Raw genomic sequence first — 57,671 nt, forward strand, 5'->3', positions numbered from 1 at the left:
GCCGTCATCGGAAGCATCGCTTAGGCGGTGCACCACAAGATCTTTGGATGGATCTTTTACATCTTTCGCTGCTAGTTTTCAGGGTACAACCCTGAAATGAGTGGTATGTCCGCAAGGAGATGCTGCGTTTTTCGAAGTCTCTAACACTTCGGAACATCCTGTTTGGTGACGATGGCGGAAGGGAACCACGCGTACCCATCCCGAACACGACCGTTAAGCCTTCCAGCGCCGATGGTACTTGGACCGCAGGGTCCTGGGAGAGTAGGACGTTGCCAAGCGACATAGAAAAGCCTTTTCGAACGAAAGTTCGAGAAGGCTTTTTGTTTTGCAATAAAGGTTATTGCGATTGGGCTGCTCCACTAGATTGACGGAATGTTAATGCACATACAGTTTGTAATTACGTTGTAATAGGGAGATTTATCTGCCAAGGAGTATGAACGGGAATAATGCTTACTTTATACGTTTATACCGGCACTTGAAAATGAAAAAGCATCAGGCTTTTGCTGCTTCAGCCTGATGCTTTCTAAAGAAGTTTTATTGTTTGTAACAGGATGTTTCACTTGAACGCAATCGCAGCCAACCGATTTTGTACTCTTTTCGGAACATAAAGAACAGATAGAATCGCCCGCCCATGATCCAAAGATGCACAAATAAAAAATTCGATATGGAATCGGCAGAAAGCCAAGGGTAAAGCAGCAGAATTCCGGCACAACCGGATACAAGCAGATGAAGATGAAGCCGGATAAAAGTTCGAAGCATTACATATTGGGACGGAATAAATCCGGTCCACAGATGTGCCAGCCGGTACGACCAGCCTTGAAGGCCGGCATTGCGTACAAAATAAAGATAACCCCGAATGACAAGGGCATACAGCAACTGAATAAAGAGATACCCGAAGATAAGCGACAGGAGGCTGCCTGTTAATACAGCTTTAATTCCCCAGACCACGGCAAAAGCATAATAACCGCCGAGCAGCAGGAAATGATGCGGGATTCGTCGAAGTAGGGTGTAGGTATAAATGACCGCATCGCTGGATGATGTATTTTTCACAAAGATAAACCTCCGTAAGATAAGCTAATCTCTCAAAAGAAGACGCAGTGGGGAATGTTCTCTATTAGCTATATCGGTGGCCGGGATGTTCTTTTGAAGGTTTTAGGCCGGTAAGCGCGGAAACATGTGAGTTTATCCGGCTATCTTGTCTAAAAATATCGTAAACCGGACATACTGCTTAATAGAAAAAAGAGTAGAGGTGATCCGTATGGAAGAATCCGTTCAACCTAAATGTATCGTGTGCGGCGAAACCAAGCAAGAAGGCATCCAGATTGTATCGGAATTTATTTGTGAAGCCTGCGAATCTGAAATTGTACATACGGATGTGCTGGATGTTAAATATTCTTTCTTTATCCGGCAGTTAAAACAGATATTTTATAAGAAAAATGCTTAAGTATCTGACTATGTAGAGATGGTTTGACTTGATTCATCGCAGGCAGACAGGTATGCTTGACTTACTTCTATATTTATAGAGATTATACAGGTCTAAAGGATGCTTGGATATGTCGAATAAAAAGCGTAATGAAGCTCCCCTTTTTGAGCGGATGAGGGAGCATTATGATAAATTGCCGGCGAGTTTTCATGTGCCCGGCCATAAATCTGGCAGAGGAGCGGACCCGGCGGCCGCTTCTTTTTTTGAGCCGCTGATGGCGCTCGACTATACCGAGATCAGCGGGCTCGACGATCTTCATCAGCCGGAAGGCGTGATCCGCGAGGCGCAGGAGCTCGCGGCAGACTGCTTCGGGGCGGATGAGACATTCTTCCTCGTCGGTGGCAGCACGGTCGGCAACCTGGCGATGATCATGTCGCTGTGCGGGACTGGCGACATTCTCCTCGTGCAGCGCAATGTACACAAATCCGTGCTTCACGGATTAATGCTGGCTGGCGCGCACGCGGTTTTTATATCCCCGGCACTAGACGGGGATAGCGGAATACCGGCCTCCGTGAGATGGTGCGATGTCGAAGACGCGCTGAATCGCTACCCGGAGGCCAAGGGGCTGCTGCTGACCAATCCCAACTATTATGGGATGGGAGTGAATTTGCGCCCCTATGCGGAGCTTGCGCACAGCCGGGGCATCCCGCTGCTGGTAGACGAAGCCCATGGGGCGCATTACGGGTTTCACCCGGAGCTGCCGGAGTCCGCACTGGCAAGCGGAGCAGATGCGGTGGTTCAGTCCACGCATAAGATGCTCAGTGCGATGACGATGGGAGCGATGCTGCATCTGCAGGGGGACCGTATGGACCGCGGACGGATACGGACGCTGCTGGCAATGCTGCAAAGCTCGAGCCCTTCGTACCCGATTCTTGCATCCCTTGATTTAGCGAGGAAGCAGATGCATACCTGCGGAAGAGAGCTTATTAATCAAGGACTAGATGCAGTAAAGTTGCTGTGCAGCGGTATTCATTCGGTGCATGGTCTAAAGGTTCTCGAACCTCCTGTTGCTCCTGAAGCTTACGATAGTCTGGATCCTTTTAAGATAACCCTATACGATTCAACTGGAACTCTCACAGGCACGGACCTTCAGGAATTGCTGGAAGAGGCGGGCTGCTACGTAGAATTCGCTTCGGGGGCATATGTTCTTCTCTTATTGACGATCTTTACGTCACTTGAGGATGCGCAAAGAGCTCTGGACGTTTGCAGAAGCATTTCAACGCGTTACTTGATTGAAAGGCAGGAACTTCGGGACACCAGCCCGAATAGTATGTATAAGCCTCTCCTTTACTCCGTTTCCAAGCCTGTTCCGATGGGCAGTCCACTTTTTACTAATAACCAAGAACAGAATGTCGTCCTGGCTTCCCTAGATGATTCCACGGGGCAACGTTCCGCTGAGATGGTGATTCCTTACCCGCCAGGAATTCCACTTTTATATCCAGGGGAGATTATTACGGAAGAAACGGCAGATAAGCTCAAAAAGCTCGTAGCATCAGGAGCGAGGTTTCATGGAAGTGTTGAAGTCATGAGAGGATACCTGAAGGTTAGGCAAGAGAGCCCGGAATAGAAGGCTGCAAACACCATAGATTAACTTCCGACCGTCAGGTTGGTTTCGTTTATATTTTTAGGAGGGTAAAGTGAAAGATATATTCCTTACATTTGAGGGTCCGGATGGATCCGGCAAAACAACTCAGCTGCGCCGGTTAGCCGATTCGTTGAGTAAACTCGGATATGATATTGTGGTAACGCGAGAACCGGGAGGCACATCAGTCAGCGACAAAATCCGCAGCTTGATTCTTGATCCGGAGCATACAGAGATGAAAGATCAGACTGAAGTTCTGCTCTACGCAGCTTCCAGGGCTCAGCATGTTCGTGAGCTTATTATTCCGGCTCTTGAAGCAAATCGTATTGTGCTCTGCGATCGCTTCGTCGATGCGAGCATCGCCTACCAGGCTCATGGTCTTGGTTTGGATGTGGAGCAGGTGGCCGCAATCAATACCTTCGCGACCGGCGGATTGAAACCGACACGCACTTATTTGCTTGACGTGCCGGTTGAGACCAGTTTACAGCGCCTATACAGCCGGGCTCAAGCCATCGGCGGTGAGGCGCTTGACCGGATTGAGCTGAAAGGCGAGACGTATCACAGCCGCGTCCGGGATGGTTTTATGACTCTTCTTGAAGAAAACCCGGATCGTATACGGCTTATCAATGCGAATCGTTCGGAAGACGAAATAGCGGCCGATATTTTACGGGACTGTAATGAACTGTTAGATCGTGTCTTTTTTCCACAGCCTGAGGTATAATAAAAGAGGGGGATCTGCGATGAAACTCGTAATCGCCGTTGTTCAGGATAAAGATAGCAACCGTCTATCCAATGCATTGATCAAAGAGGGGTTCCGTGCGACTAAACTGGCCAGTACCGGAGGATTTCTCCGTGCAGGCAATACAACGTTCATGATCGGGATCGAAGATGAACGGGTGCCGGAAGTTTTTAAAGTGATTAAAGCAAATTGCAAAGTACGCGATCAGCTCGTCACACCTGTATCGCCTATGGGTGGCACGACAGATTCATATATTCCGTTCCCGGTTGAAGTGCAGGTCGGCGGCGCAGCTGTATTCCTGCTTCCGGTGGAGCGTTTCGAGCATTACTGATCCGAAAGGGGCTTGTCCCGTATAGTGAAGCACAGGCCATGTAATAAAAGGTAAAGGGGAGCATCTCGTTGAAAATCAATCCGGGTTGGCATCCGATCGGCAAGAACGTTAAAGTTACGGATTCGGCGCCTCCCCTGCAGTCGCCTCCCAAAGATTTTTCTGCCTTTATGCTCAAACAGGATGAAAAGGTCACTATGGAGCAGTTAAACCGGCTGCTTCAACAAATCGGGCTCCAGGGTGACCGGCTTTCCAGATCCATGACACTTCGTGAGCTGAGACAGTATAAACTTCTCATCAAACAGTTTCTGGAAGAGACGGCCCGCCAGGGCGTAACCTTACGGGATACGCGAGGCTGGGACCGGCGCGGACGTACCAAGCGGTACAAACTGCTTGAAGAAGCGGATAGTACACTGCTGGCAATGGCTGACGAACTGCTGGAAACTGAACAAGGCCGTCTGGAAATTCTCCAGCGCATCGGCGAAATAAGAGGCATGCTGATCCACTTATTATTTTAATACCGTGGAGCGTATACAAATGTCTTTTCAAACGATCCCAGGCCAAGAAACGGCCAAACGCATATTGCAAAGCGGCTTGCGGCAGGATAGAATATCGCATGCTTATATATTTAGCGGGCCTGTGGGTACGGGAAGGAAACAAACCGCCCTTGTGCTCGCCAAAGCCATATATTGCACCAAACTGACGGATGACGCCTGCGGTGAATGTCTGGAATGCCGTAAGGTGGAGCATGGCAATCATCCGGATCTTTATTCCATTGAGCCTGATGGCGCTTCTATTAAGATTGATCAGATCCGCGAACTCCAGAAAAAATTCGCTTATCGTTCTTCCGGTTCAGGTACGAAGATTTATATCATGAATCAAGCGGAGAAGATGACCGTTCAGGCGGCCAACAGTCTGCTGAAATTTCTAGAGGAACCCAACTCGAAAGTGGTGGCTATTCTTATTACAGAGAATGGACATGCCCTGCTGCCGACGATCCAATCGCGCTCGCAATGGATTTCTTTCACGCCTATGCCTCGTGCGGACATGGCTCGGATTCTTCTTGAAGAGGGCCACCCTGCTGCGCTTGTTCAGCCCGCGATACATTTGACTGCCGGAATTCAGGCGGCTAAAGAATTAATTGGAAAGAATGGGTTTGCCGAAATACGCAGCACAATGATACAATTGTTGAGGGAAACGCTCACACGCTATCCGTCTTCCTTTGTAACGCTGCAGCAGAAATGGATGAAAGCCGGGCTGGCCGAACATACGGCTCTGCTCTTTGATCTTATGATTTTATGGTTGAAAGACATGGTTTCCCTGCGGATTGGACGCAAGGAAAATTTCGTATATACCGACCAATTAGACTGGATGGCATCCCTGTCGTTTAAGCGGGAGACCGAAGACTGGGTCCGCTTGATGGCAAGGGCGGTGGAGTTGCAGAAGCGCCTTCGTTTTAATGCCAATCCTCAGCTGGTTGTTGAGAAAATGTTAGTGGACATACAGGGGGTGTAACATGTATTCCGTCGTAGGTGTCCGCTTTAAGAAGGCGGGCAAGGTGTATTACTTTGATCCCATTGACCTTCCTGTGGAACAAGAGAATGCTGTAATTGTAGAAACCGCGAGAGGTATTGAGTACGGCAAAGTGGTCATCGGTAAGAAAACGGTACAGGAGAACGATGTTGTTCTTCCTCTTAAAAAGGTAATACGGATCGCGAATCCGTCGGACGCTGAGCTAGTGGAAGAGAACAAGAAAGCCGCTAAAGATGCATTCGGTGTTTGTTTGAACAAAATTAAGGATCATCAGCTCAAAATGAAGCTGGTTGATGTGGAATATACGTTTGACCGCAATAAAATTATTTTCTATTTTACTGCGGAGGGAAGAGTCGATTTCCGCGAGCTGGTCAAAGATTTGGCCAGTATTTTCAGAACACGGATTGAACTCCGTCAAATCGGTGTCAGGGATGAAGCCAAGATGCTTGGCGGAATCGGGCCTTGCGGAAGAATTCTGTGCTGCTCGTCTTTCTTGGGCGACTTTGAACCGGTGTCGATCAAAATGGCGAAGGATCAGAATTTATCTTTGAATCCTACCAAAATTTCAGGCTTATGCGGACGTCTGATGTGCTGCCTGAAGTTCGAACATGACAACTACGAGAGCGCCAAAGACAGTGTGCCTGCCGTAGGAACTTTTGTCATTACCTCGCTTGGAAATGGTAAAGTACTGTCGCTGAACATGAACGAAAGAACTTGCAAAGTCCAGCTTTACGATATTGGCAAGATTATGGATTTGCCTTTTGACGATGTAGCGGAGCAAGATTAAGTTTAACGGAAGCGGGAAGCGTTACTTGAGGTGAGACAGTGGAGAAACACGAAATGTTTGCACAAATCGATGGATTGGAAGAGCAGATCGGTAAAGCGCATGCTGAACTGGGAGATTTGAAGAAGACCATCATTACTTTGCTCGAAGAGAATCAACGGCTAACGATGGAGAATCAGCAGCTGCGCAAACTGCTCAAACAGGGGGATGCTGAACCTGTGGAACTTGAACCTGAGAAGGGCATAGAGCCGGTGATTGGGGAAGGGTACGACAATTTGGCCCGTCTGTATTATGAAGGCTTTCACATCTGCAACGTCTATTACGGACATTTGCGGACGGAAGGAGATTGTTTGTTCTGCCTGTCTTTCTTAAATAAATAACGTGAGCCGTAGGGAGGTTATCTTCTCTACGGTTTTTTCCATATCCATGTGTACCTTTTAAATAGAAGAAACACGATTAAGGAGGATCTATATATGCAGGTTGTACTGCAAAATACGGAACGGATTGATGACCTGCTCACCCACGATCTGCGGATTATTCAAAGTGAAGAGGTATTCGCATTCTCGCTGGATGCTGTTCTGCTTGCACGATTCTGCTCGGTGCCGCCGCGCGGTAAAATTGTAGATTTGTGCTCGGGCAATGGTGTTATTCCGCTGCTGCTGACTACGCGTACCAAGGCAAAGATTTGGGCGGTTGAAATTCAGGAGAGATTAGCCGATATGGGCCGGCGCAATATTGAGTTGAATCGGCTTGAAGACAGCCTTCATATGATACACGGGGATTTGAAAAATGTTCATCGCACATTAGGCGCCTCACAATATGATCTTGTGACGGTAAATCCCCCTTATCTGCCTGTACCAGCTGGAGAGCAAAACCGAAATCAGCATGTAGCTGCTGCCAGACACGAGATTTTCTGTACACTCGAAGATGTAGTAGCGGCTTCGGCCAAATTGCTGCGCCCTGGGGGGAAGATGGCGATGGTCCACCGCCCGAATCGGCTTGTGGACATTGTTGCGCTGATGAGACAATACCGGGTTGAGCCCAAGCGTGTCCGTTTCGTTCATCCGCGTCAGGGTGAAGAAGCTATGATGGTATTAATTGAAGGAATCCGGGACGGCAAACCCGATTTAAAGACTTTGCCTCCGCTTATCGTGCATGGAAAGGACGGCAAATATTGCGGCGAACTCCATTCGGTATTTTATGGAGAGAAGAGTCACTTGGATAACACGGATACTGTAATGAAGAAACCGAGGATAGAGGACCCTAACCATGCAAATACAGAAAAGCTATGAAGCCCTTAATGACCCGGGGATTTTATATCTGGTCGGTACCCCGATCGGTAACCTGGAGGATATGACGTACCGGGCGGTGCGTACGCTGAAGGAAGCGGATCTCATCGCAGCCGAGGATACGCGTCAATCCCGCAAGCTGCTGACCCACTTCGATATTCCGGGCCGTCTCGTCAGTTATCACGAGCATAACAAGCAGGCGAGCGGGCCTGAGCTGATCAGACTGATGAGTGAGGGACAGACTATCGCACTCATCAGCGATGCGGGGCTGCCGGCGATATCCGATCCCGGACATGACCTTGTCCGTCTGGCAATCGAAGCCGGCATCACGGTCGTGCCGATCCCGGGCGCGAATGCGGCCTTGTCTGCGCTCATTGCATCCGGGCTTCCGACCGATGAATTCACATTCATCGGATTCCTGCCCCGGGAGAAGAAAGACATGCAGCGGGAATTGACCCGGCTTATACCGGCACCAGGCACGCTGCTGTTCTACGAGTCCCCCCATAGAGTCATGCGTACGCTCGAGCAAATGCTCGAAGTATGGGGGGACCGCCAGGTCTGCCTCGCGCGTGAACTCACCAAGCGCTTCGAGGAATTCGCGCGCGGCACCGTCAGTCAGGCGCTGGAGTATTTGGGCGAACATCCGCCGCAGGGGGAATACGTGCTGCTGGTCGAGGGGCGCAGCAAGGCGGAAGCGGACGAGGCGGAAGCGGCGTGGTGGCAGGAGCTGTCGCTAGAGGATCACGCCGAGCATTACGTTCAGCAGGGATTGAGCAAGAAGGATGCTATCAAGAAAACCGCATCCGATCGCGGCCTGCCCAAACGGGAGGTATATAACGAACTGTTGCGGGAGTGAAGATTCCAGCTCTCCTCTATCTGCTAATGAACAAAAAAAGGTCTCTAAGTCCGAGAGCAGAGCTACCGGTCTTAGAGACGTAGAGGAGATATGAAAAAGGTTAGAATTACCAAAAGGAACTTTACTAGTTTTTATTATATACTATTTTTCTTATTTTGTCACAGGTATTGGCATTTCATTTAAACATTCGTGACAAACAATTTTTCCTTTGAAATACGTTACGTTCTCCGCGTTTCCGCAGAAGATACAAGCAGGCTCGTATTTCTTAAGCATGATGCGCTCACCATCTACATAAATCTCAAGCGCGTCTTTCTCTCCGATACCGAGCGTACGGCGCAATTCAATCGGGATTACGACACGACCCAATTCATCAACTTTTCTTACAATACCTGTGGACTTCATCATATATGAAAGCTCCTTCCAATCTACTGGGATAATTAATCGTCATTATTCGACATTGTTTTCGATATTCATGATACCAAGAGTTCCCAAAATAGTCAACCCAAAATTGGTCTCTAATTGCAGTTTTTATAATTAATGAATTCTTTGTGAATTGCAGAAATCCTTCTTTATTCGTGAGAAATAAGTGGGTTTTTGAAAATTATTTTATTTTCTTAGTTTGACAAAGGATTTATTTGTGCGACAAAGTAGATCCTGTCTGGAAATCGAAACAAAACATTATTCGACAAAATACCACTAAAACTGATCTGATTTGATGCTTAAATGTCGAAAAAGGAGGTCGAAAATGGATGATAGAAGAAAAAGTTTTCAAAGATCCCGTCCATAAGTATATTTATGTGCAGGACCGGATCGTATGGGATTTAATTAATACCAAGGAATTTCAGAGACTTCGGCGGATTCGGCAGCTCGGCACCTCCTTTTTGACCTTTCATGGGGCGGAACACAGCAGGTTCTCACATTCGCTTGGGGTTTATGAGATCACGAGAAAGATTATTTCTCAGTTCGAACGAAACCAGTACGCTGACTGGCCGGCGGAGGAAAGGCTGCTCTGTCTGTGTGCAGCACTGCTTCACGACGTGGGACACGGGCCCTTTTCGCACTCCATAGAGAAAGTATTCGGAACGAATCACGAAAATTGGTCGTGCCGGATTATTCTAGGAGATACGGATGTTAACAAAGTGCTTTCACAAGTGTCGCCAACCTTTCCTCATGATGTAGCCGGTGTTATATGCAAGACGTATCGCCGTGAGATTGTAACCAGCCTGGTTTCCTCCCAGCTTGACGCGGACCGTATGGATTATTTGCTCAGGGATGCTTATTTTACAGGGGTTAATTACGGCACTTTCGATTTGGAGAGAATATTAAGGGTTCTGCGTCCGTATCAGGGGAAAATTGTCGTGAAAGAAAGCGGAATGCATGCGGTTGAAGACTATTTGATGTCCCGCTATCAGATGTACTGGCAGGTTTATTTTCACCCTGTCACCCGCAGTGCGGAAATTTTGCTTGGTAAAGCTTTGGAATGCGCTAAGGCGCTTTTTGAAGAGGGCTATTCTTTTGAATTTATGCCGGAGCCGATTCTTCATCTGTTTCAGGGTAAACTGTCCTTATCTGATTATTTCCTGCTGGATGAGTCTTTGATGCAAACGGTACTGATGTATTGGACTTTAGAAAAAAACCCCGTACTGGCAGATCTTTCGGGAAGATTCCTGCACCGCCGTTTGTTTAAATTCACCTCAGTGGATGAGCAGGAAATTAGTCTGCTGACGGACTTTCAGGATGCGCTGGAGGAAGCGGGACTTGATCCTAACTATTATATGGAGATGGACTTTCCTTCCGATCAATCCTATGACGTATACAGACCGGGATTCGGCAAAGATGATAAGCTTCCGATCCTGCTTTTGGACAGCCAGGACAGATTGAGTGAAATTACAGAGCGTTCCGAAATCGTCAAGTCGATCTCTGGACTTCATATGGGCCAGCATCGTATCTATTATCCGGTTGAATTATTTGAGACTGGCGGTCCTAAGGTAGACGTTCTAAGGCGGAGACTGTTCGGTTGAAAGAAGATATGTTCATATGTAAGAAGAGATAATGTACCAACGAATAAGATTAGAGGAGCTGTTAAGTTATGTTGACGGATACCCATACTCATATGAACAACGAGGCTTTTGACGAAGACCGGGATGAGGCTATCCTCCGTGCCTGGGAGAATGGGGTTACACGCATTGTTAATGTGGGATTTAACCGGGAGACAATTCCCTCCTCTATCGCACTTGCCGAGAAATATGATTTTATCTGGACAACCGTGGGTTGGCATCCGACCGATGCTATTGATATGAAGCCTGGTGATCTGGAGTGGATCGAAGAGTTATGCAAACATGAGAAAGTCGTTGCCATAGGGGAAATCGGTCTTGACTATCACTGGGACACTTCTCCCAAGGATGTACAAGCCCGCGTCTTCCGTGAACAGATCCGTCTTGCCCGTAAGGTTGGCCTGCCGATTGTTATTCACAACCGGGATGCTCATAAGGATATTGTGGATATTCTGAAGGAAGAAAAAGCCGCCGAAGTCGGCGGCATTATGCACTGTTATTCAGGCAGCTGGGAAACGGCGAAGCAGTGTCTGGATATGAATTTCCATATTTCCTTCGGTGGCCCGATTACTTTCAAGAATGCGAAGCAGCCGAAGGAAGTCCTGCAGCAGGTACCGCTCGACCGCCTGCTGATCGAGACGGATGCGCCTTATCTCACTCCGCATCCTTTTCGCGGGAAGCGCAACGAGACTTCCTATGTGCGGCTGGTAGCCGAAGCGGCTGCGGAACTTCGCGGCATGAGCCTCGAAGAGCTGGCGGGGGCGACTACAGAGAACGCGGTGCGTCTACTCGGTCTCAAATGAAGCGGTGAATTTGCGCTTCATGACGGTTGCGCACAGCAGAAGCCCCACTACAAGAGCGGCCAGCGGCGCTGCCGAGTATACACCTGCTCCGCTTAGCAGCATCAGCAGGGAGAGGATAACTCCTTGGACCGTAAAGGTTGCGGCCACAATCCGGAGTACAGCACCGATTTTCATCCGCTCGTTGACCGGATAGGTCTGCAGCCAGAAGGTATACCGGTGGGACTGCTCCAGGGATGTGAGCTGCATCAGGGTAATGAACATGGCCGCAGCGCTGACTAAGGCTGCCGCCGCGACCGATTGAACGGCGAGTATAACCAAAGCGGCAATCAAAGTGATGCGGACCACAATTCCCAGCAGCTCAGACCTGACGAATGTTTTGGTAAACAGATACAGATAAAGAGACGAAGGCTTGAACCGGTATAGACGAGTTATACCGGCCAGCGCTCTCCGCTGCTTGACCCGGACAGGCAGTTGGGGGACATCGGCAAATCCGCTGAAGAATAAATACAGCCTGTGCTGTTGTCTTCTCTCATTATCAATCAAAAAGTCCCACGCGACTCCGTGAGCCTGGCGTCCGGGCAGCAGTTTATAGATTAGGATCCAGAGAAGGAGAGCGGCGAGCAGAACGATGCCTCCTATAAATGGTCCCTTGCCGAACAACACGTAAAGAACAACTCCCGTCAGAAGCCAGCGGTACCCTTGCGACAGCAATCGCCATCCGGGCGATGAGAAGCGGCCTTCCTGCCACGATCCAAGCAGGTTGGCTGTTTTTATTAGAAGAATGAACAAAAGCATCAGCAGAAGGGGCTGCACATTCTCCCCGGTGCAGTGCTTATAGAGCGGCCAAATGACCAGAGTCAGCACGATGCCCCGCAAACTTTGGATGATTAAACTGTAGCGGAATGCGGGACGGAAAAACGCGCTCATGACAGGTTCAAGCGGGAGCAGGAAAACCCGGTCCGCATTTTTCAACAGCGTTCGTACAGAGCCTGCCGAAAGAGCGGGAATAAGGAGAACCAGAACAATCCACAGGTAAGGGAAAGTTGTCGGAAGCTGATCCAGGGTTTTTGCATAGTAATAGGAAGAAACAATAAAAAGAAGGAAAAGAAAGCCGAAAAACTGGCTTCTTGCGACATAGGCCCAGTACCCGGAAGCTTCCTTGCGGTATTGGTCGAATCTGCGCTTCCATAATTGTCGGACGGCGCTGGCGGTTCCGCCCGGATGCGCAATTGTAGCGTGCTTCATGCCGGATTCCCCCGGATTAAGTGATAGAACAACTCGTCCAGTGTCGCTTCAGGCAGACCCGTCTGCTGCCGGAGTTCAAGAAGCGTTCCTTGCGCCAGGATTTCACCGTGATGAAGCACTACGAACCGGTCACAGTACTTCTCGATAGTCGCCAGAATATGGGAACAAATGAGAAAACTGGCCCCTTCTTTCCTGAACTCATCCATCATATCGAGCAGCGAACGCATGGCTAGCGGATCGAGACCCAAGAACGGCTCATCAATGACGTACAGAGACGGTTTCACCAGGAAGGCATTCATAATCATGACCTTCTGCTTCATGCCTTTGGAGAGCTGACTCGGGAAGCTGGTACGCTTGGCTTGCATCTGGAATTCGTCCATCAGCCTCTGTGAGCGTGCCTGATATTCCGCATCGGAGACACCGTAAGCCATGGCAGTCAGTTCCAGGTGTTCTTCAATAGTAAGTTCATCATAAAGTTCAGGCGATTCCGGTACAAAAGAGTAGGAAGCCCTGTAGCCGAGCGGGTCTTCTTCTAACGTTTTATTGCCGATTCTTACAGATCCTTCCTGCGGTTTCAATAGGCCAAGGATGTGTTTGATCGTCGTGCTTTTACCCGCACCGTTGAGTCCGATCAGGCCGACCATTTCACCTTCTCCGACACGGATATCCAGGTTGCGGATAATGGGTTTGCCCGGGAGGTAACCTCCGCTGAGTTTAGAGATGTCAAGAATGGGATTCATGCTTTCACCTGCTTTTTTCTCATCGATAGTAGCGCTTTTCGATCAGTGAAACGCTATTTTACCGTAAATTTATTATAGTCAAAAAATGCCGGAAAGCCCAATCACACAAGGATTTAGCGGAAGGTCAATAATGAAATGTTCGTAAAGGGGAGTAAAAAGGAGGATTCGTGCAATAAAGTGAGATATACAAGAATCTACTGGTTAAATTTGCTTATTTTTAAGGAATATGCCCCCTTTACAGGTTGGATATTTGAGCGTAATATACTTTCATAATAACTTAATAAAAACGCCAAGTTTTAAACGCTGAGTTTCCGTAACAGGGAAACGGGGGAACCGCTGTCAAGGTCGGCTCAATTCTGAACCGATACAACAGAACAATTTGGGGTGAATCTCAATGGCAGGCGCAGGCAGCGTCGCCGGCGAGTAGGGCAGCTCTCAGGGCCCGAATCCGTCAGCTAACCTCGTAAGCGTACCGGGAGAGGTAACCACTGTCGTGTCATTCTGCTTAACTGCGCTCACACACAGGCCACGGAAGCTTCCTCTTTCCGATGGCCTTTTTGATTATTCTCGGACGGGTATTCGACCCGGCATAAATCCAATTAGCACACGGAGGTGATGTCGAACCCGGCTGATGGTTCCCGTGAAGGGCGTCTGCGGGAAAAGAAGACAAATGCAAGGGTTCCGTTAGGAACCGCCAAATAAACCCTGAGTCACGTCTGAAGTACTATGTGAATCACCAAGGCGGGGCTTCGAAGGAGGACCGAAGAAGTGGGAAATATCTCGCAACCAGATACCCATGTAAAGCGATCATCCAGTATGTCCTTCGCATTGCGATGGAAACATGTAAACTTGCGTATGATCATCCTTGCAGCTATCATTTCATTCGCGTTGATGTTCATGGTATTGGTATTGTTATACGGTACGGCCGGCAAGAGCGTATCTTTGGTAGTGAATGGACAAGAAACCGTTGTCGAAACAAGACAGGGAGTCCTGGAACGCCTACTGGATGAACAAGCCATTACAATTGGAGAGCACGATCAGGTATCTATGCCGCTTGACGGCAAGATTAAAGACGGTCAGCAGATTGTTATTGATCATGCTACACCCGTACAGCTGACTGCCGATGGGCAGACGAAAACTGTACACACCACAGCGAAAACGGTAGAAAAAGTACTGCAGGATTCAAATATTTCGCTTGGAGAGCTTGATAAAGTGACTCCGGCTAAGGACGCATCTCTTGCGGCTAATACCGCCATTGAGGTTGTCCGTGTTAAGAAGGAAACCGAGGATATCTCGGAACCGATCGCTTTTAATGTGGTGAAGAAGACGGACGCTGATCTGCTGAAAGGCAAGGAGCAGGTTGTTCAGGAAGGTAAGGAAGGCGTACTCGTCAAGAAGAAAGAAAAGGTGTTTGAGAACGGCAAGCTCATATCCGAGCAAGTCGTAGATCAAGCGGTGAAGAACGAGAGCGTAGATAAAATCGTGGCAATAGGCACAAAAAATCCGGTCGTTACGGTGGCAGCCGCATCCGAACCGGTTAAACCCAAAACGGTAGCTAAAGCAAGTGCAAAAAGCTCCGAAATGGACGCAAAGAAAATATTGAAGAATGTTACATTGACCGCATATTCGTCGCAAGAACCGGGAGTTGGTAACAGAACCGCTAGCGGAACGAAACCTACACAAGGCCGGACTATTGCAGTTGACACATCCGTTGTTCCTATGGGATGGTGGGTATACATTGAAGGAATCGGCTACCGCCGTGCAGAAGATACAGGTGGCGCCATTAAAGGACAAAAGATGGACGTTTATTTCGATAGCATGAGCTATGCGAAGACGTTCGGTGTGAAGCGTGGTTACACCGTTTATGTCATCGGTCCGAATAAACCGAGTCAAGATTAGGATAACATGTTACCAGGTAGATTGATTTACAAATTGGTAACAAAATGTATGTCAAAAAGAAGAGGCTTGCCTCTTCTTTTTGCGTGTTCAAGAAAGGACAAACTGTATGATTAAAGAAATCATTGTGGTCGAGGGAAAAGACGATACAACCGCGATCAAACGGGCTGTTGTCGCGGATACAATCGAGACCGGCGGGTCGGCGATCAACCGGGAGATACTGGAGCGTATCCGGTTAGCGCAGGAGAGACGCGGTGTTATTGTGTTTACCGATCCGGACCATGCGGGTGAGCGTATCCGCAAAATTATCTCCAGTAAGGTTCCGGGCTGCAAGCATGCTTTTCTCCCTCAGGAGCTTGCTGAACGCCGCGGTGACATTGGTGTCGAGAACGCGTCAACGGAATCGATCCGTATGGCATTGAATAATGTGAAGACGGAGTATGAAGGGGCTGTATCCCAGCTTACCTGGGAAGATTTGATCGAAGCGGGACTCATTGTTCATCCCGATGCGGCCGCAAGACGTCTTGCGGTGGGAAAAAAACTTGGAATCGGGTATTGTAATGGTAAGCAGTTTTATAAACGCTGCGCTGCTTTTCAAATTTCCCGCGAAGAGTTCGAAGCTGCGTTAGAATTAATCCCGCCGCCGGAGCGGTAATTACATGTTAATTGCTTTCAGACAGGAAAGCTTGGAGGAACTGGAATGAATCAGAATGAACAAGGAACCGGCTTGTCCATGTCCGCACAGGACGTTGCGACTCCGGGTAGAACCAAAGAGATTCTGAAGAAGAATCATCTCGTATTGAAAAAAAGCCTCGGCCAGAACTTCCTGACCGATGGCAATGTGCTTCGCAGCATTATTTCCGCGGCGGAACTGGCCCCGGACAAAGGGGCCCTTGAGATCGGGCCTGGAATCGGCGCGCTCACTCAGCAGCTGGCCAAAGAAGCGGGCCGGGTCGTGGCCGTCGAGATCGACCGGCGCTTGCTGCCGATTCTGGAAGAGACGCTGGCGCCCTATGAGACGGCGGAGGTCATTCACGGAGATGTGCTCAAGCTCGACTTGCGCGACATCATCTCTGAGAAATTCGCCGGCATGTCCGGTATCAGTGTGGTCGCCAACCTTCCTTACTACATCACGACGCCCATTATCATGAAGCTTCTGGAAGAGAAGCTTCCTCTTGAGAATATCGTCGTGATGATCCAGAAGGAAGTCGCCGACCGCATGGCGGCCAAGCCGGGCGGCAAAGAGTACGGCAGCCTGAGCATTGCCGTGCAGTATTACTGCGAGGCGCAGCAGGTCGCCATTGTACCGCGCACGGTGTTCGTGCCGCAGCCGAATGTGGATTCGGCTGTGATCCGTCTGCGCCTGCGCAAGGAGCCGGCCGTTGCTGTCACGGATGAGGCTTTCTTCTTCGAGGTTGTTCAGGCCAGTTTCGCGCAGCGCCGCAAAACCATCTACAACAACCTGGCGGCCCGCTTCTTCACGAAAGAGACCAAGCCTGAGCTTGAAGCTCTGCTGCTCGGGGTCGGCATCGAGCCGATCCGCCGCGGTGAGACGCTCAGCATGGAAGAATATGCACGACTGACAGAAGCGCTGCTAAATTGCCCGAGCTGCAACCGGAGCAAATAGCCGGCGTCTAATCACCAAATGCCCATCCCCGCCATACGATAGGCTTAGGAGGGGATGGCTTCATGAGGCAAGGAGATCTGGCGACCCGCAAATCCTACGGCAATGACGTCATCTTTAGGGTCCAGGAGCTGGATGCGACAAGGGCAGTCCTTCGAGGTGTCGATTTTCGGCTTCTGGCAGATGCGCCCATAGCCGATTTATCCTTCATGGCCCCCGCACGCGATTTGGATTTCCCCAGATACGATTTGCCGCGGGTAAATGAAACGATCCGCAGTATGCGGCATTTCCGCCAGCAGCTGCATCGGCAGAACGAAGATATGGTGAGAACTGCGCTTTCCGGCAGTACACAGTATTTTGAGGTGCCCGGCAAGGTGCTTCACCTGGATGGCGACCCGAACTATCTGCGCAAAAGCATGAACTTATACGGGGAGCTGAGAATACCGGCCGACGGTTTTTATGTGACGGAATCCATGATGGCTTCCACCTTGCAACGTCTGCTACCGCAGCTAAAACCGGATATTGTGGTCGTTACCGGCCATGATGGGCTTCTCAAGAACAGGGAAAATAATAATGTTCATGAATTAGAGAGCTATAAGAACTCTGTCCACTTTGTCAAAGCGGTCCAAGTCGCCAGGCAATATCAAAGCAACCGGGATGCTCTGACTATCGTCGCCGGCGCTTGTCAATCCCACTTTGAGGCACTGCTGCAGGCTGGAGCTAATTTTGCCAGTTCTCCCGCGCGCGTGCTCATCCATGCTCTGGATCCACTGTGTATTGCCGCCAAAGTGTCCTACACCTCGATAAGGGATACGGTCTCTATGGTCGATCTGGCAGGAATGACTGTCACAGGCCTGGATGGCATTGGCGGACTGGAGACACGTGGAAGCTACCGGATGGGTGTTCCGCGTCTATCTAACCTGAAGGCGGAGCCAACCGTATAGCCGGATGACGCCGGATGCTCTAATGGGGTTAAGGAGCATAAACCGTTCCCGCGGTGGTTATAAGCTTACTTGCTGCGGGGATGGATGCGCCTCTTTGTAACCTCATATCCGTCATGATTTCTGGAAAAGCTTCTTTGGAAGCTTTTTTTATTTGCCTGAAATCCCCTAATACATTTCCCCTTATTCAACAAACCCCATTGCTTAGAGCTGGATGCCGGCACTTTATGCCTGCTAACTCCCGAACGCTTTTCAGAGGTACAAGCCTTACAAGCTTACAAGCCTTACAAGTGAGATCCACAGCACCAGTTCCAAAGCCCCGGGTTGCCTTGAGAAGCTGTTTAAGCAGCGTCCGAGCCGGAAAGTACCGCTGGCAACCTATAGTTCTATAGAACTTATTCAGAGCGTTAGATGCTTGCAAAAAATGGCTCTCAAGTCACGGAGGCAGCTTTTTATAGCACTCACCTCCTTGTTGTTTGCAGTAAACTCACGGTCTTGCAGGAGGCTTATGGAAGCGTTTAGGGGATGTTTCTTACCCGGGGGTGATGCGTCATTATTCTTGCGTGCATATTTCTACCGGATTTGACAAATGCTTTGAAAAGGGACACGAAAAATTAGGAAGTTATACCGTTGACAACCGCTTAAACAGACTGATATAATATTTGGTTTGTTTGACAAAATGACTTGGATAAGGTATAATAGATTAGGAAAGAGGTGGTAGCTACAATGGCTAAAAATGCGCTGTTGGAAATAAAACGCAGTCTCGAACCTCACGTAGGGCAGAAAATCATGTTGAAAGCAAATGGCGGCCGTCGGAAAACCATTGAGCGTTTCGGTGTTTTGGAAGAGACCTACCCTTCTGTATTTATTGTGAAATTGGACCAAGAACAACAAACATTTAAGAGGGTGTCTTACAGTTATGCGGATATTTTAACTGAGTCCGTTGAAGTTACGGTTTGTGACGATGACGCAGAGCTCCGCATTACGTATATGCACCATTAAGAACAACGGTAGTTCCTCAGGGAACTGCCGTTTTACTTTTTTATAGACTTGTGAGTCTCTGGAAACCAAGGGAAGCCCGCGTCATTAAATGGATGTGTCCGTTAAGGAACTAAGCGGCGCATATGTTAAAATGGATGGACTCTGCACTGGTTTGCTGCCTGCAAAGCACTGTCATACTCCGCCGCGCTGGATCTCTTCTCTCCGGAATGGGCCGAATGAATACGTCCGATTGTTCGCATACTACAACCTGAACGGAATGCTGAACCATGAGGAGGTTTACTTACGTGAGCAGAAGAAGGCGCAGCGTGATGTCGGAGGAGTTTAAATACGAGCTTGCGAAGGATCTCGGCTTCTATGAAACGGTGGAGCGCGAGGGCTGGGGCGGTATACGGAGCAAGGATGCGGGCAATATGGTTAAAAGAGCTCTGCAAATTGCAGAGCAATCGATTAAACGCCGTCCCTGACAGCAGGTACCACCTATTTGGGCTAAAGCGCATTAGCTTTAGCTTTTCTTATGGGCATTTGCTATAATATGTGAAGCAATTATCGGCAAAAGCGCCCAAAAGAAGGTGACCCGCTTATGAAAATATACGAAAGAGCTTCGGCCAAAATTAACCTGTCCCTGGACGTACTCCGTAAACGGGAAGACGGGTACCACGAAGTAGAAATGATTATGACTATGGTCGATCTGGCGGACCGCATAGAAATGCAGGAACTTCCGCGGGATACGATCATCATATCCAGCCAAGCTGGTTACATCCCGCTCGATGAGAAGAACTTGGCCTTTCAGGCTGCAAGGCTGATCAAAGACCGGTATGATGTACGTAAAGGTGTCTACATACATTTGGATAAGAAAATCCCCGTCGCCGCTGGACTGGCCGGCGGAAGCAGCGATGCGGCCGCAACACTGCGCGGCCTCAACAGGTTGTGGGGCTTAGGAATCCCTACCGAAGAACTACAGGTCCTCGGAGCGGAACTGGGCTCGGATGTTCCGTTCTGTGTTACGGGGGGGACTGCGCTAGCAACCGGAAGAGGGGAAAGGCTGCAGCCCGTGAACAATCCGCTTCAGTGCTGGGTGATTCTGGCCAAGCCTCCCATTAACGTATCTACATCTGAAGTCTACGGGAAGCTGAATGCGGCACACATACGCAATCATCCGGATACGCAGAGTATTCTGGAGGCTATACGCGGCAAACGTTTCGACGAATTGTGCCACAGGCTGGGCAATGTGCTTGAGGAAGTCACGCTGGAGCTGTACCCTCAGGTACGTCAGATGAAGGAAGTCATGGAAAGGCTGGGAGCCGACGGGGTATTGATGTCGGGAAGCGGACCGACCGTGTTCGGCCTGGTGTCTAAAGAAGCCAAAGTAGCCCGGATTTACAACGGACTGCGCGGATTCTGTAAAGATGTATACGCGGTGCGCATGCTTCCTTAATATCTTTGTGTTCACGGCAGATGGGGTTAAAGCAGCAAGAGGCGGTTAAAGCTCCCGAGCGGAGCTTTTTTGCTGCCTGTGATTGCTAGTAAAAGGATGAAGACGTCACGGAGGAGTCTTTAAAGGCACAAATGAAACGCTTTATTTGTATAGCTTGGACAAAGACGTACAAAAATGGTATATTTACTACATAATATTCGGATTTTAGGGGTGCGTCATGAAAAAGTTGAAGCGAAGCGCTCGGTTGGTAGAAATGACGCAATATTTGTTGTTTCGGCCACACACGCTTATACCATTAACCACGTTTGCAGAACGATACAGCTCAGCCAAATCCTCTATAAGTGAAGATCTGGCGATTATAAAGGAAGTTTTCGAGGACGAAGGACTCGGAGAGCTTCATACACTCGCAGGCGCCGCAGGAGGCGTCAAATTTATACCGAAGATCGCCAAAGAAGCTTCGCTGGCTTTTGTGCAGGATCTGTGTGAACAGCTCCGGCAGCCGGAACGGGTCCTTCCTGGCGGTTATTTGTATATGGCCGATATTCTGGGCAGGCCCCAGGTTCTGAACGAGATCGGTAAAACCTTTGCGTCGGCTTTTGCCGGGCGGGATCTTGATGTCGTAATGACCGTGGAAACCAAAGGAATCCCGCTTGCGTATGCAACGGCTTCTTTCATGAATCTGCCAGTCGTTACGGTACGCCGTGACAGTAATGCAACGGAAGGCTCTGCCGTGAGTATTAACTATGTATCCGGCTCAAGCAAAAGAATTCAAACAATGTCTCTGGCCAGACGTTCCCTTCAGGAGGGAGCCCGGGTGTTAATCGTAGATGATTTTAAACGGGCCGGAGGAACTATTCAAGGCATGATTGACCTGCTTGACGAATTCAAAGCCACGATAGGCGGTGTCGCCGTATTCGTGGAATCAAGTGAAGTTGAAGAGCATCTCATTGAGGATTACATCTCCCTTGCTAAGCTGACGGGTGTCGATTCCAAAACGAAGGAAATCAGCGTCGAGCTGGGAAATTACTTTGATAAGGAGTGAATGATTCATGCGTATTATAGCTACTCAAGAAGCACCGGCGGCAATCGGACCATACTCACAGGCCATCCACATCGGAAATATGGTATTTACATCGGGGCAAATTCCGCTGAACGCAGAGGGGCAAGTGGTGGAAGGCGATGTCGTGGAACAGACGCATCAAGTATTCCGTAACCTTCAGGCAGTTCTCCAAGAAGCGGGTACTTCTTTGCAGCACGTTGTGAAAGCGACCGTTTTTATCAAGGACATGAACCAGTTCGGACAAATTAATGAAGTGTATGCTTCTTATTTTGGTGAGCACAAGCCTGCCCGTTCTACCGTAGAAGTGGCAAGACTCCCTAAAGATGTACTTGTCGAAATCGAACTGATTGCGGCGATACCTGTCGAAAACGTTTAAGAAGACATTTATTTTCTGGAAAATCTAATTTTTTCCTCTTTATCCAGAAGGAATTTGCACGAAAATGTGGAAGTATACACCAAGTCCTGCGAATGGAAAAAGGTGGTGAACACAAGTGCAAATTACAGATGTCAGACTTCGCCGGGTGAATTCCGAAGGAAGAATGAAGGCGATTGCTTCTATTACCATCGATAACGAATTCGTCGTACACGATATTCGTGTGATTGATGGCAATAATGGAATGTTCGTGGCAATGCCTAGCAAGCGGACTCCAGATGGGGAGTTTCGCGATATTGCCCATCCGATTTCATCCACAACCCGCGAGAAGATACAGGCTGCGGTCCTGTCCGAGTACGACCGCGCAGCTGCGGAAGAGGAAGTCATCGAAGAAGGCGCTTAATACGGCCGCATTGGCAGAAGGAGTCCTGTTCCGACAGGGCTCTCTTTTCTTTTTTCGGCAGATAAGATATAGTCAGGGATGATAATAGAGGAGAATAAGGAGTGGATTGATCTTGAAGCTTATGGCGATCGTACTGGCGGCAGGACAAGGAAAACGAATGAAATCCAAGCTGTACAAAGTATTGCATTCTGTCTGCGGGAAGCCGATGGTAGGGCATGTAATTGATACGCTTGCACATATAGAAATAGAGAAAACGCTGGTAATTGTTGGGCACGGAGCGGAGGCTGTTCAAGGTTATCTTGGGGATAGAGCAGAGTATGCGCTCCAGGAGAAGCAGCTGGGCACCGGGCATGCGGTTCTGCAAGCTAAAGAGGTTCTGGGCAGCGAAGAAGGCATTACTTTCGTGGTATGCGGTGATACGCCGCTGGTAAGAGCCGAGACGCTGAATAAAATGATGCAGCTGCATAAAGACAGTGGAGCTGCGGGTACCATTCTGACAGCGGAAATGACGGATGCGACGGGCTATGGCCGTATTATCCGCGGCGAAGGCGGTCGTGTAGACCGGATTGTCGAGCAGAAGGATTGCACACCCGATGAGGCGGCTGTACGTGAGATTAATACCGGTACATACTGTTTTGATAATCGTAAATTGTTTGCAGCCCTGGAGAACGTGAAGAATGAAAATGTACAGGGGGAATATTATTTAACAGATGTAATCTCGATCCTCAAGAGTATGGGTGAGAATGTAGAAGCCTACTGCACACCAGATGAGGCCGAAGCTATCGGCGTTAATGACCGAATTGCTCTGTCCGAGGCGGAGCGTCTTATGCGCGAGCGGATCAACAGAGCTCATATGGTGGAAGGCGTGACGATTATTGATCCGGCGCAGACGTATATTGAGAAAGATGTCGTCATTGGCCCGGATACTATTGTGCATCCCGGTACTGTGCTTCGCGGCCGGACGGTAATCGGATCGGACTGTATCCTAGGACCGAATGTGGAAATTACCGATTCCACCGTCCATGATGGAGTGGTGATCAAATACTCGGTTCTGCAAGAAGCATCAGTCGGTAATGAATCGAGTGTAGGTCCTTATGCATATTTGCGCCCGGGGGCGGATCTCGGGGAACACGTAAAAATCGGGGATTTCGTAGAAATCAAGAACGCTAAGCTCGGGGACGGTTCGAAAGTATCCCACCTCAGTTATGTGGGTGACGCTGAAGTGGGCAAGAACGTTAACTTCGGATGCGGGGCCATTACTGTCAACTATGACGGCTTCAATAAGAGTCTGACTGAGATTGGCGATGATGCTTTCGTAGGAAGCAACGTCAATCTGATCGCCCCTGTGAAGATCGGAAAAGGAGCTTATGTCGTGGCAGGTTCTACGATTACAACTAACGTGGAAGAGAACGATCTGGCCATTGCACGTGAGCGTCAAACGAACAAAAAAGGTTACGCGGATCGTATGCGCAGGAAGCTCCAGGCCAAGAAAAACAACGAGAAGTCCTAAAAAGATCATAAAAATGTTTTAAATCTCCTGTTTGTGGGTAATTTATCTTTAGTTATCACAAGGGAGGTCTTTTCTTATGGGAGTAGCTCTAAAAGGAAACACGAGAACACGCAGCACTAAATCAGAGGTGAAGCAACTACGCAAACAAGGTAAAGTGCCTGGCGTGGTATACGGGAAAGATGCAGACAGCTTGACCGTAGTTCTGGAACGTAAGGAGCTTACACCGCTGCTGAGAAGTCACCCCAATGCGGTGATCGATCTTAACATTGAAGGCGTTGGCAAGCGCCCTGTTCTTATAAGTGGTATCCAACGCGACAGCCTTAGTCAGGAAGTCGTTCATATTGATTTTCATCAAATCAAAATGAATGAGCTGGTTAAAGCGACCGTAGCGATTGAAATTATCGGTGAGGCCCCGGGTGTTGAAGCTGGAGGTATTCTCCAAGTGGAGACGGCGGCTCTGGATGTCCGTTGTCTGCCGAACGATATTCCGGATTCCGTGCAAGCGGATATCAGCAAGCTGGGCATCGGGGAGAATATCCTCGTATCCGATCTGAAGCTTCCTAAAGACGTGGAAGTGAAGAATGAGGCAGAGGATGTCGTAGTAACTATTCTTCAACCTCGCTTGGAAGTAGAAGAAACAACGACGGACGAGCCGGCAGCTGAAGCAGCCGGATCGGATGAATCCGCCGAGGATAAGAAGGAATAACCGATCTTATCGGCTGATAAAAAGCTGTTTACCATATATGGTAAACAGCTTTTTTGTACGGCGTTTCGGCAGGTATTACGCAACAATCCATACGTGGGTGGAGGTAAAATGCGGTTAGAATACTCTTTGCCCGGATTGATTGTAAGCGCTTGCGAACAAGCTTTTTAAAATCAGTAGCCTGGTCTGGAGATAAAGGTGAACATGCCCCGGTTGTACAGAATGTTGTTGATTTTGATAAAATGGGGAGAATAGTGGTGTACGAACCCTATATCTTTGTGCGCATCAAGATAGTATACTTGGACTGGAACTTCGGCATCTAAATGATCTTGGAAATGATCGTCTTGGTAGAGAGGTTGGCCATTATCATACATAGATTCATCACCTACTATTCGTATTTTTTCGGCTAAATGACTGTATATGTGTGTGGTTGGATTGTATAAGATAGGGTTTTTGCGTAAAAGAAGACAAACCCGCATATATGTAGACAAGTTTCAACAGGGAATCGTTACGGGGTTTGGTTAAAAAAAGTAAAATTTTTTTGGGAGTGAATGAAACGTGAAGTGTTTTGTCGGTTTAGGCAATCCTGGGAAACAGTATGAACATACACGACATAATATAGGATTTATGGCAATAGACCGTTTTGCACAGAAGTGGGGAGCATCCTCTTTTCAAAATAAATGCAAGGGTCAACTGGCGGAAGTGAGAGTGAATGGGACGAAGGCCTATCTCCTGAAACCGATGACCTACATGAATTTATCGGGGGAATCGATCCGGGCTTTCATGGATTTCTACAAATTCGACGTAAGCGACCTGGTGCTTCTCTACGATGATATGGATACAGCATTCGGCAGCATTAGACTCCGTTATCAGGGGAGCGCTGGCGGCCACAACGGAATCAAGTCGGCTATTGCTCATGCGGGCACGTCGACATTCAACCGGATCCGGATAGGGATTAACCGGCCTGCGCCGGGTTATTCCATTGTCGATTACGTACTGGCTAACTTCAGTAAAGCGGAAACGGCCGAACTCCCGGTTCTGCTCGATAAGACTTGTGACGCAATGGAGCACTGCCTGACCGAGCCTTTCGAGAAGACCATGGCTGTGTTCAACGGAAGCTGAAATCCCGCAGAAGTGCCCGCTCCGCAGATCCAAGACACATTGTATGCTGACAAAGGGAATGAAAATTACTTAATCCGTCTGAGGCTAAATTTTAGAAGAGGCGGCCATACTAAGAAGTAATTGAAACTCGTGAGGAGGCATACATTGATGTCAGTGAAGTATATTTGCCGCCACTGCCAATCCAAGGTGGGGGAAATCAGCCAGGGCGAGATCAGCGAATACCAGCTCGGCTTCCATTTCTTGACCCCCGAAGAGCGGAGCGATATAATAGCGTATAACGTGGACGGAGGCGTTACGGTCAAGGTTGTTTGCGATTACTGCAAACAGGCTCTGGACGCGAATCCGGAGCTGAACTTGATCAGCAGCCCGCTGCAGTGATCCTAATACGGTACTGCGTGCGAGCTGCTGCGGAGCGTTTCTTTATAACAATCCACACCCCGTACCCGTGTAGAAAATTGTCATGACAGCCTAGGCAAGCGCCCAGGCTTCTTTTTGTGAGAGGAGTGTACTTGGATTGCAAGCTTTAATACAAGCTTTTTCAACGGACCGCGATTTTCAAAGTATCACCGAGGGTATTCGTTCCGGCATGAAAGAGCAGTTGATCGCCGGATTAACCGGCTCCTCTCGTCAGGTGATGCTGGCCTCGCTTAAGCAGCAGCTTGAGCGTCCCCTGCTGATCGTTACGCATAATATGTTTTCCGCGCAGAAAATTTATGAAGATTTAAGCGAATGTCTGCCGGAAGACGGCGTTCTCTTATATCCCGCGCAAGAGCTTCTGGCTGCAGAAGCGGCTATCGCCAGTCCCGAAATGCTTGCCCAGCGCATTGATGTACTTACCAAGCTGGCCCAGGGCTACCGCGGGGCTGTTATTGTCCCTTATGCCGGTTTCAGGCGCCTTCTTCCAAGCAAAGAAGTATTCGCCGAAGCGTCGGTTACAGTCAAATTGGGAGATACTGTCGATCTGGACGTGTTCCTGAAACAGCTTAACGAGCTGGGATACGAGCGGGTAGAGAGGGTAGAAGGCAAAGGCGAAATGAGTGTCAGAGGCGGTATTATCGATTTGTATCCGCTGACGTCTTCTACGGCTGTCCGTATTGAGTTGTTTGATGTAGAGGTAGATTCGATCCGTACTTTTGATGTTGCTGACCAACGTTCAATTGATAAATTGGATGCATTTGTGATTGAGCCTTGCAGGGAAGTTCTTGTGAATGGAAAGCGTTTTCAAAGCGCTGCCCAGCATGCCTATGAACTTCTTCAGGCCCAGCTCGCCAAGATGACGGACCGTCAGGCCAAAGATAAGCTTCTGGAAGGTATCGGCGAAGATATCGAGCGTCTCCGCGAAGGCCATACTTTCCAGGGCCTGTTCAAATATGTTTCCCTGCTCTATCCGGAGAAGCAGACGCTCAGCGATTATATGCCGGATGACACCGTCCTGCTGATCGACGAGCCGGCGCGGCTGGTGGAAACCGCCAAGCAGCTGGAGCGGGAGGAATCCGAGTGGATCATGCACTCGCTCCAGGATGGTACTGGACTGCCGGCGCTCACGCTCTCCAAGCAGCTTGAAACGCTGATGATCCGTCACACGTATCCGACGCTGTATATGTCGCTGTTTCTGCGTCAGGTTCCGCAGACTCAACCGCAGAACATCGTCAATTTCATGTCGCGGGTTATGCAGAATTTCCACGGGCAAATGAATCTGCTTAAAGCCGAGATGGAACGCTGGAAAAAAACAGGGAGCCGCGTCATCATTCTGGCCAACGGCGAGGAGCGTATGGAACGTGTCCGTCGCGTGCTGGGGGACTACCAGATCGATGAGCCGGAAATTATGAACGGCAATCTTCAAACCGGGTTTGAACTGCCCTCGATTCATCTTGTCGTCATTACAGAGGGCGAGATGTTCACGCAGAAGCAGCGCAAAGCCCGCAAAGTGGACAAGAAAATCGAGAATGCCGAACGGATCAAAAGCTACCAGGAACTGAAGGTCGGCGATTATGTCGTCCACGTTAATCATGGTATCGGTAAATATGTGGGTATAGGAACACTGGAAGTCGGCGGCATTCATAAAGATTATTTACATATCGTGTATGCCGGGGGCGACAAGTTGTCGGTTCCGATTGATCAGATTGATCTCATTCAGAAATATGTCGGTTCCGAAGAGAAGGAACCGAAGATATATAAGCTGGGCGGAACGGACTGGAACCGTGTCAAGAACAAAGTCCGCACTTCGGTCAAAAATATCGCAGATGATTTGATTAAGCTGTATGCGGACCGTCAGGCGACGACGGGGTACGGTTTTAGCCAGGATTCTGCCTACCAGCAAGAATTTGAGAGCATGTTTCCTTATGACGAAACTACGGATCAACTTCGGGCAATTGGGGAAATTAAGAAGGATATGGAAAAACCCCGTCCTATGGACCGGCTCTTGTGCGGCGACGTCGGTTACGGAAAAACGGAGGTGGCGATCCGGGCTGCCTTTAAATCCGCAATCGATGGCAAACAAGTTGCGGTTCTTGTGCCGACGACTATCCTTGCACAGCAGCACTATGAGACTTTTCGCGAACGTTTCTCGGGCTATCCCTTTAACATCCAGGTGCTCAGCCGGTTCCGCTCCAAAAAAGAGCAGAATGAAACTATTAAGGGTGTGAAAGCCGGCACGGTAGACATTGTTATCGGTACTCATCGTCTGCTGTCGCAGGACTTGAAGTTCAAAGATCTGGGTCTGCTTATCGTCGATGAGGAGCAGCGCTTTGGCGTATCCCACAAAGAAAAGCTGAAGCGCCTGAAAACGAACGTGGACGTGCTGACCCTGACAGCAACGCCTATTCCGCGTACGCTCCACATGTCTATGCTGGGTGTGCGGGATCTCTCCGTTATCGAAACTCCGCCGGAGAATCGCTTCCCGGTTCAAACGTACGTGCTGGAATACAGCGCGTCCCTCGTCCGGGAATCGATTGAGAGGGAGCTTGCCCGGGAGGGACAGGTGTATTATCTGTTCAACCGGGTTCAGGGCATTAATCAGATGGCCGAGCAGATTTCTATGCTCGTGCCGGACGCCCGCGTTACAGTTGCTCATGGGCAAATGTCCGAACAAGAACTGGAAAAAACGATTCTTGATTTTCTCGACGGCGAATTCGATGTCCTGGTCAGCACGAGTATCATTGAAACCGGGGTAGACATCCCGAACGTCAACACACTGATTGTCCATGATGCGGATAAAATGGGGCTGTCCCAGCTCTATCAGCTGCGTGGAAGGGTCGGCCGGTCCAACCGGATCGCATACGCTTATTTTACTTATCAGCGGGACAAAGTGCTGAATGAAGTGGCTGAGAAACGTCTCCAGGCAATAAAAGAATTTACAGAACTTGGATCTGGGTTTAAAATTGCGATGAGGGATTTGTCCATCCGCGGAGCCGGCAACCTGCTCGGTGCCGAGCAGCATGGATTTATCGCTTCGGTCGGTTTTGACCTGTATTCCCAAATGCTGAGTGAGGAAATCGCGAAGCGTAAGCTGGAGCTGGACGGAGAGGCTGCGGAGCCAGAGAAGGAATGGATTACTCAGCTTGATCTCCATCTCGATGCTTATCTGCCTTCGGATTATATTTATGACAGCATGCAGAAAATCGAGATTTACAAGAAAGTGGCAAACATTCGCTCCTTTACAGAAGCAGAAGACCTGCATGAGGAACTGGTGGACCGTTTCGGCGATCTGCCCTCCGCCGTATCCAATCTGCTCGCCGTTGCAAGACTCAAAGTATTCGGGTCGGAGTATAAGATTGAGACGATTTCGCAAAAGGGTGACGACTACAACATTAAGATTCATTCCGACCAGACCGCCTTGCTGGATGGACAGAAGCTGTTTACGATAGCCAGTGGCTTTGACGGACGCGTCAAGCTGATTTCAGGACCCCAGATCCACATCAACATCCGCGGCAAAGGGCTGTCTCCTGAAGACACAATCGCATTGGTGGAACGTTTTCTGTTACAATACAGGGAGGCCTTGAAAACGAAGGGAGAATTGCAAAATGCTACGTAATAAATCAGGATTGGCCAAGAGTAAGTGGCTGATGCTTGTCGTACTGGTCCTTGTCTTGTCCGTGGCCAGCGGATGCGGTAAAGATAAAAAACCTGCGGCAGGAAGCCCCGAAGAAGTAATTGCGACATACAAAGACGGAGGTAAGATTACCCGCGGAGAGTTCGATAAACTGCTGGGCTTTAACCGTCTGCTGTACCCGGAATATAAGCAGTTTGAAGCAGATCCTGCTTACCAGCAGAGCATGCTGGAGCAATATGTCATGCTCAAAGTACTGTCCGGACGCGCATCCGAAGATGTGAAGAAAGAAGCGGACAAGCAGGTCACCGAAGAGGTTACAAAAATTAAGACGTACCTTGGCTCTCAAGAGGGCGGTTTAGAGAAGAAGCTGAAGGATGAGAAGCTCGAAGAGAAAGACGTTGAGAATCTGATTCGTCTGAGCATCTACTCGACTGCACAATTTGAGAAACAAATCACGGATGAAGAAGTGAAGGCCGCTTACGATAAGAATTTGAAGGAAAACCCAAATGCCTACGATCTGGCGACTGTACGCCATGTTCTAGTGGCTACGATGGATCCGGCGACGGGTAAAGAAACACGTACCAAGGAAGAAGCTCTGAAGCGTGCGAAAGAAGTTCAAGCGAAGCTGAAGAGCGGCGGAGATTTTGATGCAATTGCCAAAGAGTTCTCGGACGATCCAGGTTCCAAAGAGAAGGGCGGCAAATACGAGAACGAGAACGTAAACAAATGGATGGAAGGCTTCAAGAAAGCGGCGATCGAGCTGCCGGTCAATACGATCAGCGATCCGGTTGAGACAGAAGTCGGCTACCATGTCATGAAGGTAGAAGAACGTAAGAAGCAAACCCTGGAAGAAGCGAAGCCGGAACTGGTTTCCGTTCTGGTCCAGCCTAAAATGCAGGATTTCGTTGAAAAAGAGCTTCCGAGCCTGATTGAAACGAATACGCTGCCGAAACCGACAGCAACACCTGCTCCGAGTGCTCCTCCTGAGGCGCCTGCGACATCGCCTGAAGCACCAGCTGTATCGCCAAGCGCATCCCCTGAAGCGCCGGCTGCTTCACCGAGTGCGTCTCCTGCTGCAAAGTAAACATGAAGGAATACCTGTGCCAACGTTTCGTTGGTGCGGGTATTTTTTTGTTGGACCGGGGGATCACTAAGGGCATGGCGATGTCTCGACAACAGAATTCGGGCGTGTTGCCCTTGCTCTGCGGCGTTAATTTTACTGGGTGATGGAAACCGGGAAATGTATAAGAATTTGGGCACAGATGAATACTATGGTCAGAATCAAAAAAGAGTTACACTCTCTATTTTTTAAATACAGGCACCTCGGCATCCAGTTCGTATCCAAAACTTCAAGGAAAGTGGGGCAACATGAGTCATGAAAGCAACTGGAATCGTTCGTCGCATCGATGACTTGGGCAGAGTTGTCATCCCGAAGGAAATACGTCGTACACTACGCATTCGGGAAGGCGATCCGCTTGAAATATTCGTCGATCGCGACGGTGAAGTCATCTTAAAGAAGTATTCTCCAATCGGGGAATTAGGCGATTTCGCCAAGGAATATGCCGAGTCTCTCTACGAGAGCACTAACCATATTACGCTGATCACAGATCGTGACAACGTCATTGCCGTGGCAGGCGGCTCCAAGAAAGAGTATATGGACAAGCAGATCGGCCAAATCGTCGAGACGACGATGGAGAACCGCAAAGCGGCGATTGAAACCGGATCAGGTTCGTATGAGATCTCCAAAGACAACCCCGAAAATTACAGCTCTTTTGTAATTGCTCCTATCGTAGCGGGCGGGGATCCTATTGGTTCTGTCATTCTTATGAGCAAGGATGAGGGCGTTGAAATGGGGAACATGGAGTCGAAGATGGTGGAAACGGCAGCAGCATTTTTAGCTAAACAGATGGAACAATGAGTGTAATCATCCCTTACTTGGAAAATTATTTTCCCCGGTAAGGGCCTTTTTTTGTTTTATGCTCATTTTTATATATAATAAAAAGAGTCCTCTTCAAACGCATCTCGATACATCAAGTATATATTTCTTCCATGAAAGTGAGGCAACAAAGAGGTATGAAAGCTACAGGAATTGTTAGACGCATAGACGATTTAGGACGGGTTGTCATTCCGAAAGAAATAAGACGCACCATGCGCATCAAGGAAGGCGACCCGATGGAAATCTTCGTGAATCCGGACGGAGAAGTTATCCTTCAAAAATATTCCCCGGTAGGTGAATTAGGGGATTTTGCTGTAGAATACGCTGAGTCGTTAAGTGAAAGTACGAACCATCAGGCTCTTATCTGTGACCGTGAAACATTCATCGCCGCAGCAGGAAGAGGCCGTAAGGAAATGATCGGCAAACGGGTCGGGGATCTCGTTGACCGTGTGATGAATAAGCAGGAGGTTACCCTCCAGAAAACGTCGGGCAGTTTCGAAATTTGTGGAGGATCTGCTGACACATACAGCTCGTTTGTTATTGCTCCCATCGTAAATGGCGGGGAGTCCGGCGGAGCCGTTCTTCTCCTGAGTAAGGAAGAAGGCGTCGTAATGGGCGAGACAGAACGGGCCATGGTTGAAATGGCGGCTTCGTTCCTGGCCAAGCAGACGCAGTTATAAGTTGGACTGAGGGGTAGCAGGGGGAGAAGCTCATGGAAGAACGGAGGCAGACTAGGCAGGCATCGCCCCGTGGGTCACGATTGCTTAGGGGTGCCGCAATACTTGCCGCCGCAGCCGTTTTTTCCAAGCTGCTCGGAACACTGCAGAAAATACCGCTTCAGAATATAGCGGGGGATGGTGCTTTTGGCATTTACAATGCCGTCTATCCTCTCTATATTCTCATTTTATTTCTGGCTACGGCCGGTTTTCCTACAACCGTTTCGAAATTTGTGCTTGAGAGGGCCGGGGCCGGTGATCATGAAGGGGCGCGAAAGGTCGCAGTGGCATCTGCTGCTTTGCTAACCGGAACCGGACTGATCTGCTTTATTCTTCTTTATTATGGCGCGGATACGCTAGCAGGCTGGATGGGCACGGCTGCGGCAGCTCCTGCCATACGGAGCGTATCGTATGCCCTGCTGCTTGTGCCGGCTCTTTCCGTTCTGCGCGGTTATTTTCAAGGCTACCAGGACATGCTCCCTACAGCTGTATCACAGGTTGTGGAACAAACCGTACGGGTTACGACCATGATTCTACTCTTGGTTGTGCTGACGAGCAGGGGAGCCGATGAAGCGGATATTGCGGCAGGCGCAACCTTCGGCTCGGTTACAGGAGCAGCGGGAGGACTGCTGCTTCTGCTGTTTCATTGGCGGCGGATCAGGAGTAAGGCGCAGCAGGGCGGTTGCACGGCTCCGATTGCAGCCGGAGATGTGATGAATAAGCAGACTGATTCACGCGCAGACTTGGGCGAAGAGAAATTCTCACGGGGTGAAGCTGCCGCTTCTGTACACGGAGCAGAACAAACCGGCTCGCGGACGGGAGTCCAGGTAGCGGATAGCCCTATTGGAATACGCGATGGCTATACCAGTCGGGGACCCGCCAGGGAATCGATGCTCCGGCTCATGAAGCGAATTGCTCTGGTTGCGCTCCCCATTTGCCTCGGCACGATCATGACACCGATTCTCAATCTCATCGATGCTTTTACAGTGCCTAGGCTGCTGCAGAGCCAGGGAATGGCGGCTGCCGAAGCCATGCGGCAGTTCGGGCTCTATAACCACGGGCTGCCGCTGGTGCAGGCCGTTGCGATGGTTGCCTCTTCGCTGACCGCTGTACTCGTGCCTGCGATCGCTTCAGCCAAAGCGCAGCGCGATCCGGGGCTGCTGCTGGCACGTACCGAGCTTACGGTACGGGTCACGGCGGTTTTCGGCCTCGCAGCCGCTGCGGGGCTGGCGGTTCTGGCCGTGCCGGTGAACGCGATGCTCTACATGAGCAGCGAAGCCTCCGGCACGATGGCCATTCTGGCGTTCACCGCGCTGCTCGGCACGCTCAACATCGTGCTCGCCGGCGTGCTGCAGGGTCTGGGCGCCGTGAACGCGCCTGCCTTGCACTTGCTTGCGGCGGCGGCAGTCAAGATCGGCGGCAGCCTGCTGCTCGTGCCGCGTATCGGCATCGCCGGCGCCGGCGTGAGCGCGGTGCTGGCCTTCGCAGCCGCTTCGGCGCTCGGGCTCGCCGAGGTGAGGCGGCTGACCGGCGCCGCCTTCCCGTGGCGCCGCTGCGCGCTTGCGCCGCTTGCGGCCGCTGCGCTGATGAGCGCCGCCCTCGCCGTCCTGCAGCTGGGCGGGGGGCCGCTGCTCGCCGCAGCTGCGCCGGACTGGTCCGGCCGCACTCAGGCGAGCCTGCTGGCGCTCAGCGGTATCGCGCTGGGTGCTGCGGTGTACGCGCTCGCGCTGCTGCGCTTCGGCGCACTGGGCGCTGCGGAACTCGCGCAGCTGCCGGGCGGAGGCAAGCTCGTGCCGGCGCTGGAGAAGCTGCGGCTGCTTCCTCCGCAGAAGCGATAATATCTATCCGGCTCCGCTTGAAGGCGGGCCGCCACTATGAAGGAGGCTAGTCGGCCATGACGCAAGCCATTACGGTCCTCGGACTCGGTTCGGGCGACGAGAACCAGCTTACGCTCGGCGTGCTGCGCAAGCTGCAGCAGGCTACGAAGTTGTATTTGCGGACGGAGAAACATCCGGTGGCGCAATTTTTGCAGGCTGAGGGTATCCGGTACGAGACTTTCGATGCAGTCTATGAATCCAAAGACCGTTTTGATGATACATACGAAGCCATTGTATCGGCGCTGCTGGAGTCGGCGCGGACGGAGAATGTCGTTTATGCCGTACCCGGACACCCGATGGTGGCGGAGTATACCGTCCAGCTGCTTAGGACCCGGTGTCCGGAAGAGGGAATAAAGCTTGATATTATCGGCGGAGAGAGTTTTATCGACCAGGCTTTTCTAAGGTTCGGTTTTGACCCGATTGAGGGGCTCCAGCTGCTGGATGCAACGGACCTGCGGCCCGGCATGCTCAATCCCCGTCTTCATACGATTATTGGACAAGTGTATGATACCTTCACCGCTTCCGATGTGAAGCTGACGCTGATGGACATGTACCCGGATGATTATCCGGTTGTTGTCGGTCATTCGCTTGGTGTGGCAGGAGAAGAGTCGCTGGTGGAGCTTCCCCTGTACGAGCTTGACCGTACGGAGGGCTATGGGAATTTGTCGCTTGTATGGATTCCTAAGAGCGATAGAGACGAACTCCGCAACCGGACCATGGAACGTTTGCATGAGATTGTCGCGATTCTGCGAAGCCCGGAGGGATGCCCTTGGGACCGTGAGCAAACCCATGCAAGCCTGTGCAAAAATTTGATTGAAGAAGCTTACGAGGTGCTGGAAACGATCGATGAAGACGATCCTGACCATATGTGTGAAGAGCTTGGCGATTTGCTTTTGCAGGTAATGCTGCATGCCCAAATGGAAGAGGAAACAGGCGCCTTTACCGTATATGATGTGATTGCCGGATTGAACGAGAAACTCATCCGCCGGCATCCTCATGTTTTCGGAACTCAAGAAGCGGGTAATGCTGAGGAAGCTTTGGCCAATTGGCAGGGGATTAAGGATGAGGAGAAGCGCCGCAAGGGCATTGATCCAAAGAAGCAGTCCGTGCTTGCCGGCATTCCGCGCGATCTGCCAGCGTTAATGAAAGCCTATAAGCTGCAGAAGAAAGCGGCGGGTGTCGGTTTTGACTGGTCGGAGACTGCCGAAGTTTCGGCCAAGATCCAGGAGGAGCTGGCGGAGCTCCAGGAAGCGGTGACGGACGGGACTCCGGAACAGCGGCTCGATGAGCTGGGCGATGTGCTGTTTGCTGTTGTCAACTTGGCCCGTTTCCTGAAAATAGATCCGGAAGAAGCGCTTGCTTCAACGAATCGTAAGTTTACGAACCGATTCCGCTACATCGAGGAAAGTTTGGAAGCCGATGGAAGATCGATTCATAACACGAATCTGGATGAAATGGAAGAATTGTGGCAAGAAGCAAAAAAACTTCCGTAGACTACGGGTTTTCAGCAGGATTTTACGTGCCCATCCAGAATACATAGTGCGAAAGCGGCTATGCACAGAACAGATAAGCTTTAAATTGTCATCCACTTAGGAGGTAACTAATAATGAACAAGACAGATCTGATCAACAACATTTCCACTAAAAGCGGCCTGACCAAAAAGGACGTAGAAACAGTCCTGAATTCATTCCTCGGGGAAATTACGGACGCTCTGTCCACAGGAGATAAAGTACAGCTGATCGGCTTTGGTACTTTCGAAACCCGTAAGCGTTCCGGTCGTACTGGCCGCAACCCGCAAACCGGTCAAGAAATTACAATTCCAGAATCCAATGTTCCTGCTTTCAAAGCAGGTAATAAGCTTAAAGAAGCTGTTAAGTAATGAGACTGGATAAGTTTCTTAAATTATCCCGGCTTATTAAACGCCGTACGGTAGCCAAGGACATTTCGGACCAGGGCCGCGTATGGATTAATGGAAGGGACTCCAAACCGAGTTCGACGGTGAAAGTCGGCGATGAGCTGACGATTCAATTCGGGCAGAAAAAAGTGACGGTTCGCGTAGAACTTCTTACGGAGTCGACGCGCAAGGAAGATGCGGCTCATATGTACACGCTCCTTCGCGAAGAAGCGCTCTGATCAGCAAAGAGACTGAAGCACGGCATTTTGCCGTTCTCAGTCTCTTTTTTATCCAATTTTTTATGCGGAATAGAATGAGAAGGCCTGTATTGGTGTTCTAAAAACGGACATCCCCCCATATCGTAGTGGTAGGAAAAGCTGTAGGGGGGACTTGCCATGATGGAGGCCGGAAAGACCAAGCGGCAGGAAGTTAAGATGCTGAACCGCAAACTGCTCGAGATTTCGGGCGTAAAGAATGTGGAGAGTTTTGACAGTGAAGAATTCCTGCTGGAAACGGACTGCGGATTTCTGCTAATCAAGGGGCAGAATCTGCACATTAAGAACCTCAGTCTGGATCAGGGCCTGGTAGCGATTGAGGGCTATGTAAACTCTCTTGCCTATGTCGATGCGAATTCCCCGGAGAAGTCCAAAGGGTTTTTGGGTAAATTGTTTAAGTGACTCTGAACGTACAATTCGTAACGCTGTGGCTGATGTTCGTCAGCGGGATGGGCCTCGGTGCGCTCTATGACGCCTTCCGGGTGGTGTTCGTGCAGCTGAGGCTGCCGCGCTGGACTTTCCCGCTTGCCGATCTCGCCTATTGGATTATCGGGATCATTCTCGTGTTCGGCACTTTGATCCGCAGTAATCATGGACAAGTCCGTCTCTTTGTATTTATCGGTTTGCTTCTGGGGCTGTTCGTTTATTTGCTTGCCCTGAGCCGTACGGTCCGTAAATTAATCGGAGTTTGCATTCAGGCTGTGAAATGGCTGCTTCGTTTCTGCAGGCGAGCGATGGTGCTTCTGCTTTTCAAACCGGCAGTAGGTCTATACAAGCTGGCTTTGCTTCTCTTGGGAGTTTTGGCGGGCGCTGCTATGTTCCTGTTCCGAGTTGTGGTACAATTAGGTTACCCTGTTTGGAGATTAATGCTCTGGCTGTTACGTCCTCTATACGCTAAGCTTCGTGTACCTGCCCGCATTTTGGGGTGGATCAGCTGGATGAAACAGCTGTTTCAGAAGTGGTTTTCTAAGGGTAAGAAGTGAAGTAAAGGCCGATTAGCGGCCGTAAGATCAGGAGGCTGTAAATTCCCATGCCTGTCCCATCAAAATCATCACAATCTCAAACCAAATCGAATAGCAAAGGCACTCGTCGCAGATTCCGTATTGCTGCAGTGATTTCGCTCGGTGTTTTGACATGGGCTGGAGTGACATACTGGGATCAATCCGGTAAACTAGGCGAGAAGCGTGCTGAAATGCAGCAAGTCGAGCAGCAGTTGGCGGATGAGCAGAAGCGTAAAGCGGATATTACAAAAGAAATTGCCCGCTTGAACGACCCTGAGTATTTGGAACAAGTGATCCGCAGCGAGCTGAACTATGCACGCGAAGGAGAAACACGCTTTATATCACCGGCGCCCAAATCAAAGAATCCGTAAAAATTCCGGATTAATTGGGCTTTTCTCCATGTTGACCGTAGATTCAGCAATGGGGTATAATCGGCGTAGCCGTTCTTTTTGAACAATTTAAGGGAGGAACATTGTATTTTATGGCAATTGAAGTGGGCAGCAAATTAGAAGGAAGAGTGACCGGGATCACTCACTTTGGGGCATTTGTCGAGCTTGAACAGGGTGTTACCGGACTGGTGCACATCTCGGAGATCGCCGACAACTACGTAAAGGATGTCAACGACCATCTCAAACTCGAAGACAAAGTTCTGGTCAAAGTCATCAACGTGGACAAGGACGGGAAAATCGGCTTATCCATCAAGCAGACGATCGAAAAGCCCGCTGAACCTGCTCGCCCTCAAAGACCACCAGGCAATAGTAAGTTCGACTCCTCTCGTTCCGGAGACCGTCCAAGCTTTGGTGGCGGCGGTGGTGGACACGGACGTGGAGATCGCGGTGGACGCGGTGGCGGTTTCCGTAACCCGCCAGGTAAACCGACTTTTGAGGACAAGATGAGTCGCTTTCTCAAAGATAGTGAAGAGCGCATCTCTTCGCTCAAAAAGCAGGATTCCAAACGCGGTGGACGTGGCGGAAGACGCGACTAAATCGTTCCTCTTGCTCTACTTATATGATTACAAGAATTTACAACCACACTCCGTTTCGGCGGATGTGGTTTTTTTGCGTCGACTGGACTAACGTTTTTCGGGGAATCGACACAACCTTACCGCATATGCATGGTAAGCGGCTCGTATGAAGCGAATCCTCCGAGGAACGGGCGTTCGGAACGATGGGGCCAAGCCCCTGATAGGGCTGCGTTTGCGTTAAGCTGACAAGGCCCCCTTTTTTGTCGGAAATTTCTTGGACTCTAGTAACTCATTGTGACAAAATTTATGAGAGAAGGCTCCTATAATAAACCCACTAAGAGAAATGGTGGTGTCTGAACATGGAAAAACGAAATGGTGCACTTTCCATCGGTCTGCAGTGGGCAGGCGCGATGCAGCGGACGAAATCAGCGGCTCATAACCGAGTTGTGGAGAATAGGATGGTTCAATCCATGGTAGCCAAGAAGTGGTCGATACTGCTGCTGATCATGGCCTTCCTGCTCGGAAGAGCCATGATTTTGGAAGAGCTTGCCCCTTTTTCACTGGCCTTTTTTGCCGTCATGTACTTTCAGCGCCGAGACTTACTCTTGTGGACGGGAGCTTTTCTATTTGCAGGCAGTATGCTGGCCGTACAGCCTCAAAGCGGGTATATGCTAACCGAAATGATTGTGTTCGTATTGATCCAGAAAGCACTTGAGAAATATGAGCGGTCGGATCTCTCGCTCGCGCCCGTTCTTGTTTTCATCACTTCGCTGCTGGTCCAAATGTTTGCCCATCTGGTCAACTCGGATCTGACCTGGTTCTCTTTGACCATGACGGGTGTACAGTCACTGTTAAGTCTGGTTCTGACCCTTATTTTTGTCCAAGCTGTTCCTGTCTTTACTCTCACCCGTAAAAACTATCAGCTCAAACATGAAGAAATCATTTGTTTGATCATCTTACTGGCTTCTATGATGACCGGAACGGTCGGCTGGACAATAGGACCCGTTACAGTCGAGCATGTGGTGTCAAGGTATCTGATTCTTCTGTTTGCTCTGGTCGGCGGCGCCCCATTCGGCGCATCAGTCGGAGTTGTCACGGGACTCATTCTCAGCTTGGCCAATGCCAACGCAATCTATCAAATGAGTCTTCTAGCCTTCTCAGGCCTGCTCGCAGGCCTGCTTAAAGAGGGCAGACGGATGGCCGTTGCGTTCGGTATGCTGCTGGGATCCTCCATTCTATCGATCTACATAGGCACACAGGGAGAAGTTATGAATTCCACCTGGGAGTCTGTAGCGGCGGTTGTCCTGTTCCTGCTCACACCGAAGAGCGTGCTTCAGACGCTGGCCAAGTACATTCCCGGCACTCAAGAGAATCTGAAGTCACAGCAGGATTATGCCAAAAGAGTGCGGGATATTACGGCGGGCAGGGTGGAGCAGTTCTCGCAAGTGTTTTTGCAGCTGGCCCGCAGCTTCAAGCAGTTGACTGTTGAGAGCCAGCCTTTGCAGAAGGAGGAAGAAATCAGCCACTTCATGGAAGCGGTCTCTAACCAAACTTGTCAGATGTGCTCCAAAAGAGTCCGCTGTTGGGATCAGCGCTTCTATCAGACCTATCAATATATGACGGGTATGATGACGGAGATTGAACTTAATCCTGATTTTAATAAGAGGCAAATACCGCTGGAATGGAGACAGGCTTGTACGAAGCCCGATCAAGTGCTGGATGTGATGAAGAATCAATATGCGATGTATCAGAATGATATGCATTGGAAAAAACAAATTTCCGACAGCAGGCAGATTGTAGCCGATCAGCTCAGCGGTGTATCTCAAGTCATGGAGGATTTGGCGAAGGAGATCAAGCGGGAGGGACAAGAGCTGTTTTTACAGGAAGAACAAATACGCCAGGCTCTTGAGGATCTGGGACTATCCATACACAGCATTGATGTCGTTTCCTTAGACGAAGGAAATGTGGAAATCGAAATTATCCATCAGTATACCAAAGGTTTCGATGAATGCCGCAAGATCATTGCACCGCTGCTAAGTGAAATCATCGGCGAGCATATCGCTGTCAAGAATGAAGAAATGATGCCTAGGGGTGAGGGGTACAGCATGGTTCAATTCGGCTCGGCTAAGGAATACGAAGTAGAAACGGGAATAGCAGGAGCCGCTAAGGGCGGAGAGCTGCTGTCCGGGGACAGCTTTTCGCTGGCGGAACTGGGGAACGGCAAGTTTGTAGTCGCGCTAAGCGACGGGATGGGGAACGGGGAGCGGGCAAGCGCCGAGAGCTCGGCGGCGTTGAATATTCTGCAGCAGCTCCTTCAGTCCGGCATGGATGAGAAAATTGCCATCAAATCCGTTAACTCCGTTCTGCTGCTCCGCTCCTCCGATGAGGTGTATGCCACCGTGGATATGGCTTTAATTGATCTCTACAGCGCGCAAACGACATTTATGAAAATCGGCTCGACGCCCAGCTTCATTAAGCGTGGCCATGAGGTGATACCGGTCAAAGCAAATAATCTCCCTGTCGGCATTCTACAAGATATCGAGGTGGATCTGGTTTCACAGCCGCTGCAGCATGGGGATCTTCTCATAATGATGACAGATGGCATTTATGACGCGCCGGGTCATGCGGTGAATAAGGAGCTGTGGATGAAGCGGGTTATTCAGGAAATAGAAACGGACATTCCGCAGGATTTTGCCGATTGTCTGCTGGATCGTGTAGTCCGCTGCCATCATGGTGAGATCATTGATGATATGACGGTCGTTGCTGCCCGTATCGAGAAGCACCAGCCCGAGTGGGCGACGTTCCGCTGGCCGGGGGTGAACCGGATCGAGCGTCCTAAGGTGGTGAGCTGATTAAGGAATGGGTTTGTTGTTGCAGGTGACTTGGGATCTTGAGGGGAAGGTGATATCAGCTAGTGACGACTGGAAATAAGCGGGATATAAACTGGAAAAAGAAAGGAGGGATATGGTGGAAAGTAGGTCATGAAGGAAGATATGAAAGAGAGGTATGAAGGAAGATATGAAAAAGTGACATGAAAGAAAGACATGAAAGAAAGACATGAAAGAAAGACATGAAAGAAACTTGAAAGAAGGATAAGGCGCTCCCGTGAGGGGCGCTTTATATTTGGTTTGTATGGCGCTGTGTTTGCCGGTCATCATATAGAGGATCTCCCGCTGCCCAGATGTGTTCCTATGATTAGAATCTCGCATACTTGGCGAAACTAGTAAGAATAATCATAGACTGGAGGCGAAGAGAACATGAAACAAATTCTACTAATCACCGATGGATGCTCTAACGTCGGGATCAGTCCGACAACAGCAGCTGCACAGGCGCGTGCTGAAGGGATTACGGTCAATGTGATCGGCGTGGTTGACCAGGGGGAGCTCGGTCTGCTCGGCGCCGAAGAGATACGTGACATTGCAAGGGCAGGCGGCGGGATGAGCAGGATCGCCACTTCCCAGCAGCTGTCGCAGACCATCCAGATGATGACGCGCAGGACGGTGTCGCAGACGGTGCAGCAGGCAGTCAGCCGCGAGCTGCACAGCATCCTCGGCAGCGGTGACGTGACCGAGCTGCCCCCGGCTCAGCGCTCCGAAGTCGTGCGCGTCATTGACGACCTCGCTGAGACAGGTTCGCTCCGCGTGGCGCTCCTCGTGGATGCCAGCGCCAGCATGAAGCCCAAGATGGCAGCTGTGCGTGTGGCCATCTCGGATCTGCTGCTGAGCCTGCGCGCGAGGTCGGGTCAAAGCGAACTGGCCGTGTTTCATTTTCCCGGCCATCATAGTACGGATCCCGAGGTGGAGATGGACTCGGGGTGGACCGCCAACCTTGCAAATTTGGATAGGATGTTCTATAAATTAAACATGAAGGGTACAACCCCGACTGGCCCCGCCTTGCTTAAGGTTGTGCAATATGTCGCGGAGAAGCCTGCTTATTCAAGCGATGATGAGGACGGGATGCTTCGTGACTACGTCGTATGAGCCCTCGTTGCCTTTCGGCACGACTCTCAGCGGGCGGTGGAATGGCAGAACCTATACGGTAGAACGCAGGCTAGGCTCCGGCTCTAACGGTCAAGTGCTTCTGGTTCGGCGCGGAGGGCGGAGGTATGCCATGAAGATCGGGTATGATCCGCTTGATCACCAGTTCGAGGTGAACGCGCTGCAGTCACTTTCCAAGACCGATACATCGTTTGGACAGTTTCTGCTGGACACCGATGATGCGGAATATGAGGGGAAAAGGCTCTCTTTTTTTGTCATGCCGTATATCGAGGGATCTTCATTATCCAAATACATACGAGCTAACGGTGCTGGCTGGATTTACGCGATTGGCTCTAATTTGCTGAAAAAGCTGGTTGAACTTCACCAAAGCGGTTATATCTACGGGGATCTCAAATCAGATAATCTGGTTGTGATGGAACACGGCCGTGTTGAAATCATTGATTTTGGTGGGATGACCGCCAAGGGCAGAGCGATCAAGCAATTTACGGAGATTTTTGACCGGGGGTATTGGTGCGCGGGAGAGCGGATTGCCGAGGATAGTTACGACTTGTTCTCATTTGCCGTCCTGATCATCAAAACGCTGGATAAGAACGATTCATTCCGCTCTGCCATTCAATCGCTTCCGCAGAATAGATGTATATCTATGCTGGAGGAAATTGTGCAGCGGAATGACCGTTTGAAGGAAATGGCTCCGTTTCTTTTGCGGGCTTTGAGAGGGCAATTCGCAACCTCGAAGGAGGCCTTGATCGCCTGGGGAGAGCAGGGGAAGAGGATCCGGGCGGCTGCACAGGCGCCCGACAGCCACGCATCCCCCTGGATGCTGCTGTCTTTAGCGGCTTCTCTCATTGCTCTCCTTGGCACGCTTGGTTATTTCTACTGGAGATAACCGCAGACCGCAGCTTTGGGGCAATTCAATAGCCGCCAGGCAAGCAGGTTGGCCATGAATGTGCCCGTATGTCCGTTATATCTAAATGCGGCAAGTAATCAGGATGAGTGCATGAGGTCACAATGTACCCGTCTGCACGGAAAGCGGGGGAGTCACAATGAAAGAACCCAAGCAGCCGGATGCTGCGGGAGCGGATAGAGACTATCTGACCGGAGGCCTGGATGCGGGGTTCCGGCTTCGTGCTGCCGTAGAACGTGTCATCCGCGAGGAGAGATTGCTCGAGCGGGGCGATACGATAGTGGTTGGCGTCTCTGGAGGTCCTGATTCGGTGGCGCTTCTACATCTGCTGCACACGCTCTCCGCAGCATGGGCTTGGAAGCTGATCGTCGCTCACGTCAACCACAGGTTCCGCGGTGAGGAGTCCGACCGTGAGGCTGATTTCGTAGTCTCTTTTGCCGAGAAGCTCGAGCTTCCTTGTGAAGTTGGGAATATCGATGTTCCCGCTTATATAGAAGAAACATCTTTGAATTCCCAGGTGGCCGCCCGCAAGAAACGCTATCAGTTTCTATATGAAACTGCCCGGCGGTACGGTGCTAACCGGATCGCGCTTGCCCACCATGCTGATGATCAAGCGGAAACCATCCTTATGCGGATTTTACGGGGGACCGGTCCGGCGGGTTTAACGGGAATTCCTCAGCGAAGATTCGAAAAAAAAGTGGAACTCGTCCGTCCTTTGCTTCGTATATACAAGAAAGAGGTAAGTAACTACTGTCGTTTCGAGGAGCTTGCCTATTGCCGTGACAGCAGCAACGAGTCACGCAAATATAATCGTAACCGCATCCGTCTGGATGCGATGCCATTTTTGCAGCAATTCAACGAACAGCTCCCCGAATCTTTGAACCGGCTTGGTGAGATTATGACGGAAGAGAATGCTTACATGGAGAAAGAAGCGGAAGGTGCATTCGCTTCTATTGCTGCTTTGGAGTCAGGGGCTGTCACCATACAGCGGGCTGACTTCGTTCAATTGCACGTCGCTTTACAAAGGCGTGTGATTAAACTAATATTAAATTATCTTACTTTTCAAGCGGAAAACGTCGATTACGTAAGATTAGAGGCGATTCGTACGGGTATCGTTCAGGAGCAGCCTACTAATTTTAGAATGCCTATTGACGGGGCTTTTCACTTGATTCGTGAGTACGATTGCATCTGCTTTCGGTCCAAGATGTCAGATTCAGCCGATGCGGCTTTTTTGTATCCATTGGATTTAAGCCAGAGTTACCTTCTTATTCCTCAAGCCGATGCTGCCTTAACCTTTAAGACCCTATCTGGTGAGTTGATTACGGAGGAAGCCGATGCTGCAGCGAAAGCTGATGAGGAAGGGGTTTGGTTTGACCTCGATGCCCTTCGGCTGCCCTTGTATGTAAGGAGCCGGCAAGTCGGGGACCGTTTGGAGCCTTTTGGTTTAAACGGGACCAAAAAAGTAAAAGATATTCTCATGGATGCCAAAATACCGCCCAGCCGCAGAGCCAGGCTTCCGCTGCTTGTTGATGCGGAAGGCACTGTACTGTGGATTCCGGGCATTCGCCGTTCCCGTCACGCTTTAATCAGCCCCGGAACTGTACGTTCGCTTTATCTGCGGATTGAACCTGGGGATGGCGCGGCGGAAGGACCTTGAGAATGATTTTTGACTGTTTTCATATTATAAAGTAGGGGGAGCATCCTTGTTTAGAGACATTCAAGAAGTATTCTACTCGGAAGAACAGATTCAGGCTAAAGTACAGGAGCTCGGGCAACAAATATCCAAAGACTTCGAAGGCCGCAATCCGCTGGTCATTTGTGTGCTTAAAGGAGCCTTTATCTTCATGGCGGATTTGGTTAAACAAGTATCGATTCCGCTTGAGATTGATTTTATGGCGGTTTCGAGTTACGGACAATCGACCAAATCTTCAGGGGTCGTCAAAATCATCAAAGATTTAGACGTGTCCGTAGAAGGACGTCATGTCATGATCGTCGAAGATATTATAGATAGCGGCTTAACGCTCAGCTACCTGATCGATGTACTCGAAAGACGGAATGCACAGTCTGTTTCCGTTGTAACGCTTTTCAACAAACCTGCAAGAAGAACGGTGGACTTGCAGCCGGATTATGCCGGCTTCGAAATTCCGGATGCGTTTATTGTCGGCTACGGGCTTGATTATGCGGAGAAATACCGCAATCTACCTTACATCGGCGTTCTTAAACCCGAAATTTATTCCACCTAGGCGTGTCGAGTATGTCCCATGGCCAGCTTTGTTGTGATGCTGAGACATGCTGTGGTAAAATATAAAAAGTGTGCCGTTTGAGAGGAGGTAGCGGATGAATCGCTTTATCCGGAATACCGGTTTTTATTTATTGATTTTCCTGGTAACTGTCGGTATTGTGCATTTCATTAGTACGCAGAACGATCAAAAAGACCCGATTACCTACAACGAGTTCCGGCAGGAAATAGCGGCCAAGAACGTCGAGAAACTACAGATTAAAGTCGACGGGGGTACGTACCTGATTAACGGAAGTTATAAGGCGCCCAAGGAAGCGGATAAGAAAGAATTCGTTACCCGTGGACCCTTTGATTCCAGTGTTGTAAAGTTAGTCGAAACAGCCGGTGTTCAAGAAGAATATCTCAAAATGGAAGGCGATAGCGTCTGGATTTCGTTCCTGACCTCCATCATCCCGTTTGTGATTATCTTTGTTCTCTTCTTCTTCTTGATGAATCAGGCCCAGGGTGGCGGCGGCAAAGTCATGAACTTCGGCAAGAGCCGTGCCCGCTTATATAATGAAGAGAAAAAACGCGTCACGTTTGAGGACGTGGCCGGCGCGGACGAAGAGAAACAGGAATTGATCGAAGTCGTTGAATTCCTTAAAGATCCGCGTAAATTCTCTGCAGTAGGAGCGCGCATTCCTAAAGGCGTACTCCTCAACGGTCCTCCGGGAACCGGTAAAACGCTCCTGGCTCGTGCTGTAGCCGGTGAAGCAGGTGTACCTTTCTTCAGCATCTCGGGTTCCGACTTCGTTGAAATGTTCGTCGGTGTCGGTGCGTCACGTGTACGTGACTTGTTCGAGAACGCTAAGAAGAATGCTCCTTGTATTATCTTTATCGATGAGATTGACGCCGTCGGCCGTCAGCGTGGCGCAGGCCTCGGAGGCGGACATGATGAGCGCGAGCAGACGCTCAATCAATTGCTCGTCGAGATGGACGGATTCGGTGCGAACGAAGGAATCATCATCGTAGCCGCGACTAACCGTCCGGACATTCTGGATCCGGCGCTTCTTCGTCCGGGACGTTTTGACCGTCAAATTACGGTTGACCGCCCGGATGTAAAAGGACGTGAAGCGGTACTTAAAGTACACGCACGGAATAAACCGCTGGCTAAAGATGTGAAGATGGAATCGATCGCCCGCTACACGACCGGATTTACAGGCGCGGACTTAGAGAACCTTCTTAATGAAGCAGCTTTGATCGCAGCCCGCCGTAACCGCAAGGATATTTCGATGGCGGAGATCGAAGAAGCATTCGACCGTGTCATTGTAGGTACGCAGAAGAAAAGCCGCGTAATCAGCGAGCGCGAGAAGCGTACAGTTGCTTACCATGAATCCGGGCACGCGATTATCGGTTATTATGCCGAGAATGCGGATATGGTTCATAAGGTAACGATCGTTCCTCGTGGACGTGCAGGCGGTTATGTAATGATGCTGCCTAAAGAAGGCGAAGACCGGATGATGCAGACCAAGAATGAACTGCTCGACAAAATCACAGGTCTCCTCGGTGGCCGTGTTGCGGAAGAAATCTTCATCGGTGAAATCGCGACAGGTGCGTATAGCGATTTCCAGAAGGCGACTGGCATTGTGCGTAGAATGGTGATGGAGTTCGGTATGAGCGATAAGCTTGGACCGATGCAGTTTGGTAGCAGTCAAGGTCAAGTGTTCTTGGGCCGTGACATTGGTCATGAACAGAACTACAGTGACGCGATTGCTTATGAGATTGATCAGGAAATGCAGCTTATTATTCGCGAATGTTACGACCGTGCGAAGCAGATTCTGAATGAGCACAAGGATAAAGTCCATCTCGTTGCACAGACGCTTCTCGAAAGAGAAACACTGGACAAAGAGCAGATCGTGGAATTGCTTGAGAGTGGTAAAATTTCCGGAGACGACGAAGTGAAAGTAACAATTCAGAGCCAAGGCGACAAACCGGAGCCGACTCCTGAAGTGGAACTTAAAACAGAGACACCGGAACGTACCCCGCTGAACCCACCGGATAAACCGGATGATGACGGTAAAAATCAAGCTTAAACGAAGCGGTTGAAATAGAGAGTAACAGAACCGGAGGTCCTGCTGGACCCCCGGTTTTTCTATATTCAGATAACCAATTACAGATTGACACTTCCGAGCATGTTGTGTAAATTTAGTTGTGAAACTTTAAAACTTATACACATGGTTCAGAATGTAAGAGTAGCTATCGCCAATCACCGCTATAGGCGTGCCGCTTCATATAAGGAGGATGCAATTATGGAGGCATTGGCTCTTGAAAGAAAAGCAGAACAGAATAAGCTGCTTAAAGAGCGGATTATGGAGCTGAAGAAAGAACGTAATGCAATTATTCTAGCTCATTACTACCAGCGTGACGAAATTCAAGAGATTGCTGATTTTCGTGGAGACTCCTTTCTTTTAGCTCAGAAAGCTGCGGAAACCGATGCAGATGTCATCGTTTTCTGCGGTGTACACTTCATGGGAGAAAGCGCTAAGATTCTGGCTCCCGGCAAGACCGTGATCATTCCTGATGAGAGAGCGGGCTGTCCTATGGCGGACATGGTGAATGTAGACGGGCTTCGTGCTCTCAAACAGCAGCATCCCAATGCCAAAGTTGTTGCTTACATCAATACCTCTGCGGAAGTAAAGTCAGAAACGGATATTTGCTGTACTTCTGCTAATGCAAGAAAAGTCATAGAATCTATCGATGCAGAAGAGATTATCTGGGTACCTGATAAAAATTTGGGCGACTATGTATCAAAATTCACAAACAAAAAAATGATTATCTGGGAAGGCTACTGCAACACCCATGATATGCTGACCGTTAAAGATGTGGAAGAGATGAAAGCGGCCCATCCTAACGCACAATTTGTTGTTCATCCGGAATGCCGGCCTGAGGTCGTTCAATTGGGTGACTTTGTGGGAAGCACAACAGCGATCATCAAATATTGCCGTGAATCGGAGTGCCAGGAATTTATTGTGGGCACAGAAGACGGAACCGGCTATCAGTTGCGTATAGACAGTCCGGATAAAACGTTTCATTTTGCAACCAAATATTTGGTTTGTCCGAATATGAAAGTAAATAATCTTAAAAAAGTAGTGCGGTGCCTCGAGACGATGCAGCCGGAGATATATGTAACGCCGGAAACGGCAGAAAAAGCAAGATTGTCCTTAGAGCGCATGTTACAAGTCAAGTAGCATGCGCTACTCTCTTTGTTAAGGTACGGGTGGGACCGAATGATACCTAGATATTTAACAGATACGGATCTAAGCGCGATCCCGCACTACCACACTGATGTTATTGTCATTGGTGCCGGTATTGCAGGGTTATACACGGCTCTGCAGGCTAGTGAGACTAAGCGAGTTCTGCTGATCACAAAAAAGTCACTGCTGGACAGCAATACGAGATATGCCCAAGGCGGGATTGCAGCTGTCATATCGGATGATGATTCACCCGAATACCATTCACAAGACACACTCGTTGCGGGTGCCGGCCTTTGTTCACGTGAAGCCGTTGACATCCTTGTTCATGAGGGTCCTGCGGGTGTGCAGGATCTGATCCGGATGGGAACAAAGTTTGACTTCGAGAATGGCGAAATCGCCTTAACTAAAGAGGGCGCTCATAGCCAGCGCCGAATTTTACACGCCAATGGAGATGCGACGGGCGCCGAAATCGTACGAGCCCTATCGGAGGAAACTAAGCGTAGTGAGAACATTGAGTTGTGGGACGATCACATCGTCATTGATCTGATCACGGTAAATGGCGAATGCATTGGAGCTCTTGTCCAGAAGCCGGATGGCCAGCGTATTTACGTACAGGGCAGCGCTACAGTCTTATGTACGGGCGGAACAGGTCAGCTTTTCCGCTATACGACGAATCCGGATGTGGCTACAGGGGATGGAGTGGCGATAGCTTACCGGGCGGGCGCAGATATTCAAGATATGGAATTTATTCAATTCCATCCGACGGTGCTTTTTTATCCAGGTGCTCCCCGATTCCTCATATCGGAAGCTGTTCGTGGTGAAGGGGCTTATTTGCGTAATATTAAAGGCGAGCGATTTATGGAAAAATATCATCCTCAGCTGGAGCTTGCCCCTCGCGACGTTGTGGCTAGAGCTATTGTCAGTGAAATTGAAGAAACAGGATCAAGCTTTATTTACTTGGATATTACGCATGAGTCCGAGGAAATGATCAAACACCGGTTCCCGACTATTTATGAGACCTGTCTCAGCATAGGCTTGGATCTGACTGCAGATTGGATACCTGTCGCTCCTGCCGCCCATTATATGATGGGGGGAGTGAAGACAGATCTTCATGGAGAGACCAATATCAAGCGGTTATTTGCCTGCGGTGAGGTATCCTCCACCGGTGTTCATGGAGCCAATCGTCTCGCCAGCAACTCGCTTTCGGAAGCAATCGTATTCGGAAAGCGAATCATTCGGCGGATTCAATCGCTTCCTTCACTCGGACCCGTTATACTGGATTACATACCATCGCCCAATCTGCGACTGGAACCTCCCAAGCAGGCTATGGTGGAGAAAAGGTTGAAACTGCAAAAAGTTATGGTTCGTTATGCAGGAGTCCGCAGGGATGAAAGAGGTCTGAAACGGGGCCTGGAGGAGCTGCAACGGCACCTGCCAATGTTTGACTCCTGCTTGTCCCGGAGAGAGGATTATGAATTTGCCAACCTGCTGACATGCGCCTTATTGACGACAGAGGCTGCTCTCCGGCGTGAGGAAAGCCGCGGCGGTCATTATCGTGAAGATTACCCGCTGCGCAGCGATGAGCAGTGGCTGAAGCATACCGTATTCAATCGTGAATGCGGTCTGACGGAGGAGTGGATACTTAATGATGGAATTAAACTTTAAACAAATTAGACAAAGCATTCGGCAGTGGCTCGATGAAGACATAGGAACCGGTGATATGACGACTATGAGTACGATTCCTGCTGATCAACATAGTAAAGCTCTCATTCACCTGAAGGAGTCCGGTTTTGTAGCCGGCCTGCGCATTGCAGCTGAAGTATTTGAGGAAGTGGATTCTTCGCTTCAATTTAGCGCGCAAATCAAAGAAGGTGAATTTGCTCCCAAAGGCACCGTCATTGCGATCGTGACAGGCAATACCCGCAGTATTCTGCTGGGAGAGAGACTTGCACTGAATTTGCTGCAGCGGTTATCGGGTATTGCAACGCGCACCAGGCAGTATGTGAACGCCCTGGAAGGCCTTCCGACCCGTCTTGTGGATACCCGTAAGACAACACCGGGACACAGGCTTTTAGAAAAGTACGCGGTTCGTGTAGGCGGAGGATATAATCACCGTTTCGGTTTGTATGATGCGGTGATGATCAAGGATAATCATATTAAAGGAGCCGGCGGGATTACTCCTGCGATAAGAGCGGCCCGCTCCCGTATTCCGCATACGATGAAAATCGAAGTAGAAGTGGAGAGCTTCGATCAGCTGGACGAGGCAATCGCCGCGGGAGCCGATATTATCATGCTGGACAATATGAAGCCCGCAGTGATGGCCGAGGCAGTCGCTATCATCAAGAGTCAGGCACCTCATATCATAATAGAAGGATCAGGTTCGGTCACATTGGAAACCATTAAAGCAATTGCGGAAACAGGTGTGCATGTCATTTCCGTCGGAAGGCTTACTTATTCGGTCACTTCCCTTGACATCAGCCTCGATCTGAACGAACAGAAAGGGGTTTCCTTGTGATTTTAGTCGTAGACGTCGGCAACACGAATATTGTTCTGGGTATCTACAAAGGCTCGGATTTACTGCATCATTGGAGACTTAGCACAAACCGTTCGGCAACGGTAGATGAGTATGGCATGATGTTCCATAATCTTTTTCAATATGCAGGCATTCGCAACGATCAGATTGAGGGCGTCATTATTTCGTCTGTTGTACCGCCGCTCATGTTTGCGCTCGAACAGCTTTGTTTAAAATATATGAAGAGAGCTCCGCTTATTGTAGGCCCGGGAATTAAGACCGGACTCAACATCCGGGTGGATAACCCTAAAGAGGTCGGGGCCGATCGGATTGTCAACGCTGTGGCGGCTATCGAGCTATATGGCTCTCCTTGCATCATCGTTGATTTCGGCACCGCCACGACTTATGATTATATTGATGCAAACGGGCAGCTGCTCGGTTGTGCAATTGCGCCGGGTATAGGGATTTCTACTGAAGCGCTGTATCAAAGGGCGGCCAAACTGCCCCGCATTGAGCTTATTAAGCCCAAGAGCGTAGTAGGTCGTAATACGATTTCTGCCATGCAGGCGGGAATTATTTACGGTTATGTGGGTCAAGTGGATGGTATTGTAACCCGTATCCGGGAAGAATATAATGTGGCTCCTAAAGTGATTGCAACAGGAGGCCACGCAGAACTCATCGCCAGCGAATCGCGTGTAATTGATGTGGTGGATCCCATGCTTACCCTCGAGGGGCTGCGCTTTATCTATGCCAAGAATGCCAAACAGGATTAACGATCAGGCTCAGCAGACAACTAACAAGAAACGGGGTTATGTGATGAATGATTATATGATCCGCGGTACAGCTCTCGAAGGAAGGGTACGGGCGATTGCCGTTCTGACCACTTCGATTACAGAGGAGCTGCGCCGCCGTCATCATACGACACCTACAGCAACGGCCGCACTGGGAAGAACGGCGGCGGCAGGTCTGATGATGGGTGCCATGCTTAAAGGCGAAGAAAAACTGACTCTACAAATTAAGGGCGGAGGTCCGATCGGCTCGATTGTTGTGGATGCCAACTCCAAGGGAGAAGTACGTGGATACGTAGACAATCCGGATGTGGATTTACCGCTGAATGCCAAAGGAAAGCTGGATGTGGCTGGGGCCGTCGGAACGGACGGGTTTTTGCATGTAATTAAGGATCTCGGCATGAAGGAAGCCTATAGAGGAAGTATTCCGATTGTTTCGGGTGAGCTTGCTGAAGATTTTACTTATTATTTTGCAAAATCCGAACAAACGCCATCTGCAGTAGCGCTTGGAGTACTGGTGGACGTAGACCGGACTGTAAAAGTCTCCGGCGGGTTTATTATTCAACTGCTGCCGGGTTTGACGGATGATGAAATTACAGAAATTGAAACGCAATTATCGACCATTGAGCCGATTACCACATTGCTTGACAGCGGAGCATCGCTGGAAGAAATTCTGAAGGGATTACTCCCGGATGTGGAAATTATGGAGCGTTCGGCGGTTTTCTTCCAGTGTAAATGTTCTGCTGAACGTGTTGAACAGACGCTGATAAGCTTGGGACATGAGGAGTTAGAAGCTATCATGGAAGAAGAAGGACGAGCTGAAGTTGTTTGCCACTTTTGTAACGAGGCCTACCAATTTGAAGGCGAGCAGCTTCAAACTATGGTGAAGAATATAAAGAAATAGTTTTGAGGGAGAGAGCATGCACAACGTAAAAGTGTTGTGGGGAGCCATCCTCGCTTTGACGGTAGGGATTATTGTCCTGTTATCGCTGTATTTGACGGAGATGGGCGGAGCTAAGCAGCCGGGAGCAGACCGTTCACCAGGTGCTGAATCCAGCCAGCACGTCGTGGCCAAGATAGGCGGCCGCGAATTTACACAAGGCGAGTTAGCGGAGGAATTGACCAAACACTATGGTGCGGAAATGCTTAACCGGATGCTCGACCGAGAAGCGCTTCGTTTAGAGGCCAAAGAATTGGGAGTCGAAATAAGCGCAGCGGAGATGGACCGTGAATTAAAACAAATGCAGCAGGGATATGACAATGAAGAAGCCTATTTCGCTTCGATGCAAGAGCAGCTGGGTTTGAGTAAAGAAGAAATTAAAGAAGATCTGCACTACAAGCTTCTGCATGAGAGACTGGCAATCCGTAAGATTGTTGTTTCCGACAAGGAAGTGGACCAGTACATACAAGCAAACCCGGAATTATTTAAACAAGCGGATGAATGGCATTTGCATAAAATAATCTTGTCCACACTGGATCAAGCTAAGAAAGCGATCAAAGCCTACAACAGCGGAGAAGATTTTGCTATATTGGCGCGGGACCGTTCGATTGACGAAAGCGGCAGCCAGGGTGGAGATCTCGGATGGGTGGAAGAGGGGGATCCTTTTCAACCGGCGCCTATTATGGAGGCGGCCCGTAAACTGGAAGTGGGACAAGTAAGCGGACCGATTAAGACCGAGGGCGGATATGCCGTTATTCTTCTCTCAGAGAAAAGAGAAAAGAAGGATCAGGAGAAGCCCGTAATCCGGGAATCGGTCCGTAAAATGCTTGCTTTGCAGGAAGGACCTTCCCTGAACGAATATTTGATTAACATCCGCACCAAATGGCAGGCGGTTATTGTGGAATCCACTTTGAAACCTTAGCTGAAATGTATAGAGTTGACAAGGGTCGTGAGCACTGATAATATTAGGGATATAATACCAACCTAACAACTCGGAATAACTTTCATTTTTTCTTACATTTTGGGAGGGTGACACGCATGGCTAAATTGGTGCAGAACATTACACAATTAATCGGGGATACTCCGCTAGTTAAACTAAACCGGATCGTACCGGAAGACAGTGCGGAAATTTATGTTAAACTGGAGTACCAGAATCCGGGTTCCAGCGTGAAAGACCGGATTGCTATTTCGATGATCGAAACGGCTGAGCAAGAAGGCAAGTTAAAGCCGGGTGATACTATCGTGGAACCAACGAGCGGTAATACAGGTATAGGTCTGGCAATGGTAGCGGCAGCTAAAGGCTATCGCGCTATCCTGGTCATGCCGGAGACGATGAGCATGGAGCGCCGCAACCTTCTTCGCGCTTATGGTGCTGAACTTGTTCTTACTCCTGGAGCAGAAGGCATGAAGGGCGCCATCCGCCGTGCAGAGGAGCTGCAAGCTGAGAATTCCAGTTATTTTGTTCCTCAACAATTCAAGAACCAGGCTAATGTGAAGGTTCACCGCGAAACAACCGGACCGGAAATCGTTGAGGCGATTAAAGGGCATGACGGTAAGCTGGATGCTTTCATTGCAGGGATCGGCACAGGCGGTACCATTACAGGAACAGGCGAAGTGCTTCGCGAGAATTTCCCTGGAATTCGAATTGTAGCGGTTGAGCCAAGTGCATCTCCTGTCCTTTCTGGCGGCAAACCGGGTCCTCATAAAATTCAGGGTATCGGAGCAGGTTTCGTACCGGATATTCTGAACACGGAAATTTACAATGAGATTATTCCGGTCGATAACGACGATGCTTTCGAAACGTCCCGTCGTGTTGCGCGTGAGGAAGGTATCCTGGGTGGTATCTCATCGGGAGCGGCAATTTTTGCAGCACTCAAAGTAGCCAAGGAACTTGGACCTGGCAAGCGTGTAATTGCTGTAGTACCTAGTAACGGAGAGCGTTACCTGAGCACGCCGCTTTACCAGTTCGACGAGCAATAAAGATAGCGATGGACGCAAGCCGTCCTTCCAAGTCTTCAGCTGTAGTCTACAGCTGAAGACTTTTTATTTGCTTGCGATTCAAGTATACTAAGTGACAATCGTGACATTGTCACTACATCAGCACCGGCCTAGCAAGAACAGCATGAGCCAGAAGGGAAGAGAGCATGATCCTCGTCATTGATAATTACGATTCATTTACATACAACTTGGTGCAGTATTTGGACGAACTGGGACATGAGATTGTCGTAAAACGTAATGATGCGATAGACATTCCGGGGATCGCGCAGCTGGCTCCCGACCATATTCTAATATCCCCGGGTCCCGCCGCGCCTAATGATGCAGGAATTAGTCTGGAGGCGATTCGCCGGTTCAAAGGACAAATCCCCATTCTGGGTGTTTGCCTCGGGCATCAAGCGATAGGCCAGGCCTTTGGGGGGCATGTAATCCGAGCAGTCAGGCCGATGCATGGTAAAACTTCGCTCATTCAACACGACGGGAAGACCATTTTTACAGGCATTCCTTCACCTTATACCGCTACCCGCTATCATTCCCTGATTGTTGATAAGGAGACACTTCCTGACTGTCTGAAAATCAGTGCAGTTACACCAGAGGGCGAAATTATGGGATTTCGTCATAGGGAATATGCGATTGAAGGTGTGCAATTTCATCCCGAATCCATTAGTACTGAACATGGTCATGCGCTCCTGAATAATTTTCTGTCTATGAAGGTGTCTGCGGAGGTGAAAGTATGAAAATATGGGTCAATGGTCAAATCATAGAGGAAGAACTAGCGGTGGTTTCAGTCTATGACCACGGCTTTCTATATGGCATGGGGCTGTTCGAGACGTTTCGCACGTACAACGGACATCCCTTTTTGCTGCAAGAACATCTGGATCGGATGCAGGAAGGCTGTCAGGAGCTTGGCATACCTTTGCGGTCAAGCGGGGAGGATATACAACTTCGAGTCCGTGATCTGTTGAAAGTCAATCAGCTTCAGGACGCGTATATCCGGTACACGATTTCTGCCGGAGTAGATCTGCTGGGTCTGCCATCCGGTTCTTCTTATAAGGAGCCTACAGAAATTCTCTATATCAAAGAACTTCCTGCCCGCTTAGCTGGCAGCGTTTCTACCCGTCCGCTTCAGCTTCTGCAGGTCAGAAGAAACTCACCCGAAGGAACGCTGCGCCGCAAGTCCTTTCATTATATGAACAATATTCTCGCCAAAAGGGAACTGATGACCTATCCGTGGGCGGCAGGTGCCGAGGGACTTTTTTTGACAGGTGATGGTCATGTAGCGGAAGGAATTGTGAGCAATTTATTCTGGATCAAAGGCGGAAGATGCTTTACTCCATCCTTAGAGACGGGTATACTGCCTGGTATTACAAGAGCTTACGTGATGAGGCTGGCGGAGGAATGCGGGCTGCAAATAATCGAAGGATGCTTTGATAGGGACGCTCTTTCCGGTGCGGATGAAATTTTCTTGACCAATTCTGTTCAAGAAATAGTGGCCGTGGACCGGCTGCTTGACGAACACGGGCATGAGACCAGCATAGGGACGGGTACACCGGGCAAACTGACCGGACGTCTAGCAGAGTTGTATCAGCAGCATACACAGACAAGCACGGGCGGTTAGGCTTCAATGATCATTGCGAGCTTTTCCTTAAGGTGCTATAGAAGCAAGGAGTGGTGACCTGTGAATCGCGTTTTTTCGATGGGTAAAATAAATTTGGAACTCGGCCGGCGTACTCAAATCATGGGCATCCTTAATGTTACGCCGGATTCTTTCTCCGACGGCGGCGCCTATCTCGCGCAAGAGCAGGCGGTCCGTCATGCGGTTCAGATGGTGGAAGAAGGGGCTGACCTGATTGACATCGGGGGAGAATCCACCCGGCCAGGCCACGAGCCTGTCTCGCTTGAAGAAGAACTGCAGCGGGTTGTGCCTGTAATCAAGGAGTTGGTCAAGCACATTGATGTGCCAATCTCCGTAGACACGTACAAGGCAGAGGTCGCCAGACAGGCGATCGCGGCGGGAGCACACATCATCAATGATGTGTGGGGTTTCAAGGCCGATCCGGATATGGCGCGGGTGGCGGCCGAGGCCTGCTGTCCCGTTATCCTGATGCATAACCGCGAGGAAGCGGTTTACACCGACTTCCTGCCGGATGTGCTTCAAGACCTGCGGGACAGCGTACAGCTCGCTCTGGATGCCGGAGTGGCGCCGGAGAATATCATGCTGGACCCCGGCATCGGCTTTGCGAAAAGCTACGAGCAGAACTTGTGGCTGATGAACCGGCTCCGCGATATAGCGGATCTCGGATATCCGGTTCTGCTCGGCACCTCTCGCAAGAGTATGATCCGCACCACGCTGGGACTTCCTCCAGAGGATGTTCTGGAGGGGACGGCTGCGACGGTGGTTCTCGGCATAGCACAAGGGTGTGATATTGTGCGCGTGCACGATGTACGGGCGATGAAGCGTACGGCTGTCATGACGGATGCTATAGTCCGCAAGTCGGAGTGCGAGCCCGGCTTTAACGATATTGTAGCTGCTGAATAAATAAAGAATCTAATCACCAGTTGTACGCAACTAATGGAGGACCCAATGGATAAATTGACGCTTACCCGCATGCAGTTTTACGGCTATCACGGTGTCTATGCTGAAGAGAACAAACTAGGTCAGCGGTATTATGTGGACGTGGAGATGCGCCTTCCTCTCGATAAGCCTGGCCGGACCGACAATATCGACGATTCGATCAATTATGCCGATGCGTATGCGGTAATAAAAGAAGTTGTCGAGAAGCGAACGTTCAAATTAATTGAAGCACTTGCCGAGCAGGTTGCATCCTCTCTTCTTGAAACTT

59 protein-coding genes, 1 rRNA gene and 1 riboswitch (1 of these 61 running past the window's edge) are annotated in these 57,671 nt (G+C 49.8%); of the genes, 56 read left to right on the forward strand and 4 right to left on the reverse strand.

Annotation, left to right across the window (positions count from 1 at the left end; all coding sequences use genetic code 11):
- Positions 1 to 161: 161 nt before the first annotated feature.
- A 5S ribosomal RNA gene (gene rrf / locus EDM21_RS21975) occupies positions 162 to 278 on the forward strand.
- A gap of 256 nt (positions 279 to 534) precedes the next feature.
- Here the strand turns inward: rrf and EDM21_RS21980 are convergent.
- Complete coding sequence (locus tag EDM21_RS21980) at positions 535 to 1,050, reverse strand: hypothetical protein (protein WP_166542131.1); 516 nt, start codon at positions 1,048 to 1,050, stop codon at positions 535 to 537.
- A gap of 208 nt (positions 1,051 to 1,258) precedes the next feature.
- Here EDM21_RS21980 and EDM21_RS21985 point away from each other — a divergent pair, with 208 nt between their 5' ends.
- The 10 genes from EDM21_RS21985 to rsmI all read left to right on the forward strand — a co-directional run bounded on the left by EDM21_RS21985 (position 1,259) and on the right by rsmI (position 8,594).
- Positions 1,259 to 1,444 (forward strand): sigma factor G inhibitor Gin, encoded by a 186-nt coding sequence (locus tag EDM21_RS21985; protein WP_068777583.1) that lies wholly within the window; start codon positions 1,259 to 1,261, stop codon positions 1,442 to 1,444.
- 109 nt (positions 1,445 to 1,553) lie between these two features.
- Positions 1,554 to 3,050 (forward strand): aminotransferase class I/II-fold pyridoxal phosphate-dependent enzyme, encoded by a 1,497-nt coding sequence (locus tag EDM21_RS21990; RefSeq protein ID WP_157338582.1) that lies wholly within the window; start codon positions 1,554 to 1,556, stop codon positions 3,048 to 3,050.
- A 70-nt stretch (positions 3,051 to 3,120) separates the two neighbouring features.
- On the forward strand, positions 3,121 to 3,786 hold the full coding sequence (tmk, locus tag EDM21_RS21995; protein ID WP_166542132.1) for a dTMP kinase: 666 nt from the start codon (positions 3,121 to 3,123) through the stop codon (positions 3,784 to 3,786).
- Positions 3,787 to 3,805: 19 nt separating this feature from the next.
- Positions 3,806 to 4,135, forward strand: a complete 330-nt coding sequence (locus EDM21_RS22000) for a cyclic-di-AMP receptor (RefSeq protein ID WP_068777586.1) — start codon at positions 3,806 to 3,808, stop codon at positions 4,133 to 4,135.
- A 68-nt stretch (positions 4,136 to 4,203) separates the two neighbouring features.
- Positions 4,204 to 4,650, forward strand: coding sequence for a YaaR family protein (locus tag EDM21_RS22005; RefSeq protein ID WP_068777587.1), 447 nt, complete (start codon positions 4,204 to 4,206; stop codon positions 4,648 to 4,650).
- Between the two features lie 19 nt (positions 4,651 to 4,669).
- A complete protein-coding gene (gene holB, locus EDM21_RS22010; RefSeq protein WP_157338583.1) occupies positions 4,670 to 5,647 on the forward strand; it encodes a DNA polymerase III subunit delta' in 978 nt (325 codons plus the stop codon).
- 1 nt (position 5,648) lies between these two features.
- Entirely contained in the window at positions 5,649 to 6,452 is an 804-nt protein-coding gene (locus EDM21_RS22015) for a PSP1 domain-containing protein (protein ID WP_157338584.1), read from the forward strand.
- A 38-nt stretch (positions 6,453 to 6,490) separates the two neighbouring features.
- The gene (gene yabA, locus EDM21_RS22020; RefSeq protein WP_068777590.1) at positions 6,491 to 6,829 is read left to right on the forward strand and encodes a DNA replication initiation control protein YabA; all 339 of its coding nucleotides are present in this window, start codon (positions 6,491 to 6,493) and stop codon (positions 6,827 to 6,829) included.
- 93 nt (positions 6,830 to 6,922) lie between these two features.
- On the forward strand, positions 6,923 to 7,741 hold the full coding sequence (locus EDM21_RS22025; protein ID WP_157338586.1) for a tRNA1(Val) (adenine(37)-N6)-methyltransferase: 819 nt from the start codon (positions 6,923 to 6,925) through the stop codon (positions 7,739 to 7,741).
- On the forward strand, positions 7,719 to 8,594 hold the full coding sequence (gene rsmI, locus EDM21_RS22030) for a 16S rRNA (cytidine(1402)-2'-O)-methyltransferase (protein ID WP_157338587.1): 876 nt from the start codon (positions 7,719 to 7,721) through the stop codon (positions 8,592 to 8,594). Before EDM21_RS22025 ends, rsmI begins: the two co-directional genes overlap by 23 nt.
- A gap of 150 nt (positions 8,595 to 8,744) precedes the next feature.
- Here the strand turns inward: rsmI and EDM21_RS22035 are convergent, their stop codons facing one another.
- Positions 8,745 to 8,999 (reverse strand): AbrB/MazE/SpoVT family DNA-binding domain-containing protein, encoded by a 255-nt coding sequence (locus EDM21_RS22035; RefSeq protein ID WP_009671874.1) that lies wholly within the window; start codon positions 8,997 to 8,999, stop codon positions 8,745 to 8,747.
- A 344-nt stretch (positions 9,000 to 9,343) separates the two neighbouring features.
- On the opposite strand from EDM21_RS22035, the gene EDM21_RS22040 reads away from it, so the two are divergent.
- Positions 9,344 to 10,615 (forward strand): HD domain-containing protein, encoded by a 1,272-nt coding sequence (locus EDM21_RS22040; RefSeq protein ID WP_157338588.1) that lies wholly within the window; start codon positions 9,344 to 9,346, stop codon positions 10,613 to 10,615.
- Positions 10,616 to 10,683: 68 nt separating this feature from the next.
- The gene (locus EDM21_RS22045) at positions 10,684 to 11,451 is read left to right on the forward strand and encodes a TatD family hydrolase (RefSeq protein ID WP_157338589.1); all 768 of its coding nucleotides are present in this window, start codon (positions 10,684 to 10,686) and stop codon (positions 11,449 to 11,451) included.
- Here the strand turns inward: EDM21_RS22045 and EDM21_RS22050 are convergent.
- Together EDM21_RS22050 and EDM21_RS22055 are read right to left on the reverse strand one after the other, a co-directional pair.
- The gene (locus EDM21_RS22050; RefSeq protein ID WP_157338590.1) at positions 11,434 to 12,696 is read right to left on the reverse strand and encodes an ABC transporter permease; all 1,263 of its coding nucleotides are present in this window, start codon (positions 12,694 to 12,696) and stop codon (positions 11,434 to 11,436) included. The genes EDM21_RS22045 and EDM21_RS22050 overlap by 18 nt on opposite strands.
- Positions 12,693 to 13,436, reverse strand: coding sequence for an ABC transporter ATP-binding protein (locus EDM21_RS22055; protein WP_157338591.1), 744 nt, complete (start codon positions 13,434 to 13,436; stop codon positions 12,693 to 12,695). Before EDM21_RS22055 ends, EDM21_RS22050 begins: the two co-directional genes overlap by 4 nt.
- A 291-nt stretch (positions 13,437 to 13,727) precedes the next feature.
- Positions 13,728 to 13,922: riboswitch (cyclic di-AMP (ydaO/yuaA leader) on the forward strand.
- Between the two features lie 282 nt (positions 13,923 to 14,204).
- Between EDM21_RS22055 and EDM21_RS22060 the strand changes: the two genes are divergently transcribed.
- The 43 genes from EDM21_RS22060 to folB all read left to right on the forward strand — a co-directional run.
- A complete protein-coding gene (locus EDM21_RS22060) occupies positions 14,205 to 15,335 on the forward strand; it encodes a ubiquitin-like domain-containing protein (protein ID WP_166542133.1) in 1,131 nt (376 codons plus the stop codon).
- Between the two features lie 106 nt (positions 15,336 to 15,441).
- On the forward strand, positions 15,442 to 15,987 hold the full coding sequence (rnmV, locus tag EDM21_RS22065; protein ID WP_157338592.1) for a ribonuclease M5: 546 nt from the start codon (positions 15,442 to 15,444) through the stop codon (positions 15,985 to 15,987).
- Between the two features lie 45 nt (positions 15,988 to 16,032).
- Complete coding sequence (rsmA, locus tag EDM21_RS22070) at positions 16,033 to 16,959, forward strand: 16S rRNA (adenine(1518)-N(6)/adenine(1519)-N(6))-dimethyltransferase RsmA (RefSeq protein ID WP_157338593.1); 927 nt, start codon at positions 16,033 to 16,035, stop codon at positions 16,957 to 16,959.
- Positions 16,960 to 17,021: 62 nt separating this feature from the next.
- Entirely contained in the window at positions 17,022 to 17,900 is an 879-nt protein-coding gene (gene yabG, locus EDM21_RS22075) for a sporulation peptidase YabG (protein ID WP_157338594.1), read from the forward strand.
- A 723-nt stretch (positions 17,901 to 18,623) separates the two neighbouring features.
- The gene (gene veg / locus EDM21_RS22080) at positions 18,624 to 18,899 is read left to right on the forward strand and encodes a biofilm formation stimulator Veg (RefSeq protein ID WP_068777601.1); all 276 of its coding nucleotides are present in this window, start codon (positions 18,624 to 18,626) and stop codon (positions 18,897 to 18,899) included.
- A gap of 284 nt (positions 18,900 to 19,183) precedes the next feature.
- Entirely contained in the window at positions 19,184 to 19,363 is a 180-nt protein-coding gene (locus EDM21_RS22085) for a small, acid-soluble spore protein, alpha/beta type (RefSeq protein ID WP_068777602.1), read from the forward strand.
- Between the two features lie 116 nt (positions 19,364 to 19,479).
- Positions 19,480 to 20,334 carry a 4-(cytidine 5'-diphospho)-2-C-methyl-D-erythritol kinase gene (ispE, locus tag EDM21_RS22090; RefSeq protein WP_157338596.1) on the forward strand — a complete coding sequence of 285 codons (855 nt, stop codon included), beginning with the start codon at positions 19,480 to 19,482 and terminating at the stop codon, positions 20,332 to 20,334.
- A 217-nt stretch (positions 20,335 to 20,551) separates the two neighbouring features.
- Positions 20,552 to 21,376 (forward strand): pur operon repressor, encoded by an 825-nt coding sequence (purR, locus tag EDM21_RS22095; RefSeq protein WP_157338597.1) that lies wholly within the window; start codon positions 20,552 to 20,554, stop codon positions 21,374 to 21,376.
- A gap of 7 nt (positions 21,377 to 21,383) precedes the next feature.
- Positions 21,384 to 21,770, forward strand: a complete 387-nt coding sequence (locus EDM21_RS22100; protein WP_157338598.1) for a RidA family protein — start codon at positions 21,384 to 21,386, stop codon at positions 21,768 to 21,770.
- A gap of 115 nt (positions 21,771 to 21,885) precedes the next feature.
- On the forward strand, positions 21,886 to 22,170 hold the full coding sequence (gene spoVG, locus EDM21_RS22105) for a septation regulator SpoVG (protein WP_009671859.1): 285 nt from the start codon (positions 21,886 to 21,888) through the stop codon (positions 22,168 to 22,170).
- A gap of 112 nt (positions 22,171 to 22,282) precedes the next feature.
- Positions 22,283 to 23,680: a bifunctional UDP-N-acetylglucosamine diphosphorylase/glucosamine-1-phosphate N-acetyltransferase GlmU gene (glmU, locus tag EDM21_RS22110; protein ID WP_157338599.1), complete on the forward strand. Its 1,398-nt coding sequence runs from the start codon at positions 22,283 to 22,285 to the stop codon at positions 23,678 to 23,680.
- A gap of 76 nt (positions 23,681 to 23,756) precedes the next feature.
- Complete coding sequence (locus EDM21_RS22115; protein ID WP_157338600.1) at positions 23,757 to 24,386, forward strand: 50S ribosomal protein L25/general stress protein Ctc; 630 nt, start codon at positions 23,757 to 23,759, stop codon at positions 24,384 to 24,386.
- A gap of 555 nt (positions 24,387 to 24,941) precedes the next feature.
- Positions 24,942 to 25,505 carry an aminoacyl-tRNA hydrolase gene (gene pth, locus EDM21_RS22125; protein WP_166542134.1) on the forward strand — a complete coding sequence of 188 codons (564 nt, stop codon included), beginning with the start codon at positions 24,942 to 24,944 and terminating at the stop codon, positions 25,503 to 25,505.
- Positions 25,506 to 25,652: 147 nt separating this feature from the next.
- Positions 25,653 to 25,883 carry an anti-sigma-F factor Fin family protein gene (locus EDM21_RS22130; RefSeq protein WP_157338601.1) on the forward strand — a complete coding sequence of 77 codons (231 nt, stop codon included), beginning with the start codon at positions 25,653 to 25,655 and terminating at the stop codon, positions 25,881 to 25,883.
- A gap of 136 nt (positions 25,884 to 26,019) precedes the next feature.
- The gene (mfd, locus tag EDM21_RS22135; RefSeq protein ID WP_157338602.1) at positions 26,020 to 29,538 is read left to right on the forward strand and encodes a transcription-repair coupling factor; all 3,519 of its coding nucleotides are present in this window, start codon (positions 26,020 to 26,022) and stop codon (positions 29,536 to 29,538) included.
- Positions 29,528 to 30,640: a peptidylprolyl isomerase gene (locus EDM21_RS22140; protein WP_157338603.1), complete on the forward strand. Its 1,113-nt coding sequence runs from the start codon at positions 29,528 to 29,530 to the stop codon at positions 30,638 to 30,640. Before mfd ends, EDM21_RS22140 begins: the two co-directional genes overlap by 11 nt.
- Positions 30,641 to 30,931: 291 nt before the next feature.
- A complete protein-coding gene (gene spoVT / locus EDM21_RS22145) occupies positions 30,932 to 31,474 on the forward strand; it encodes a stage V sporulation protein T (RefSeq protein ID WP_068777613.1) in 543 nt (180 codons plus the stop codon).
- 155 nt (positions 31,475 to 31,629) lie between these two features.
- On the forward strand, positions 31,630 to 32,172 hold the full coding sequence (locus EDM21_RS22150; RefSeq protein WP_157338604.1) for a stage V sporulation T C-terminal domain-containing protein: 543 nt from the start codon (positions 31,630 to 31,632) through the stop codon (positions 32,170 to 32,172).
- Between the two features lie 32 nt (positions 32,173 to 32,204).
- Positions 32,205 to 34,046: a putative polysaccharide biosynthesis protein gene (locus EDM21_RS22155; protein ID WP_157338605.1), complete on the forward strand. Its 1,842-nt coding sequence runs from the start codon at positions 32,205 to 32,207 to the stop codon at positions 34,044 to 34,046.
- Positions 34,047 to 34,102: 56 nt separating this feature from the next.
- On the forward strand, positions 34,103 to 35,578 hold the full coding sequence (yabN, locus tag EDM21_RS22160) for a bifunctional methyltransferase/pyrophosphohydrolase YabN (RefSeq protein WP_157338606.1): 1,476 nt from the start codon (positions 34,103 to 34,105) through the stop codon (positions 35,576 to 35,578).
- Between the two features lie 113 nt (positions 35,579 to 35,691).
- A complete protein-coding gene (locus tag EDM21_RS22165; protein WP_068777617.1) occupies positions 35,692 to 35,964 on the forward strand; it encodes an HU family DNA-binding protein in 273 nt (90 codons plus the stop codon).
- Positions 35,964 to 36,218, forward strand: coding sequence for an RNA-binding S4 domain-containing protein (locus tag EDM21_RS22170; protein WP_068777618.1), 255 nt, complete (start codon positions 35,964 to 35,966; stop codon positions 36,216 to 36,218). Before EDM21_RS22165 ends, EDM21_RS22170 begins: the two co-directional genes overlap by 1 nt.
- Before the next feature lie 156 nt (positions 36,219 to 36,374).
- Positions 36,375 to 36,656: a sporulation protein YabP gene (yabP, locus tag EDM21_RS22175; protein ID WP_068777619.1), complete on the forward strand. Its 282-nt coding sequence runs from the start codon at positions 36,375 to 36,377 to the stop codon at positions 36,654 to 36,656.
- On the forward strand, positions 36,653 to 37,237 hold the full coding sequence (yabQ, locus tag EDM21_RS22180) for a spore cortex biosynthesis protein YabQ (RefSeq protein ID WP_166542135.1): 585 nt from the start codon (positions 36,653 to 36,655) through the stop codon (positions 37,235 to 37,237). The genes yabP and yabQ overlap by 4 nt, the downstream gene beginning before the upstream one ends.
- 47 nt (positions 37,238 to 37,284) lie before the next feature.
- On the forward strand, positions 37,285 to 37,626 hold the full coding sequence (locus EDM21_RS22185) for an FtsB family cell division protein (protein ID WP_068777621.1): 342 nt from the start codon (positions 37,285 to 37,287) through the stop codon (positions 37,624 to 37,626).
- A 110-nt stretch (positions 37,627 to 37,736) separates the two neighbouring features.
- On the forward strand, positions 37,737 to 38,240 hold the full coding sequence (locus EDM21_RS22190) for a S1 domain-containing RNA-binding protein (protein ID WP_157338607.1): 504 nt from the start codon (positions 37,737 to 37,739) through the stop codon (positions 38,238 to 38,240).
- Between the two features lie 338 nt (positions 38,241 to 38,578).
- Positions 38,579 to 41,071: a stage II sporulation protein E gene (gene spoIIE, locus EDM21_RS22195; RefSeq protein WP_157338608.1), complete on the forward strand. Its 2,493-nt coding sequence runs from the start codon at positions 38,579 to 38,581 to the stop codon at positions 41,069 to 41,071.
- Positions 41,072 to 41,476: 405 nt separating this feature from the next.
- The gene (locus tag EDM21_RS22200) at positions 41,477 to 42,199 is read left to right on the forward strand and encodes a vWA domain-containing protein (protein ID WP_157338609.1); all 723 of its coding nucleotides are present in this window, start codon (positions 41,477 to 41,479) and stop codon (positions 42,197 to 42,199) included.
- The gene (locus tag EDM21_RS22205; RefSeq protein WP_166542136.1) at positions 42,183 to 43,103 is read left to right on the forward strand and encodes a protein kinase domain-containing protein; all 921 of its coding nucleotides are present in this window, start codon (positions 42,183 to 42,185) and stop codon (positions 43,101 to 43,103) included. Before EDM21_RS22200 ends, EDM21_RS22205 begins: the two co-directional genes overlap by 17 nt.
- A 157-nt stretch (positions 43,104 to 43,260) precedes the next feature.
- On the forward strand, positions 43,261 to 44,778 hold the full coding sequence (gene tilS, locus EDM21_RS22210; protein WP_157338610.1) for a tRNA lysidine(34) synthetase TilS: 1,518 nt from the start codon (positions 43,261 to 43,263) through the stop codon (positions 44,776 to 44,778).
- 46 nt (positions 44,779 to 44,824) lie between these two features.
- Complete coding sequence (gene hpt / locus EDM21_RS22215; protein WP_157338611.1) at positions 44,825 to 45,364, forward strand: hypoxanthine phosphoribosyltransferase; 540 nt, start codon at positions 44,825 to 44,827, stop codon at positions 45,362 to 45,364.
- 94 nt (positions 45,365 to 45,458) lie between these two features.
- Positions 45,459 to 47,432 carry an ATP-dependent zinc metalloprotease FtsH gene (gene ftsH / locus EDM21_RS22220; RefSeq protein ID WP_068777628.1) on the forward strand — a complete coding sequence of 658 codons (1,974 nt, stop codon included), beginning with the start codon at positions 45,459 to 45,461 and terminating at the stop codon, positions 47,430 to 47,432.
- 216 nt (positions 47,433 to 47,648) lie between these two features.
- The gene (nadA, locus tag EDM21_RS22225) at positions 47,649 to 48,587 is read left to right on the forward strand and encodes a quinolinate synthase NadA (protein ID WP_157338612.1); all 939 of its coding nucleotides are present in this window, start codon (positions 47,649 to 47,651) and stop codon (positions 48,585 to 48,587) included.
- A gap of 39 nt (positions 48,588 to 48,626) precedes the next feature.
- A complete protein-coding gene (nadB, locus tag EDM21_RS22230; protein WP_157338613.1) occupies positions 48,627 to 50,258 on the forward strand; it encodes an L-aspartate oxidase in 1,632 nt (543 codons plus the stop codon).
- Positions 50,239 to 51,108: a carboxylating nicotinate-nucleotide diphosphorylase gene (nadC, locus tag EDM21_RS22235; protein ID WP_157338614.1), complete on the forward strand. Its 870-nt coding sequence runs from the start codon at positions 50,239 to 50,241 to the stop codon at positions 51,106 to 51,108. Before nadB ends, nadC begins: the two co-directional genes overlap by 20 nt.
- Positions 51,105 to 51,878, forward strand: a complete 774-nt coding sequence (locus EDM21_RS22240) for a type III pantothenate kinase (protein ID WP_166542137.1) — start codon at positions 51,105 to 51,107, stop codon at positions 51,876 to 51,878. The genes nadC and EDM21_RS22240 overlap by 4 nt, the downstream gene beginning before the upstream one ends.
- A gap of 43 nt (positions 51,879 to 51,921) precedes the next feature.
- Positions 51,922 to 52,797: an Hsp33 family molecular chaperone HslO gene (gene hslO / locus EDM21_RS22245; RefSeq protein WP_157338629.1), complete on the forward strand. Its 876-nt coding sequence runs from the start codon at positions 51,922 to 51,924 to the stop codon at positions 52,795 to 52,797.
- A 16-nt stretch (positions 52,798 to 52,813) separates the two neighbouring features.
- Positions 52,814 to 53,755: a peptidylprolyl isomerase gene (locus tag EDM21_RS22250; protein ID WP_157338615.1), complete on the forward strand. Its 942-nt coding sequence runs from the start codon at positions 52,814 to 52,816 to the stop codon at positions 53,753 to 53,755.
- A 116-nt stretch (positions 53,756 to 53,871) separates the two neighbouring features.
- Positions 53,872 to 54,813 carry a cysteine synthase A gene (cysK, locus tag EDM21_RS22255; protein WP_157338616.1) on the forward strand — a complete coding sequence of 314 codons (942 nt, stop codon included), beginning with the start codon at positions 53,872 to 53,874 and terminating at the stop codon, positions 54,811 to 54,813.
- A 164-nt stretch (positions 54,814 to 54,977) separates the two neighbouring features.
- Entirely contained in the window at positions 54,978 to 55,565 is a 588-nt protein-coding gene (locus tag EDM21_RS22260) for an anthranilate synthase component II (protein WP_157338617.1), read from the forward strand.
- A complete protein-coding gene (gene pabC, locus EDM21_RS22265; RefSeq protein ID WP_157338618.1) occupies positions 55,562 to 56,446 on the forward strand; it encodes an aminodeoxychorismate lyase in 885 nt (294 codons plus the stop codon). The genes EDM21_RS22260 and pabC overlap by 4 nt, the downstream gene beginning before the upstream one ends.
- A gap of 78 nt (positions 56,447 to 56,524) precedes the next feature.
- A complete protein-coding gene (folP, locus tag EDM21_RS22270) occupies positions 56,525 to 57,367 on the forward strand; it encodes a dihydropteroate synthase (RefSeq protein WP_157338630.1) in 843 nt (280 codons plus the stop codon).
- A 45-nt stretch (positions 57,368 to 57,412) separates the two neighbouring features.
- Positions 57,413 to 57,671 carry the 5' portion of a dihydroneopterin aldolase gene (gene folB / locus EDM21_RS22275; RefSeq protein WP_157338619.1) on the forward strand. 110 nt of this gene lie beyond the right edge of the window, so the window shows 259 of its 369 coding nt (coding positions 1-259); the start codon lies at positions 57,413 to 57,415; the stop codon falls past the right edge of the window.

The sequence above is a fragment of the Paenibacillus lutrae genome, assembly GCF_009757775.1.
In the GTDB taxonomy this organism is placed as follows: Bacteria; Bacillota; Bacilli; order Paenibacillales; family NBRC-103111; genus Paenibacillus_F; species Paenibacillus_F lutrae.

Excerpts from the sequence above, each read along its gene's own strand:
- EDM21_RS21985 (WP_068777583.1), top strand. The coding sequence starts at position 1,259 with ATGGAAGAATCCGTTCAACCTAAATGTATCGTGTGCGGCGAAACCAAG.
- EDM21_RS21990 (WP_157338582.1), top strand. The coding sequence starts at position 1,554 with ATGTCGAATAAAAAGCGTAATGAAGCTCCCCTTTTTGAGCGGATGAGG.
- EDM21_RS22000 (WP_068777586.1), top strand. The coding sequence starts at position 3,806 with ATGAAACTCGTAATCGCCGTTGTTCAGGATAAAGATAGCAACCGTCTA.
- holB (WP_157338583.1), top strand. The coding sequence starts at position 4,670 with ATGTCTTTTCAAACGATCCCAGGCCAAGAAACGGCCAAACGCATATTG.
- EDM21_RS22015 (WP_157338584.1), top strand. The coding sequence starts at position 5,649 with ATGTATTCCGTCGTAGGTGTCCGCTTTAAGAAGGCGGGCAAGGTGTAT.
- EDM21_RS22025 (WP_157338586.1), top strand. The coding sequence starts at position 6,923 with ATGCAGGTTGTACTGCAAAATACGGAACGGATTGATGACCTGCTCACC.
- rsmI (WP_157338587.1), top strand. The coding sequence starts at position 7,719 with ATGCAAATACAGAAAAGCTATGAAGCCCTTAATGACCCGGGGATTTTA.
- EDM21_RS22035 (WP_009671874.1), bottom strand. The coding sequence starts at position 8,999 with ATGATGAAGTCCACAGGTATTGTAAGAAAAGTTGATGAATTGGGTCGT.
- EDM21_RS22040 (WP_157338588.1), top strand. The coding sequence starts at position 9,344 with ATGATAGAAGAAAAAGTTTTCAAAGATCCCGTCCATAAGTATATTTAT.
- EDM21_RS22045 (WP_157338589.1), top strand. The coding sequence starts at position 10,684 with ATGTTGACGGATACCCATACTCATATGAACAACGAGGCTTTTGACGAA.
- EDM21_RS22050 (WP_157338590.1), bottom strand. The coding sequence starts at position 12,696 with ATGAAGCACGCTACAATTGCGCATCCGGGCGGAACCGCCAGCGCCGTC.
- EDM21_RS22055 (WP_157338591.1), bottom strand. The coding sequence starts at position 13,436 with ATGAATCCCATTCTTGACATCTCTAAACTCAGCGGAGGTTACCTCCCG.
- rnmV (WP_157338592.1), top strand. The coding sequence starts at position 15,442 with ATGATTAAAGAAATCATTGTGGTCGAGGGAAAAGACGATACAACCGCG.
- rsmA (WP_157338593.1), top strand. The coding sequence starts at position 16,033 with ATGAATCAGAATGAACAAGGAACCGGCTTGTCCATGTCCGCACAGGAC.
- yabG (WP_157338594.1), top strand. The coding sequence starts at position 17,022 with ATGAGGCAAGGAGATCTGGCGACCCGCAAATCCTACGGCAATGACGTC.
- veg (WP_068777601.1), top strand. The coding sequence starts at position 18,624 with ATGGCTAAAAATGCGCTGTTGGAAATAAAACGCAGTCTCGAACCTCAC.
- ispE (WP_157338596.1), top strand. The coding sequence starts at position 19,480 with ATGAAAATATACGAAAGAGCTTCGGCCAAAATTAACCTGTCCCTGGAC.
- purR (WP_157338597.1), top strand. The coding sequence starts at position 20,552 with ATGAAAAAGTTGAAGCGAAGCGCTCGGTTGGTAGAAATGACGCAATAT.
- EDM21_RS22100 (WP_157338598.1), top strand. The coding sequence starts at position 21,384 with ATGCGTATTATAGCTACTCAAGAAGCACCGGCGGCAATCGGACCATAC.
- EDM21_RS22115 (WP_157338600.1), top strand. The coding sequence starts at position 23,757 with ATGGGAGTAGCTCTAAAAGGAAACACGAGAACACGCAGCACTAAATCA.
- EDM21_RS22130 (WP_157338601.1), top strand. The coding sequence starts at position 25,653 with ATGTCAGTGAAGTATATTTGCCGCCACTGCCAATCCAAGGTGGGGGAA.
- EDM21_RS22140 (WP_157338603.1), top strand. The coding sequence starts at position 29,528 with ATGCTACGTAATAAATCAGGATTGGCCAAGAGTAAGTGGCTGATGCTT.
- spoVT (WP_068777613.1), top strand. The coding sequence starts at position 30,932 with ATGAAAGCAACTGGAATCGTTCGTCGCATCGATGACTTGGGCAGAGTT.
- EDM21_RS22150 (WP_157338604.1), top strand. The coding sequence starts at position 31,630 with ATGAAAGCTACAGGAATTGTTAGACGCATAGACGATTTAGGACGGGTT.
- EDM21_RS22155 (WP_157338605.1), top strand. The coding sequence starts at position 32,205 with ATGGAAGAACGGAGGCAGACTAGGCAGGCATCGCCCCGTGGGTCACGA.
- yabN (WP_157338606.1), top strand. The coding sequence starts at position 34,103 with ATGACGCAAGCCATTACGGTCCTCGGACTCGGTTCGGGCGACGAGAAC.
- EDM21_RS22165 (WP_068777617.1), top strand. The coding sequence starts at position 35,692 with ATGAACAAGACAGATCTGATCAACAACATTTCCACTAAAAGCGGCCTG.
- EDM21_RS22170 (WP_068777618.1), top strand. The coding sequence starts at position 35,964 with ATGAGACTGGATAAGTTTCTTAAATTATCCCGGCTTATTAAACGCCGT.
- yabP (WP_068777619.1), top strand. The coding sequence starts at position 36,375 with ATGATGGAGGCCGGAAAGACCAAGCGGCAGGAAGTTAAGATGCTGAAC.
- EDM21_RS22185 (WP_068777621.1), top strand. The coding sequence starts at position 37,285 with ATGCCTGTCCCATCAAAATCATCACAATCTCAAACCAAATCGAATAGC.
- EDM21_RS22190 (WP_157338607.1), top strand. The coding sequence starts at position 37,737 with ATGGCAATTGAAGTGGGCAGCAAATTAGAAGGAAGAGTGACCGGGATC.
- spoIIE (WP_157338608.1), top strand. The coding sequence starts at position 38,579 with ATGGAAAAACGAAATGGTGCACTTTCCATCGGTCTGCAGTGGGCAGGC.
- EDM21_RS22200 (WP_157338609.1), top strand. The coding sequence starts at position 41,477 with ATGAAACAAATTCTACTAATCACCGATGGATGCTCTAACGTCGGGATC.
- tilS (WP_157338610.1), top strand. The coding sequence starts at position 43,261 with ATGAAAGAACCCAAGCAGCCGGATGCTGCGGGAGCGGATAGAGACTAT.
- ftsH (WP_068777628.1), top strand. The coding sequence starts at position 45,459 with ATGAATCGCTTTATCCGGAATACCGGTTTTTATTTATTGATTTTCCTG.
- nadA (WP_157338612.1), top strand. The coding sequence starts at position 47,649 with ATGGAGGCATTGGCTCTTGAAAGAAAAGCAGAACAGAATAAGCTGCTT.
- nadB (WP_157338613.1), top strand. The coding sequence starts at position 48,627 with ATGATACCTAGATATTTAACAGATACGGATCTAAGCGCGATCCCGCAC.
- nadC (WP_157338614.1), top strand. The coding sequence starts at position 50,239 with ATGATGGAATTAAACTTTAAACAAATTAGACAAAGCATTCGGCAGTGG.
- hslO (WP_157338629.1), top strand. The coding sequence starts at position 51,922 with ATGAATGATTATATGATCCGCGGTACAGCTCTCGAAGGAAGGGTACGG.
- EDM21_RS22250 (WP_157338615.1), top strand. The coding sequence starts at position 52,814 with ATGCACAACGTAAAAGTGTTGTGGGGAGCCATCCTCGCTTTGACGGTA.
- cysK (WP_157338616.1), top strand. The coding sequence starts at position 53,872 with ATGGCTAAATTGGTGCAGAACATTACACAATTAATCGGGGATACTCCG.
- EDM21_RS22260 (WP_157338617.1), top strand. The coding sequence starts at position 54,978 with ATGATCCTCGTCATTGATAATTACGATTCATTTACATACAACTTGGTG.
- pabC (WP_157338618.1), top strand. The coding sequence starts at position 55,562 with ATGAAAATATGGGTCAATGGTCAAATCATAGAGGAAGAACTAGCGGTG.
- folP (WP_157338630.1), top strand. The coding sequence starts at position 56,525 with ATGGGTAAAATAAATTTGGAACTCGGCCGGCGTACTCAAATCATGGGC.